The organism is Streptomyces sp. P9-2B-2, from assembly GCF_030406865.1.
GTDB classification, from domain to species: Bacteria; Actinomycetota; Actinomycetes; order Streptomycetales; family Streptomycetaceae; genus Streptomyces; species Streptomyces platensis.
The window spans coordinates 6222409-6280079 of sequence record NZ_CP129126.1 but is presented as its reverse complement, the minus strand read 5'-3'; the positions used below and the strand labels follow the sequence as shown (position 1 = coordinate 6280079).

Annotated in this window: 45 protein-coding genes and 1 pseudogene (2 of these 46 only partly in view); 28 read left to right on the top strand and 18 right to left on the bottom strand. The window is 71.0% G+C overall.

Annotation, left to right across the window (positions count from 1 at the left end; genetic code table 11):
• A protein-coding gene (locus QT196_RS27755; protein WP_168481444.1) for a M4 family metallopeptidase crosses the window boundary here: on the top strand, positions 1-2094 show its 3' portion. The gene continues 186 nt to the left of window position 1, outside the view; 2094 of the gene's 2280 nt are visible here — the last part of the coding sequence; its start codon lies beyond the left edge, outside the window; its stop codon occupies positions 2092-2094.
• Positions 2095-2381: 287 nt separating this feature from the next.
• Positions 2382-4013 (top strand): M4 family metallopeptidase, encoded by a 1632-nt coding sequence (locus QT196_RS27750; RefSeq protein WP_168481443.1) that lies wholly within the window; start codon positions 2382-2384, stop codon positions 4011-4013.
• A gap of 147 nt (positions 4014-4160) precedes the next feature.
• On the opposite strand, the gene QT196_RS27745 is transcribed toward QT196_RS27750, so the two are convergent.
• Together QT196_RS27745 and QT196_RS27740 are read right to left on the bottom strand one after the other, a co-directional pair.
• Complete coding sequence (locus QT196_RS27745) at positions 4161-4760, bottom strand: hypothetical protein (RefSeq protein ID WP_168481442.1); 600 nt, start codon at positions 4758-4760, stop codon at positions 4161-4163.
• A gap of 183 nt (positions 4761-4943) precedes the next feature.
• Positions 4944-6195: pseudogene (locus QT196_RS27740) on the bottom strand (transposase).
• 182 nt (positions 6196-6377) lie between these two features.
• On the opposite strand from QT196_RS27740, the gene QT196_RS27735 reads away from it, so the two are divergent.
• From QT196_RS27735 to glgB, 6 genes are all read left to right on the top strand, one after another.
• On the top strand, positions 6378-7067 hold the full coding sequence (locus QT196_RS27735; RefSeq protein ID WP_290355909.1) for a response regulator transcription factor: 690 nt from the start codon (positions 6378-6380) through the stop codon (positions 7065-7067).
• Positions 7064-8668: a histidine kinase gene (locus QT196_RS27730; RefSeq protein ID WP_290355907.1), complete on the top strand. Its 1605-nt coding sequence runs from the start codon at positions 7064-7066 to the stop codon at positions 8666-8668. The genes QT196_RS27735 and QT196_RS27730 overlap by 4 nt, the downstream gene beginning before the upstream one ends.
• Before the next feature lie 630 nt (positions 8669-9298).
• The gene (locus tag QT196_RS27725; protein WP_290355905.1) at positions 9299-11302 is read left to right on the top strand and encodes an alpha-1,4-glucan--maltose-1-phosphate maltosyltransferase; all 2004 of its coding nucleotides are present in this window, start codon (positions 9299-9301) and stop codon (positions 11300-11302) included.
• Entirely contained in the window at positions 11299-13017 is a 1719-nt protein-coding gene (gene treS, locus QT196_RS27720) for a maltose alpha-D-glucosyltransferase (protein WP_168481439.1), read from the top strand. The genes QT196_RS27725 and treS overlap by 4 nt, the downstream gene beginning before the upstream one ends.
• Before the next feature lie 388 nt (positions 13018-13405).
• A complete protein-coding gene (locus QT196_RS27715; RefSeq protein ID WP_290355902.1) occupies positions 13406-14914 on the top strand; it encodes a phosphotransferase in 1509 nt (502 codons plus the stop codon).
• Between the two features lie 85 nt (positions 14915-14999).
• Positions 15000-17558: a 1,4-alpha-glucan branching enzyme gene (gene glgB / locus QT196_RS27710; RefSeq protein ID WP_266733387.1), complete on the top strand. Its 2559-nt coding sequence runs from the start codon at positions 15000-15002 to the stop codon at positions 17556-17558.
• A 296-nt stretch (positions 17559-17854) separates the two neighbouring features.
• On the opposite strand, the gene QT196_RS27705 is transcribed toward glgB, so the two are convergent.
• Positions 17855-19261 carry a cation:dicarboxylase symporter family transporter gene (locus QT196_RS27705; protein ID WP_290355901.1) on the bottom strand — a complete coding sequence of 469 codons (1407 nt, stop codon included), beginning with the start codon at positions 19259-19261 and terminating at the stop codon, positions 17855-17857.
• A gap of 165 nt (positions 19262-19426) precedes the next feature.
• Here QT196_RS27705 and QT196_RS27700 point away from each other — a divergent pair, with 165 nt between their 5' ends.
• The 8 genes from QT196_RS27700 to QT196_RS27665 all read left to right on the top strand — a co-directional run bounded on the left by QT196_RS27700 (position 19427) and on the right by QT196_RS27665 (position 29451).
• Complete coding sequence (locus QT196_RS27700) at positions 19427-21088, top strand: sensor histidine kinase (protein ID WP_290355900.1); 1662 nt, start codon at positions 19427-19429, stop codon at positions 21086-21088.
• Positions 21089-21137: 49 nt separating this feature from the next.
• Positions 21138-21818, top strand: a complete 681-nt coding sequence (locus QT196_RS27695) for a response regulator (RefSeq protein ID WP_290355899.1) — start codon at positions 21138-21140, stop codon at positions 21816-21818.
• A gap of 63 nt (positions 21819-21881) precedes the next feature.
• Positions 21882-23246 (top strand): extracellular solute-binding protein, encoded by a 1365-nt coding sequence (locus QT196_RS27690; protein WP_290355898.1) that lies wholly within the window; start codon positions 21882-21884, stop codon positions 23244-23246.
• Between the two features lie 74 nt (positions 23247-23320).
• On the top strand, positions 23321-24166 hold the full coding sequence (locus tag QT196_RS27685; RefSeq protein WP_168484030.1) for a sugar ABC transporter permease: 846 nt from the start codon (positions 23321-23323) through the stop codon (positions 24164-24166).
• 2 nt (positions 24167-24168) lie between these two features.
• Positions 24169-24999: a carbohydrate ABC transporter permease gene (locus QT196_RS27680; RefSeq protein WP_290355897.1), complete on the top strand. Its 831-nt coding sequence runs from the start codon at positions 24169-24171 to the stop codon at positions 24997-24999.
• Between the two features lie 121 nt (positions 25000-25120).
• The gene (locus QT196_RS27675; RefSeq protein WP_290355896.1) at positions 25121-25831 is read left to right on the top strand and encodes a helix-turn-helix domain-containing protein; all 711 of its coding nucleotides are present in this window, start codon (positions 25121-25123) and stop codon (positions 25829-25831) included.
• Positions 25832-26022: 191 nt separating this feature from the next.
• Positions 26023-26817 (top strand): ABC transporter ATP-binding protein, encoded by a 795-nt coding sequence (locus QT196_RS27670; RefSeq protein ID WP_168481431.1) that lies wholly within the window; start codon positions 26023-26025, stop codon positions 26815-26817.
• Positions 26818-26898: 81 nt separating this feature from the next.
• Complete coding sequence (locus QT196_RS27665) at positions 26899-29451, top strand: ABC transporter permease (RefSeq protein WP_266733396.1); 2553 nt, start codon at positions 26899-26901, stop codon at positions 29449-29451.
• A 79-nt stretch (positions 29452-29530) separates the two neighbouring features.
• On the opposite strand, the gene QT196_RS27660 is transcribed toward QT196_RS27665, so the two are convergent.
• The gene (locus QT196_RS27660) at positions 29531-30556 is read right to left on the bottom strand and encodes an ATP-dependent 6-phosphofructokinase (protein ID WP_290355895.1); all 1026 of its coding nucleotides are present in this window, start codon (positions 30554-30556) and stop codon (positions 29531-29533) included.
• A 231-nt stretch (positions 30557-30787) separates the two neighbouring features.
• Here QT196_RS27660 and pta point away from each other — a divergent pair, with 231 nt between their 5' ends.
• The 3 genes from pta to pyk all read left to right on the top strand — a co-directional run bounded on the left by pta (position 30788) and on the right by pyk (position 35652).
• Complete coding sequence (gene pta / locus QT196_RS27655; protein WP_168481428.1) at positions 30788-32884, top strand: phosphate acetyltransferase; 2097 nt, start codon at positions 30788-30790, stop codon at positions 32882-32884.
• Positions 32885-32927: 43 nt separating this feature from the next.
• Positions 32928-34163: an acetate kinase gene (locus tag QT196_RS27650; RefSeq protein ID WP_168481427.1), complete on the top strand. Its 1236-nt coding sequence runs from the start codon at positions 32928-32930 to the stop codon at positions 34161-34163.
• 61 nt (positions 34164-34224) lie between these two features.
• The gene (gene pyk / locus QT196_RS27645) at positions 34225-35652 is read left to right on the top strand and encodes a pyruvate kinase (RefSeq protein ID WP_168481426.1); all 1428 of its coding nucleotides are present in this window, start codon (positions 34225-34227) and stop codon (positions 35650-35652) included.
• 97 nt (positions 35653-35749) lie between these two features.
• Here pyk and QT196_RS27640 read toward each other — a convergent pair whose 3' ends face one another.
• The 4 genes from QT196_RS27640 to QT196_RS27625 form a co-directional block, all read right to left on the bottom strand.
• A complete protein-coding gene (locus QT196_RS27640) occupies positions 35750-37024 on the bottom strand; it encodes a hypothetical protein (protein WP_290355894.1) in 1275 nt (424 codons plus the stop codon).
• The gene (locus tag QT196_RS27635; protein ID WP_168481424.1) at positions 37014-37580 is read right to left on the bottom strand and encodes a DUF6114 domain-containing protein; all 567 of its coding nucleotides are present in this window, start codon (positions 37578-37580) and stop codon (positions 37014-37016) included. Before QT196_RS27635 ends, QT196_RS27640 begins: the two co-directional genes overlap by 11 nt.
• Before the next feature lie 129 nt (positions 37581-37709).
• On the bottom strand, positions 37710-38327 hold the full coding sequence (locus tag QT196_RS27630; RefSeq protein WP_085922969.1) for a DUF6230 family protein: 618 nt from the start codon (positions 38325-38327) through the stop codon (positions 37710-37712).
• A 612-nt stretch (positions 38328-38939) separates the two neighbouring features.
• Positions 38940-39911, bottom strand: coding sequence for a tetratricopeptide repeat protein (locus QT196_RS27625; protein ID WP_290355893.1), 972 nt, complete (start codon positions 39909-39911; stop codon positions 38940-38942).
• Between the two features lie 408 nt (positions 39912-40319).
• Here QT196_RS27625 and QT196_RS27620 point away from each other — a divergent pair, with 408 nt between their 5' ends.
• On the top strand, positions 40320-40964 hold the full coding sequence (locus tag QT196_RS27620; protein ID WP_168481422.1) for a TetR/AcrR family transcriptional regulator: 645 nt from the start codon (positions 40320-40322) through the stop codon (positions 40962-40964).
• A gap of 51 nt (positions 40965-41015) precedes the next feature.
• On the opposite strand, the gene QT196_RS27615 is transcribed toward QT196_RS27620, so the two are convergent.
• Positions 41016-42020: a GDP-mannose 4,6-dehydratase gene (locus tag QT196_RS27615; protein ID WP_266733407.1), complete on the bottom strand. Its 1005-nt coding sequence runs from the start codon at positions 42018-42020 to the stop codon at positions 41016-41018.
• Complete coding sequence (locus tag QT196_RS27610) at positions 42017-43177, bottom strand: UDP-N-acetylglucosamine--N-acetylmuramyl-(pentapeptide) pyrophosphoryl-undecaprenol N-acetylglucosamine transferase (RefSeq protein WP_168481420.1); 1161 nt, start codon at positions 43175-43177, stop codon at positions 42017-42019. The genes QT196_RS27615 and QT196_RS27610 overlap by 4 nt, the downstream gene beginning before the upstream one ends.
• A 57-nt stretch (positions 43178-43234) precedes the next feature.
• Between QT196_RS27610 and QT196_RS27605 the strand changes: the two genes are divergently transcribed.
• The 3 genes from QT196_RS27605 (at position 43235) to QT196_RS27595 (ending at position 46974) form a co-directional block, all read left to right on the top strand.
• The gene (locus QT196_RS27605) at positions 43235-43957 is read left to right on the top strand and encodes a response regulator transcription factor (RefSeq protein WP_168481419.1); all 723 of its coding nucleotides are present in this window, start codon (positions 43235-43237) and stop codon (positions 43955-43957) included.
• On the top strand, positions 43954-45357 hold the full coding sequence (locus tag QT196_RS27600) for a HAMP domain-containing sensor histidine kinase (RefSeq protein WP_290355892.1): 1404 nt from the start codon (positions 43954-43956) through the stop codon (positions 45355-45357). The genes QT196_RS27605 and QT196_RS27600 overlap by 4 nt, the downstream gene beginning before the upstream one ends.
• 114 nt (positions 45358-45471) lie before the next feature.
• Positions 45472-46974 (top strand): serine/threonine-protein kinase, encoded by a 1503-nt coding sequence (locus QT196_RS27595; RefSeq protein ID WP_266733411.1) that lies wholly within the window; start codon positions 45472-45474, stop codon positions 46972-46974.
• 126 nt (positions 46975-47100) lie between these two features.
• On the opposite strand, the gene QT196_RS27590 is transcribed toward QT196_RS27595, so the two are convergent.
• From QT196_RS27590 to QT196_RS27575, 4 genes are all read right to left on the bottom strand, one after another.
• Positions 47101-48801, bottom strand: a complete 1701-nt coding sequence (locus QT196_RS27590; protein WP_168481417.1) for a methylmalonyl-CoA mutase family protein — start codon at positions 48799-48801, stop codon at positions 47101-47103.
• Positions 48802-48972: 171 nt separating this feature from the next.
• Positions 48973-49305: a DUF3817 domain-containing protein gene (locus tag QT196_RS27585; RefSeq protein ID WP_168481416.1), complete on the bottom strand. Its 333-nt coding sequence runs from the start codon at positions 49303-49305 to the stop codon at positions 48973-48975.
• Positions 49306-49363: 58 nt separating this feature from the next.
• Positions 49364-49873 carry a MarR family transcriptional regulator gene (locus QT196_RS27580; RefSeq protein ID WP_168481415.1) on the bottom strand — a complete coding sequence of 170 codons (510 nt, stop codon included), beginning with the start codon at positions 49871-49873 and terminating at the stop codon, positions 49364-49366.
• Between the two features lie 43 nt (positions 49874-49916).
• Positions 49917-51299 carry an MFS transporter gene (locus QT196_RS27575; protein ID WP_290355891.1) on the bottom strand — a complete coding sequence of 461 codons (1383 nt, stop codon included), beginning with the start codon at positions 51297-51299 and terminating at the stop codon, positions 49917-49919.
• A gap of 83 nt (positions 51300-51382) precedes the next feature.
• Here QT196_RS27575 and QT196_RS27570 point away from each other — a divergent pair, with 83 nt between their 5' ends.
• Positions 51383-52369 carry a DUF5937 family protein gene (locus QT196_RS27570; RefSeq protein ID WP_168481413.1) on the top strand — a complete coding sequence of 329 codons (987 nt, stop codon included), beginning with the start codon at positions 51383-51385 and terminating at the stop codon, positions 52367-52369.
• A gap of 24 nt (positions 52370-52393) precedes the next feature.
• Here QT196_RS27570 and QT196_RS27565 read toward each other — a convergent pair whose 3' ends face one another.
• On the bottom strand, positions 52394-52705 hold the full coding sequence (locus tag QT196_RS27565; protein WP_168481412.1) for an MTH1187 family thiamine-binding protein: 312 nt from the start codon (positions 52703-52705) through the stop codon (positions 52394-52396).
• The gene (locus tag QT196_RS27560; RefSeq protein ID WP_168481411.1) at positions 52702-53052 is read right to left on the bottom strand and encodes a DUF3817 domain-containing protein; all 351 of its coding nucleotides are present in this window, start codon (positions 53050-53052) and stop codon (positions 52702-52704) included. Before QT196_RS27560 ends, QT196_RS27565 begins: the two co-directional genes overlap by 4 nt.
• A gap of 244 nt (positions 53053-53296) precedes the next feature.
• Between QT196_RS27560 and QT196_RS27555 the strand changes: the two genes are divergently transcribed.
• The 4 genes from QT196_RS27555 (at position 53297) to QT196_RS27540 (ending at position 55951) form a co-directional block, all read left to right on the top strand.
• Positions 53297-53935 (top strand): AIM24 family protein, encoded by a 639-nt coding sequence (locus QT196_RS27555; RefSeq protein WP_168481410.1) that lies wholly within the window; start codon positions 53297-53299, stop codon positions 53933-53935.
• On the top strand, positions 53935-54585 hold the full coding sequence (locus tag QT196_RS27550; protein ID WP_085922954.1) for an AIM24 family protein: 651 nt from the start codon (positions 53935-53937) through the stop codon (positions 54583-54585). The genes QT196_RS27555 and QT196_RS27550 overlap by 1 nt, the downstream gene beginning before the upstream one ends.
• Complete coding sequence (locus QT196_RS27545) at positions 54582-55355, top strand: AIM24 family protein (protein WP_168481409.1); 774 nt, start codon at positions 54582-54584, stop codon at positions 55353-55355. The genes QT196_RS27550 and QT196_RS27545 overlap by 4 nt, the downstream gene beginning before the upstream one ends.
• 119 nt (positions 55356-55474) lie before the next feature.
• A complete protein-coding gene (locus QT196_RS27540; protein WP_168481408.1) occupies positions 55475-55951 on the top strand; it encodes a MarR family transcriptional regulator in 477 nt (158 codons plus the stop codon).
• A 59-nt stretch (positions 55952-56010) separates the two neighbouring features.
• On the opposite strand, the gene QT196_RS27535 is transcribed toward QT196_RS27540, so the two are convergent.
• Positions 56011-57411 carry a HAMP domain-containing sensor histidine kinase gene (locus tag QT196_RS27535; protein ID WP_290356723.1) on the bottom strand — a complete coding sequence of 467 codons (1401 nt, stop codon included), beginning with the start codon at positions 57409-57411 and terminating at the stop codon, positions 56011-56013.
• Positions 57412-57415: 4 nt separating this feature from the next.
• On the bottom strand, positions 57416-57671 hold the end of the coding sequence (locus tag QT196_RS27530) for a response regulator transcription factor (protein ID WP_168481407.1). The gene runs 461 nt beyond the window's last position; only the last 256 of its 717 coding nucleotides appear in the window; the start codon falls outside the window, past its right edge; it ends in the stop codon at positions 57416-57418.

Sequence of the window (57671 nt, the reverse complement as noted above, 5' to 3'; positions counted from 1 at the left end):
ATACGGGCAGCCGGCGCCACCACCGCCGAGACCGCGCGGCAGCTGAAGCTCGGCGCGAAGGAAAAGCTGGTCGTCAAGGACGTCTCGAAGGATGTCGACGGCACCCTTCACACCCGCTACGAGCGCACCTACGACGGACTGCCCGTCCTCGGCGGTGACCTCGTGGTGCACGAGAGCAAGGGCGGCACGCTCAAGGGCGTCACCAAGGCCGTGCGCTCCCAGCTGAAGGTCGCGAGCACCACCGCGAAGGTGAAGCCCGCCACGGCCGAGGCGAAGGCCGTCAAGGCGGCGCAGGCCCGCGGTTCGGAGAAGACCGAGGCCGCGAAGGCCCCGCGCAAGGTGGTCTGGGTCGCCGACGGCAAGCCGCTGCTGGCGTACGAGACGGTGGTCGGCGGGCTCCAGGACGACGGCACCCCCAGCCAGCTGCACGTCATCACGGACGCCACGACCGGCGCCAAGATCTTCGAGTACCAGGGGATCAAGACCGGCATCGGCAACAGCGAGTACAGCGGCAAGGTCACCCTCGGGACCTCGGGCTCGGCGCCCAACTTCTCGATGACCGACGCCACCCGCGGCGGCCACAAGACGTACGACCTCAAGCACGGCTCGTCCGGCACCGGTTCGCTGTTCACCGACGCCGACGACACCTGGGGCGACGGCACCCCGCAGAACGCCCAGACGGCCGGTGTCGACGCGGCCTACGGCGCCCAGGAGACCTGGGACTACTACAAGAACGTGCACGGCCGCAGCGGCATCAAGGGCGACGGCGTCGGCGCCTACTCCCGCGTCCACTACGGCAACAGCTACGTCAACGCCTTCTGGGACGACGGCTGCTTCTGCATGACGTACGGCGACGGCAGCGGCAACGCCGCCCCGCTGACCGCCATCGACGTGGCCGGCCACGAGATGTCGCACGGTGTCACCGCGGCCACCGCCAACCTCACCTACAGCGGTGAGTCCGGCGGCCTCAACGAGGCGACCTCCGACATCTTCGGTACGGCGGTGGAGTTCTACGCCAACAACACCTCCGACCCCGGTGACTACCTCATCGGCGAGAAGATCGACATCAACGGCGACGGCACCCCGCTGCGCTACATGGACAAGCCGTCCAAGGACGGTGCGTCGGCCGACTACTGGTCGAGCAACGTCGGCAACAAGGACGTGCACTACTCGTCCGGTGTCGCCAACCACTTCTTCTACCTGCTGTCCGAGGGCAGCGGCCCGAAGGACATCGGCGGCGTCCACTACGACAGCCCGACCTCCGACAATCTGCCGGTCCCGGGCATCGGCCGGGCCAACGCCGAGAAGGTCTGGTTCAAGGCACTCAGCCAGTACATGAGCGCCAACACCAACTACGCGGCCGCCCGCACCGCCACCCTCAAGGCCGCCGCCGACCTCTTCGGTGAGGGCAGCGCCTCGTACAACACGGTCGCCAACACCTGGGCGGCGGTCAACGTCGGCGCCCGCGTCCCGGACGGCGGCGGCGTCACCGTCACCAACCCGGGCAACCAGACCGGCACCGTGGGCCAGGCGGCGAGCCTCCAGATCAAGGCGACCAGCGGCACCGCGGGCGCACTGTCGTACGCGGCGACCGGGCTGCCCGCCGGGCTGTCGCTCAACGCCACCACCGGTCTGATCTCCGGTACGCCGACCACGGCCGGGACCAGCAATGTGACGGTCACGGTCACCGACGCCGCGAAGAAGACCGGCACCACCGCCTTCACCTGGACGGTCAACGCGGCCGGCGGCGGCAATGTCTTCGAGAACGCCGCCGATGTGCAGATCCCGGACGCGGGCTCGGCGGTCACCTCGCCGATCAACGTCGGCCGGACCGGCAACGCACCGAGCACGCTGAAGGTCGGCGTGGACATCGTGCACACCTACCGCGGTGACCTGGTCGTGGACCTGATCGCCCCGGACGGCACGGCCTACCGGCTGAAGAACGCCAGCGCGTTCGACTCGGCGGCGAACGTGAAGACCACGTACACCGTCAACGCCTCCTCGGAGAAGGCGAGCGGCACCTGGAAGCTGCGGGTGCAGGACGTCTACTCCCAGGACACCGGTTACATCAACGGCTGGAAGCTGACCTTCTGACCGGGAGGCAGCACTCAGCCGTCACTTCTGTGTGACATAGGCGGGTCATAGATCACGCCACCGCACAACTGACATACGAGGCAAGCACGTTGGGCGTCGTCCCCTGATATCCGGGGGCGGCGCCCAGCTCCGTTATGCGAACGGCGCGCACCTCTCTACGGACAATTTTCAGCCAATACTCGAACACCCTCCTGACATGAACGCGTTCGAATGGCAGTCTTCCCGAACGCACGTCACACCCGCATCGCTTTGCACCCCCACCACTTGGCAAAGTTGAAGGAGCACGCGTGACCCCCCGCATATCCCGTAAGACCCGCGTCATCGGTACCTCGTTCGCCGTCGCGGCCCTCGTGGCCGCCGGCATCACCGCTGGTACCGCCGGCGCCTCCCCCGCCCAGACCCCCACCGCGGACGGTTCGCCCCTCAAGCTCACCGCCTCGCACCGCGCGGAACTGCTGCGCGACGCGAGCGCGACCAAGGCGCAGGCCGCCAAGGAACTGGGCCTGGGCGCGCAGGAGAAGCTGGTCGTCAAGGACGTCATCAAGGACGCCGACGGCACCACGCACACCCGCTACGACCGCACCTACGCCGGCCTGCCGGTGCTGGGCGGCGACCTGATCGTGCACACCGCCAAGGGCGGCGCGGTCAAGAGCACCACCAAGTCGACCGAGAAGCCGGTCAAGGTGGCCTCCACCACGGCGAAGATCGCCCCGACGGCCGCCGCGAAGTCGGCCCAGGGCCTCGCGGTCAAGTCGCTCAGCGCGAAGAAGGCCGACGCGCAGGCGCCCAAGAAGGTCGTCTGGGCCGCCTCCGGCACCCCGGCTCTCGCCTACGACACCGTCGTCAAGGGCGTGAAGAAGGACGGCACGCCGAGCCGGATGCACGTCATCACCGACGCCAACAGCGGCAAGAAGCTGTTCCAGTACGACGACATCCGTACCGGCAAGGGCGAGAGCGAGTACAGCGGCAGCGTCGACCTGGGCACCTCCAAGGAGGGCAGCGGCTTCACGCTGACCGACAAGGAGCGCGGTGGTCACAAGACCACCAACCTGGAGAACGGCGAGTCCGGTGACGGCAAGGCCTTCACGGACGAGGACGACAAGTGGGGCACCGGCAAGCCGGACAACCCGCAGACCGCCGCCGTCGACGCCCACTACGGCGCGGCCGTGACCTGGGACTACTACAAGACCGTGCACGGCCGCAGCGGCATCAAGGGCGACGGCAAGGGCGCCTCGTCCCGCGTGCACTACGGCAAGAGCTACGTCAACGCCTTCTGGGACGACGACTGCTTCTGCATGACGTACGGCGACGGCGAGGGCGACAAGGCCCCGCTGACCGCGCTGGACGTCGCCGCGCACGAGATGTCGCACGGTGTCACCTCCGCCACCGCCAACCTCACCTACAGCGGTGAGTCCGGCGGCCTCAACGAGGGCACCTCGGACATCTTCGGGACCTCGGCCGAGTTCTTCGCCAAGAGCGAGAAGGACCCGGGCGACTACCTCATCGGCGAGAAGATCGACATCAACGGTGACGGTACCCCGCTGCGCTACATGGACAAGCCGTCCAAGGACGGTCAGTCGCAGGACAACTGGGACTCCAAGACCGGTGGCCTGGACCCGCACTACTCCTCGGGTGTCGCCAACCACTTCTTCTACCTGCTGTCCGAGGGCAGCGGCGCGAAGGAGATCGGTGGCGTCAAGTACGACAGCCCGACGGCGGACGGCAAGAAGGTCGAGGGCATCGGCCGGGACAAGGCCGAGAAGATCTGGTTCAAGGCCCTGACCGAGTACATGACCTCGAACACGGACTACAAGGCCGCCCGTGAGGCGACCGTCAAGGCCGCCACCGACCTGTACAAGGCCGGCAGCGCCGAGGTCAAGGGCGTCGAGGCCGCTTGGACCGGTGTCGCCGTCAAGTGACGCAACGTGCGGGAACGTGCTGATCGTCCCGGGGTGATGTGACCCCGGAGCGGGCGGTGTCCGGAGATCCTCCGGGCACCGCCCGCGCGCGTTGCGGGCCCGGATGCGGCCGCCCGGCCCAAGTGCCGCGAGGAGGGCGGCGCTCGGCTACCCGGACGACGCCGGTCCGCTCTCCTTCCGCGCACGGGCCCGGCTGTAAGTCCACACGCCCGCACCCACCAGCACCGCCGCCCCCGCCCCGTACAGCGGCAGCCAGAGCGTGGTCGTGGCCGACAGGCAGTCGGCGACGGCCACATGACTGCGGGCCTGCTGCGCCCGGGCCAGCGCGGGCCGGTCACGACCGGTCAGCTGCGCCAGCTCGGCCTCCGCCCGGAGGCTTTCGTATCTGCCCAGTTCACCGCACCCGCTACGGGTCCCCTCCATCGGGAACAGCCACGCCCAGCGCTGAAGCATCGGCGCCAGGGTGATCGCGACGCACAGACCGACGGTCAGCGCGAACGCGACCAGTTTCCGCACATACGCGGTGCGCAGGCCGGGCGTCCAGGCCGGCAGTGTGTAGAAGGAGCAGACCACCGCGAGCAGCGTCACCCCGACGTAGGTGGCGAACCACTGCCAGGAGCCCTGCGCGAGAGCGGCCGTCAGCACGGCGGCGAGCGCGATGCCGATGACCCCGGCTTCGCCGCCGGTGGCCTGACCCGGGCCGGGGTGTGCCGGTTCCCGGGTGCCGTGCGGACCGGTCTGGTTCACGGGCCTCTCCTGCGGGTCGGTGGCCCTCAGCATCCGGCACCGCCCGACGTCGGCCCCGGCACCGTGCCGGACGGGCCCGGGACCCCGCCCGGTTGGGGGAGAACGCACCCCGCGGCAGCGCGGCCGGGGCAGGCCGGTGCGCCGTTCCCGCCGCTTAGTCTGACGGTTTGACTCCTCCCCCAGCTAAAGCAGGGGGATTCCTGGCTCACGTCGCCTGCGGCCCGGCGGGCCGACAGGTCTTACACGATCAGCACCAGCCGGGTTGAAGACCAGCCCGGACCAGCATCACGCGGGCGGAGTTCTTATCCCTGGGGGATACGGCTCCGCACGCGGTGCAGGCATAGGTTCTCTCGGAAAGAGGCAGTGCGTGCTTGGTTCTCGCTCCGCACCGCGCACAGTCCATCGTGGTGTGCGCGGGATGCACCAGATGCACGGCCCGCCCGTGCTTGCGGCCCATCTCGGCCAACGCCGCCTTGGTGGCACCGATCGCGGCATCGGCGGCCTTACGGGCCATCGAGGACTTGGCAAGGAACTTCGGGCGGAAGTCCTCCACAGCCAAAGCATCATGATCACGGACCACGCGCTTAGCCCACTTGCGGGCAGTGTCCTGACGCTGCCGGGACACCTTCTTGTGCAGCTTCGCGGTCTGCCGCTTCGCTTCGCGGTAACCCTTCGACGCAGCCTGCCCCTTCGCGGGTCTGCGGCGGGCCATCATCCGCTGGTACTTCGCAAGGCGCTGCGCAGCCTTCTTCCCGTACTGCGGGTGGGGAAGGTCGTGGTCGTCGGATGTGGTGGTCGCGGTCTGCGTCACGCCCCAGTCGATCCCGATCACACGACCAGTGGCAGGCAGGTCCTCGGGCACGGCGGGCACGACGAAGGAGGCGTACCAGGCGCCGGTACTGTCGCGGTATACCCGCACCGAGGACGGCGGCCTGGGCAGGTCCCGCGACCACACCACCCTCACCACGGTGCCACCCGCCAGGTGCAGGCGGCCATCCTTAAGACGAAAACCCCGCCTGGTGTATTCGAGGGTGGGAAGCGCGTCACGCTTCCTCTTGTACTTCGGCATCCCCGCCCGCTGCCGCACCGGCAACCGGGCCCCGATGTCCTTCAGCGCCTTCGCCCGAGACCTGCCGAAGACGCGTATCAGCTGCTGCTGCGGAACGCATGCGCCTTCACCCAGCCACTCAGTACGGGCGCGGGCCTCGGTCAGCATCGCGGCGAGCTGCACCGGACCACACGTACGCTTCTCCGCCCCCTCAGGACGGGTCCTGTTCCAAGCACCCACCTGCCTGGACTTGGCCACGCACTCATTCCACACCCACCGGCACCGGTCCCACTCCGCTTCCAGTGCAGCCCGGGCCGTGGACGACACACGAAGCCGGTAGACGAACCGCGCGTGCCCGCCACCCGCTGCCTTCGCTTCCGCCGCCATGAACACCAACCTACCCGGGAGGACTGACAGTTGAGAGCTCCTGACCCATATTCGCCGCCTCACCACCACTGCGGATCGACACCGATCCGCCCTGACGGCGAATCGGCCTTCCCTGCCCCGCTCACGCGGGAGCTTCCCTTCCTCACCCGGCCAAAGCCGGGCGTATGCACGAAGGAAACACGATGACTGAGTCCCGCGGCGGCCCGCCCGTCAGCAGTACCAGGGTCCTCCTCGCCGACGACGAACCCTTGATGCGGGCCGGTGTGCGCGCGATCCTCGGCACGGCGCCCGATATCGAGGTCGTCGCGGAGGCCGCCGACGGCCGCGAGACGATCGACCAGGCGCTCCGGCACCGGCCCGACGTCTGTCTGCTGGACATCCGGATGCCGCGGCTGGACGGCCTCGGGGTCGCCGCGGAGCTGGCCAGGGCGCTGCCCGCCACCGCCGTCGTGATGCTGACGACGTTCTCCGAGGACGAGTACATCGCCGGCGCCCTCGGCTCGGGCGCGGCCGGCTTCCTCCTCAAGTCCGGCGATCCGCGGGAGCTGATCGCCGGGGTCCGGGCCGTCGCCGAGGGCGGCTCCTGTCTCTCCCCGTCCGTCGCCCGGCGCGTCATCTCGCACCTGGGAGGCGGGCAGTTGGGCCGCGGGGCGGCCGCCCGCGCCCGGGTCGCCGAGCTGACCGGGCGGGAGCGCGAGGTGCTCGGGCTGATCGGCGCCGGGCTGTCCAACGCGGAGATCGCCCAGCGGCTGTTCCTGGTAGAGGGCACCGTCAAGGCGCATGTCAGCGCGATCCTCGCCCGGCTGGGCTTCCGGAACCGCGTCCAGGCGGCGATCCTCGCGTACGAGGCGGGCCTGGTCCCGGCGTCATGACGTGGTGGAAGCGCCCGGACGCCCGGCGGCTGCGCGCCCACGCCCCCGCGCTGGGACTCTGGCTCGCGCTGTGCGGTCCGGCGGCGCTCGTCGTCGCCTCCCTCGACGGCGCCCAGCGGTGGGCCACCGCGGCCGCCTTCCCGCTGCTCGGCGTCTGCGTGCTGGTGCGCCGGCGCAGTCCGCTGACGGCGCTGGCGCTGCCGGTCGCGCCGAGCCTGGTGATCTCGCTGGATCTGTTCACCACCGGCTACTGCGCCGCGCTGGCGGCGTTCGGCTATCTGGCCGGGGTCCGGCTGTCCCGGGCCCGCCCCGCGCTGTGGATCTTCTCCGCCGTGGCGGCCGGCGGGCTGCCGCTGGCCGCGGTGGTGGGCCGCACGGTGTGGCCGTGGTTCTCGCTGCTGTTGACGCTGCTGCTCAATGGGGTGCTGCCGTGGCTGCTGGGCCGCTACCGCCGGCAGTACGCCGCACTCGCCCGTACGGGCTGGCAGCTCGCCGAGCGGATGGAGCGCGAACAGCAGGCCGTCGCCGATCGCACCCGGCTGCGCGAACGCGCCCGGATCGCCGGTGACATGCATGACTCCCTCGGCCATGACCTGGCCCTGATCGCCCTGCGGGCCGGGGCGCTGGAGGTCGATCCGCGGCTGGACGCGGACCGGCAGGCGGCGGCCGGTGAGCTGCGGGCCGCGGCCGGGACGGCGACCGAACGGCTGCGGGAGATCATCGGCGTGCTGCGCACGGAGGACGAGAGCGCGCCCCGGGCACCGGCCGACGAGAGTGTGGCGGGGCTGGTGGAGCGGACGCGCGCGTCCGGGATGACGGTGACGCTGGAGCAGGCGGACGACACCGGGACCGGCACGCTTCCGGCCATGACCGGACACGCCCTGCACCGCGTCGTCCAGGAGTCCCTGACCAATGCCGCCAAACACGCCCCCGGCGCGGCCGTCCGGGTGCGGATCGGACAGGCCGCCGGGCAGGTGCAGGTCACGGTGGCCAACACCGCCGGACCGGGCGGTCCGGGGGCCGGGCCGGGAGCAGGGCAGGGGGCCGGTTCGGAAGCCGGGCCGGTCTCCGGCGGCAGCGGGCTGGTGGGGCTGGACGAGCGGGTACGGCTGGCGGGCGGCGCGCTGCGGGCCGGTCCCGACCCGGAGGGCGGTTTCACGGTCTTGGCCCGGCTGCCGACCGCCGACGGCGCCCTCCCGGAGTCCCTCGCCCGCCCCGAACCCAGCACGTCCCAGCGGGAGTTGGCGTACGCCCAGCGGCAGGTGCGGCGCCGGCTCCGGCAGATGGTGGCGGCCCCGGTGGCACTGCTGGTGGCCCTGGTGGTGCTGAGCACCCTCTACCACCTGGTCAGCCCGTCCTGGACGGTGCTGGAGCGGGAGCGTTACACGGCGCTCCGCCTCGGCGCCGACCGCTCCCGGGTGGAGCCCCAGCTGCCGTTCTTCGCCCTGGACGCCCCGCCGGACGGCACCCCGCCACCACCACACGACTGGACCTGTATCTACTACAGCGTCCGCCCCGGCTCCGACTCCGCCTACCAGCTCTGCTTCACCGACGACGAGCGGCTGGCCAAGAAGAGCGTGGTGCACCGCCGGGACCGCTAGGGCGAGCCCTCCTGGCGCCATGCCGTACGCCCTCCGGACCGACCCCGCCGGACCGACCCCCTCAACTCATCCCTGCCGAAGGTGACTTACCCTCCCGACTCCACCCCGGCGCCCCCTACCGCCCCGTCCGCCGATATGGCTGATTCCACCCCCTCATGCGCTCTTGTACGGACTCCCTCCTGGAGAGAGGCTGCGGTGTGGCGCCGATGGGCCCCGGCGCGGCACCGGACATCCGCACACCGCAACTCCGCTGTGATCAGACCGAGTTGAGGAGGCGAACGCCGACCGTGTCAGCGCAGCGCCGCAGTCGCCCGCGCGGGGGCAGGAAGTGCCCGCCGGATCATGGCGGGCGCGTGGTGACCGACCGGTGCGGCCCGGCCCGCCGGGCGTCCCGGCCGTCGCCCGGAGCAGGGTCCCCCGGGTCCACCCGGCACCCGCATGGCCCACCCGCACCGGATCCATCGGGGGAACCACCGGCCGGGGCCGGGAAAGCACCGACCCGCCCCACCGTGCCATCCGCCAGCCGAGTGAAAGCGGACAGGAGCGCCCATGCCCGCACCCGGTCCGCCTGCCGTGGAGCGGATACAAAGGACAAAACCCCGCAAAGCATCACAAGCCCAGGTGAGCCCAATGATCGGTCGCATTCCTGTTCTGGACATCCGCCCGCAGATCGATTGCGGCCGCCGCCCGGCGAAGGCCGTGGTGGGTGAGACTTTCGAGGTCTCGGCCACCATCTTCCGCGAAGGGCATGACGCGGTCGCGGCGAATGTGGTGCTGCGCAATCCGGCCGGGCGCTGCGGCCCCTGGACGCCGATGCAGGAGCGGGCGCCCGGCTCCGACCGGTGGAGCGCCGAGGTCACCCCCGGTATCGAGGGCCGCTGGACGTTCACCGTGGAGGCCTGGTCCGATCCGGTCGCCACCTGGCGGCGGCATGCCGCCATCAAGATCCCGGCGGGGATCGACACCGAGCTGATGCTCGCCGAGGGCGCGGAGCTCCATGAGCGGGCGGCCGCGGAGGTCCCCAAGAGTGACGGGCGGGAGGCGGTGCTCGCCGCCGTGGACGCGCTCCGTGACGCCGGGCGGTCCGCCGCGACCCGGCTGGCCGCGGCGCTCGCCCCGCAGGTCACCGAGGCGCTGGCCCGCCATCCGCTGCGCGAACTGCTCACCGTCTCGCGTCCGATGCCGCTGGTCGTCGAGCGCCGGCGGGCCCTGTACGGCTCGTGGTACGAGCTGTTCCCGCGCTCCGAGGGCGCCGCCGTCACCCCGGACGGCACGGCCGTCAGCGGCACCCTGCGCACCGCCGCCGACCGGCTGCCGGCGATCGCCGCCATGGGCTTCGACGTGGTCTATCTCCCGCCCGTCCACCCCATCGGCACCGCCTTCCGCAAGGGCCCCAACAACGCGCTCACGGCCGGCCCGGACGATGTCGGCTCCCCCTGGGCCATCGGCTCACCGGCCGGCGGCCATGACGCCCTCCACCCGGACCTGGGCACCTTCGACGACTTCGCACACTTCGTCCGCACCGCCCGTGACCTGCGGATGGAGGTGGCCCTGGACTTTGCGCTCCAGTGCTCCCCGGACCACCCCTGGGTCACCCTGCACCCCCAGTGGTTCCACCACCGCGCGGACGGCTCGATCGCCTACGCCGAGAACCCGCCGAAGAAGTACCAGGACATCTACCCCCTGGCCTTCGACACCGACTTCCGCGGGCTGGTCCGCGAGACCGAACGCGTACTGCGCTTCTGGATGGCCAAGGGCGTCCGGATCTTCCGGGTGGACAACCCCCACACCAAGCCGGTGGCCTTCTGGGAGAAGGTGATCGGCGACATCAACCGCACCGATCCGGACGTGCTCTTCCTCGCCGAGGCGTTCACCCGCCCGGCCATGCTGCACACTCTCGCGCAGATCGGCTTCCACCAGTCGTACACCTACTTCACCTGGCGTAACACCAAGCAGGAGCTGACCGACTACCTCACCGAACTGACCGGCGAGAGCGCCTCCTACCTGCGGCCCAATTTTTTTGTGAACACCCCGGACATCCTGCACGCCTACCTCCAGGAGGGCGGCCGCCCCGCCTTCGAGGTACGCGCCGTACTGGCCGCCACCCTGTCCCCCACCTGGGGTGTCTACGCCGGATATGAGCTCTGCGAGTCGACGCCGGTACGCCGCGGCAGCGAGGAGTACCTCGACTCGGAGAAGTACCAACTCAGGCCGCGCGACTGGGATGCGGCGGCCCGGGAGGGACGCACCGTCGCCCCCCTGATCACCACGCTCAACCGCATCCGCCGCCGGCACCCTGCCCTGCAGCAGCTGCGCCATCTGCATTTCCACCACGTCGACAACGAGGCCGTCCTCGCCTACTCCAAGCGCGAGGGGACCGGCGACCGCGCCGACACGGTGCTCACGGTGGTCAACCTCGACCCGCACCACACCCACGAGGCGACGGTGTCGTTGGACATGCCGGAACTCGGCCTCGGCCGGCACGAGTCCTTTCCGGTGCGCGATGAGCTCACCGGCGACACCTACCACTGGGGCAGGGACAACTATGTGCGCCTGGAGCCGGGCCGCTCACTCGCGCCCGCCCATGTGCTGTCGCTGCGACCGTCCTCACCGATCGGAGGGTCACCCAATTGATCGTCAATGAGCCTGTCCCCGACACATTCGAGGACACCCCGGCGAAGGACCGCGATCCCGACTGGTTCAAACGGGCCGTTTTCTACGAAGTCCTGGTGCGCTCCTTCCAGGACAGCAACGGCGACGGCATCGGCGACCTCAAGGGCATCACGGCCAAGCTCGACTATCTGCAATGGCTGGGGGTGGACTGCCTCTGGCTGCCGCCGTTCTTCAAATCCCCACTGCGGGACGGTGGTTACGATGTCGCCGACTACACCGCGGTGCTCCCCGAATTCGGCGACCTGGCCGATTTCGTGGAATTCGTGGACGCCGCACACCACCGCGGTATGCGGGTCATCATCGACATGGTGATGAACCACACCAGCGACCAGCACCCGTGGTTCCAGGAGTCGCGCACCGACCCCGAGGGGCCGTACGGCGACTATTACGTCTGGGCCGACGACGACAAGCAGTACGCCGACGCCCGCATCATCTTCGTCGACACCGAGGCCTCCAACTGGACCTTCGACCCGGTCCGCAAGCAGTACTACTGGCACCGCTTCTTCTCCCACCAGCCGGATCTCAACTACGAGAACCCGGCGGTCCAGGAGGAGATGATCTCCGCCCTGTGCTTCTGGCTCGATCTGGGGATCGACGGTTTCCGGCTGGACGCGGTGCCGTATCTCTACGCCGAGGAGGGCACCAACTGCGAGAATCTTCCCGCCTCGCACGCCTTCCTCAAGCGGGTCCGGGCGGAAATCGACGCGCATTATCCGGACACCGTGCTGCTGGCCGAGGCCAATCAGTGGCCGGAGGATGTCGTCGACTACTTCGGCGATTACGGCGTCGGCGGCGACGAATGCCATATGGCCTTCCACTTCCCGGTCATGCCGCGCATCTTCATGGCGGTACGCCGCGAATCGCGCTATCCGGTCTCGGAAATCCTCGCCAAGACCCCGGCGATCCCGTCCGGCTGCCAGTGGGGCATCTTCCTGCGTAACCACGACGAGCTGACCCTCGAAATGGTCACGGACGAAGAGCGCGACTACATGTACGCGGAGTACGCCAAGGATCCGCGCATGCGGGCCAATATCGGCATTCGCCGGCGGCTGGCCACGCTGCTCGACAACGACCGCAATCAGATCGAGCTCTTCACCGCCCTGCTGCTGTCCCTGCCGGGTTCGCCGATCCTCTATTACGGCGACGAGATCGGCATGGGCGACAACATCTGGCTCGGCGACCGGGACGCGGTGCGCACCCCGATGCAGTGGACGCCGGACCGCAACGCCGGCTTCTCCTCCTGCGACCCGGGCCGGCTCTTCCTGCCGACCATCATGGATCCCGTCTACGGCTACCAGGTCACCAATGTCGAGGCCGCGATGAGTTCGCCCTCCTCGCTGCTGCACTGGACCCGGCGGATGATCGAGATCCGTAAGCAGAATCCGGCGTTCGGGCTCGGCAGCTACACCGAGCTGTCCTCCACGAACCCGGCGGTGCTGGCCTTCCTGCGGGAGGCGCCGGGCACCGGCGGCGCGGACGACGACCTGGTGCTGTGCGTGCACAACTTCTCGCGCTTCGCCCAGCCCACGGAGCTGGACCTGCGGTCGTTCAGCGGCCGCCATCCGGTGGAACTCATCGGCGGCGTCCGCTTCCCCGCCATCGGGGAGCTGCCGTATCTGCTGACCCTCGCCGGCCACGGCTTCTACTGGTTCCGGCTGCGCAGAAATTCCGGTTAGCGCCGGTGCCCTGACCGGGCACGGGCGCCGGAAAGACGCCCGTACGCGGCCACCCGGCACGTACGGGCGTTTTTTGACCTTTCGTTCGGGCAGTCTCCCTTTTACCGCACGGGCCGGGTGAGCCACCGCCGGTCCCCCGGCTCGGGAGGGGCCCGCCGCGCAGCGGAACAGCGCACGCCGGAAGACCGCTGCCGTACGGACGCTCTCGCCCGCTCGGGCGTGTCCGCAAGGTCCCGTCATCCGCCGCGAGCCGGACGGGACCCTGCGGACACGGCCGAGCCCCGGGACTCCGTCTGGGGGTACCCCCACCGCGCCGCCGCACAGTCAAGGCCGCATTCCGGGACACTTCGTCCTATATGTCGTGTGCCCGGGGAAAGGACGCGACGCCATGTCGGACACCGCCTCGACCCGTGCCACCCGCAACACCCCTGATCGCCGCCCGCTCGTCTCCGCCCCCGATCTGCTGTCCTCGCTGGTCCCCCTGCTCGCCGACTGGGTGCCCCGACAGCGCTGGTTCGCCGGCAAGGGGCGGCTGGTCACCGGCTTCACCCTGCTCTCGGCGACCGAACTGCTGCCGTGCACCGGCGACGGCACCGCACCGGGCCTGCTGCAACTGCTCGTCCGCGCCCAGCAGAGCGCACCACCGAGCCGGACACCGGCCGGCGGCGACCGCTACCAGCTGCTGCTGGGGGTGCACCCCGCGCCGCCGCCCCAGCTGGCGCCCGCCGTGATCGGACGCCCCGGCGGCGGACCGCTGCGCGGCCGCACCGTCTATGACGCACTGCTCGACAGCCGGCTCTGCGGGCTGCTGCTGGAGCGGCTGCGGGTCCCGGGCCGGCTCGGGGCGCTGCGCTTCTGCCGGGAGCCCGATGCCGACATCCCCTCCGGGCTGCCGGGCCGGCCGATCGCCGTCGAGCAGTCCAACTCCTCAATCGTCTACGGCGATTCGTTCATCCTGAAGGTCTTCCGGCGGATCGAGCCGGGCATCAACCCGGATCTGGAGCTGCCGCGCGCCCTCGCGGACGCCAAGTGCGCACGGGTGCCCGCGCCCGCGGCATGGTTCGAGTCGGCGGCCCCCGACGAGGACGGCGAGCCGACCACGCTGGGTGTGCTCCAGCCCTTCCTGCCGGGTTCGGCGGACGGCTGGCAGCTGGCGCTGAACGCGCTGGCCGTACGCGCCGACTTCACCGGTTCGGCGCGGGCGCTCGGCCATGCCACCGCCGAGGTGCACACCGCGCTCGCCCAGACGCTGCCGACCACCGAGCTGCGCCGCCCGCAGCTGGAGGTGATCGCCGCCCAGATGACCGAGCGGCTGACGGCCACCGCCCGCGCCGTGCCCGTGCTCCAGCCCTACCGGGCCCGGCTGCGGACCGCCTTCGACGCGCTGGCCGCGATCGGCCACGACGGCCGCAGCTGGGCCGCCCAGCGCATCCACGGCGATCTGCACCTGGGCCAGACGCTGCGCTCCGCCGACGAGGGCCGCTGGTCGCTGATCGACTTCGAGGGCGAACCGGCCCGCCCGCTCGCCGAGCGACGCCGGCCGCAGCCCGCGGTGCGTGATGTCGCGGCGATGCTGCGCTCCTTCGACTACGCCGCGCGCAGCGGCCCTGCGGGCGGCGACCCCTGGTCGCTGGAGTGGGCGCGGCGCACCCGGGACGCCTACTGCCTCGGCTACGCGGAGGCCGGCGGGCTCGATCCGCGCTCCGCGCCCGAACTGATGCGCGCCTATGAGACCGACAAGGCCGTCTACGAAGTGCTCTACGAGGCCCGGCACCGGCCCGACTGGCTGGCCGTCCCGATGGCCGCCATCCGGCGCCTGGCGGCGGGCGGGGAGCGGGCCGCGGGCATGGACGGGACCGGCCCCTCCCGGGCCGCCGGGCCCGACGGCCGGGGGTGAGGCGCCGCAGCCGAACCGCCGCACCGCCACCCGTCCGCCCCCGAGCCCCGACCGCTGCCCCGCCCCGCCCCGAGGAGGCCCTCTCGTGACCGCCCGCCCCACGCCCGCCCATTCGGCCGGACCCCCCTCCGGCTCTCCGTCACCCGACAGCGATGCGGCCGGAAGGGCTGCCTCCCCCTCAGGGTCTCCGGCGTCCCGCCCCACCCCTCCCGGCACTGTTCCCGGCACCGCGCCCGCCCCGGGTACGGCCTACGGCAGCGCGGCGGGGCGGCCCGGCCACACGGCCGCGCCCCGGCCGTCGGCGACCGGCGCCGCGACGACCGGTGGGAACACCGCCGGTCCCACCTTCGCCGCCCGGCCGTCCGGCCTCCGGGACCCGGCCGCGGTGCCCGGCCGGACCGGCGGGCCCGCGGGCCCGTCCCGTACGGAGCAGCCGAAGGGCAGCCACGGGGTGCGGGCCGCCGCACCGCTGTCCGACGAGGACCGCGGCCGGCTGCTGGGCGGTGCCCATCACGATCCGCACGGGCTGCTCGGCGCCCATCCCGTACGCGGCGGGCTGCTTCTGCGGGTCCTGCGGCCGTATGCGAAGGGCGTCACCGTCCTGGCGAAGGGGCTGCGGGCCGATCTGCCGGCCGAGGGGGACGGGCTGTTCGCCGGGGTGCTGCCGCTGCGCACCGTCCCGGACTACGAGCTGCTGGTCGACTACGGCGACCACACCGTGACCGTGCGGGACCCCTACCGCTTTCTGCCCGCGCTCGGCGAGCTGGATCTGCATCTGTTCGGTGAGGGCCGGCACGAGCAGCTGTGGCAGGCGCTCGGCGCGCGGATCATGGAGCACCAGGGCGTGACCGGCACCCGGTTCACGGTCTGGGCCCCCAACGCCCAGGGCGTCCGGGTCGTCGGCGACTTCAACTACTGGGACGGCACCGGCTTCCCGATGCGCTCGCTGGGCTCGTCCGGGGTCTGGGAGCTCTTCCTCCCGGGCCTCGGCGCGGGCGAGCTGTACAAGTTCGAGATCACCCGGCCGGACGGCTCCCGGACCCTGCGCGGCGACCCGATGGCCCGTCGGACCGAGTGTCCGCCGGACACCGCCTCGATCGTGGAGGCGTCGCACTACCACTGGAACGACGCCGACTGGATGGCCCGGCGCGGCGCGCGCCCCGTGCACGAGGCCCCGTTCTCCGTCTACGAGGTGCATCTCCCCTCCTGGCGCCCCGGCCTGACCTACCGCCAGCTGGCCGCGCAGCTCCCCGGCTACGTCAAGGACCTGGGCTTCACCCACGTCGAGTTCATGCCGGTCTCCGAGCATCCCTTCGGTGGCTCCTGGGGCTATCAGGTGACCGGGTTCTACGCGCCCACCGCGCGGATGGGCACCCCGGACGACTTCCGGTTCCTGATCGACGCGCTGCACCGGGCCGGCATCGGGGTGCTGATGGACTGGGTGCCGGCGCACTTCCCGCGCGATGACTGGGCGCTGGCGGAGTTCGACGGCCGCCCGCTCTACGAGCCGCAGGATCCGGCACGGGCCGCGCACCCGGACTGGGGCACCCTGGAGTTCGACTACGGCCGGACCGAGGTCCGTAACTTCCTGGTCGCCAACGCCGTCTACTGGTGCCAGGAGTTCCATATCGACGGGCTCCGGGTGGACGCCGTCGCCTCGATGCTCTATCTCGACTACTCCCGCGAGGACGGCGGCTGGACACCGAATGAGCACGGTGGCCGGGAGAACCTCGATGCGGTCGCCTTCCTCCAGGAGATGAACGCGACGGTCTACCGCCGCTGCCCCGGCGTCGTCACCATCGCCGAGGAGTCCACCGCCTGGGACGGTGTCACCCGCGCCACGCACCATGCCGGGCCCGGCGGCTTCGGCGGTCTGGGCTTCGGCCTGAAGTGGAACATGGGCTGGATGCATGACTCCCTCGGCTATGTCTCCAAGGATCCGGTGCACCGGAAGTACCACCACGGCGAGATGACCTTCTCCATGATCTACGCCTACTCCGAGAACTATGTGCTGCCGATCTCGCATGACGAGGTGGTGCACGGCAAGCGCGCCCTGGTGTCGAAGATGCCCGGTGACTGGTGGCAGCAGCGCGCCGGCCACCGGGCCTACCTCGGCTTCATGTGGGCCCACCCCGGCAAGCAACTCCTCTTCATGGGGCAGGAGTTCGCCCAGGGCGCGGAGTGGGCGGAGAGCCATGGACCGGACTGGTGGCTGCTCGACTCCTCCTACGAAGCGGAGCCGGACCACCGCGGCGTACGTGATCTCGTGCGCGAGCTGAACCGTCATTACGCCGCCACGCCCGCGCTGTGGGAGCGCGACACAGACCCGGCCGGTTTCTCCTGGATCGACGGCGAGGCGAGCGAGGACAATGTCTTCCCCTTCCTGCGCTTCGCCGCCGACGAGTCCCCGCTGATCTCGGTCACCAACTTCTCCCCCGTCGTCCGCCGGGCCTACCGGCTCGGCGTCCCCGACCGTGTCCCCGCCTGGCGCGAGGTCCTCAACACCGATGACCCGCGCTACGGCGGCAGCGGCGTCGGCAACCCCGGCACCCTGAAGGCCGAACCCACTCCCTGGAACGGCCGCTCCGCCTCCCTCGCCCTGGTGCTCCCCCCACTGGCCACCCTCTGGCTACGACCGTCCTGATCCCTCACGGCTGATGGTTGTCGGACCCTGCTTCCACTGCTGCGGCTCCCCCGCCGAACAGATCCGTCCCCCACGTCGCTATGGCCCGTTCCTCCTTGTTCGCACCCCCGCGCGGCCGGCGCCGGCCGACCGCGTTCTCCCTGTCATCTGCATGGTGCCAGGGGGCACTGACAATCCCTCCGCGGCCAGGAAACGCGCAGGTCGGAGCGGTAGTTGAGGGCGATGGCGGCGGGGTGCGCCGAAGGGGCGGGTGCCGTGTCCGGCACCCGCCCCTTCTCCCCTCCTGAGGCCCGGGGTCAGACCTTGGCGGACGCCTTCTCCGCGCCGCCGTCCCGCGGCGCGACGACCGGCGCGGCGGCCGGCTGCGGGTGTGCGTCGACGGCCAGCGTCTTCTCGTCGAACGGCACCTGTCCGGCGAGCACTTCGGCCACCCGGCCCTTGTCGATCTCCTTGGTCCAGGTGCCGATGAGCACGGTGGCCACCGCGTTGCCGGCGAAGTTGGTCAGGGCGCGCGCCTCGCTCATGAAGCGGTCGATGCCGACGATCAGGCCGACGCCGTCGACCAGTTCGGGGCGGTGCGACTGGAGACCGCCGGCCAGCGTCGCCAGGCCCGCGCCGGTGACCCCGGCCGCCCCCTTCGACGCGATGACCATGAACACCAGCAGCGAGATCTGCTGGCCGAGCGGGAGCGGCTTGCCCATCGCCTCGGCCACGAACAGCGAGGACATCGTCAGGTAGATGGCGGTGCCGTCGAGGTTGAAGCTGTAGCCGGTGGGGACGGTGATGCCGACCACCGGCTTGCTGACGCCCAGGTGCTCCATCTTTGCGATCAGCCGGGGCAGCGCCGACTCCGAGGAGGAGGTGGACAGGATCAGCAGGAATTCCCGGCCGAGGTACTTCAGCAGCAGGAAGATGTTGACGCCGGCGACCAGCCGGAGCAGCGTGCCGAGCACCACGATCACGAACAGCAGACAGGTGACGTAGAAGCCGACCATGATGACGGCGAGGGACTTCAGCGCGTCCAGGCCGGTCTCGCCGACCACCGCCGCGATGGCGCCGAAGGCACCCACCGGCGCCGCCCACATGATCATGGCCAGGACCCGGAAGACCAGCTTCTGGAGGTGCCCGACACCGCGCAGCACCGGCTCGCCCGCCGAGCCCAGCGCCTGGAGACCGAAGCCGACCAGCAGCGCCACCAGCAGCGTCTGGAGCACCTCACCCTGGGTGAAGGCGGAGACCAGCGTCGTGGGGATCATGCCGAGCAGGAACTCGGGCAGCGACTCGCCGCCGCCCTCGGTCTGCGCGTGCCCGGCGTGCTTGACGGTCTCGGTCAGATGGAGGCCGGAGCCGGGGTCCAGCAGGTTGCCGACGACCAGGCCGATGGCGAGCGCGACGGTGGACATCACCATGAAGTAGCCGAGGGCCAGGCCGCCGACCGCGCCGACCTTGGCGGCCTTCCGCACCGAGCCGACTCCCAGCACGATGGTGCAGAAGATGACCGGCGAGATCATCATCTTGATCAGGTTCACGAACCCGGTGCCGAGCGGCTTGAGCTGGACGGCGACACCGGGCGCGGCGAAGCCCACGACGATGCCGAGCAGCACCGCCCCGATCACGGCGATGTAGAGGAAATGGGTCCGGTCCCGCTTCACGGGCGCGGTCTCCTCGGTGGTGCCCCCACGCGGCGGGGTCTGTGCAGCCACGGCTGCCTCCTCGGTCTACGGCTGTGCGCTGATCTGCGGCGCTGTCACACCACAAGTTCCGGTGACTATGCACGCCACTGTGGCGCCCGTCACCCTTACGTACATTTCGTTCACGTAAAAGTGACCGTGCAGACGGTTTCCCGGTCACCGTGCAGACTGTTCTGCATGCGACTCCCCCGACCCCGCCCGTCCCGCCGGCTGCGCGGCCCCCGCAGCCTGGCCGGGCAGCTGTTCGCCATGCAGGTGGTGCTGGTGGCGGTGGTCGTCATGGGCTGCGCGCTCTTCGCGTACGTCAGCGCCGGGCGGCAGGCGGAGGAGACCGCGCGGCGGCAGGCGACCGCGGCGGCCACCGCCGTCGCCGACTCCCCGGCGGTCGTGGCGGCGGCCCGCACCAAGGACCCGACGGCCGCGCTCCAGCCGTACAGCGAACGGCTGCGGCACGACGCCGGGGTCGACTTCGTGGTGATCATGTCGCCGAAGGGCATCCGCTGGACGCACCCCGAGCCGTCCGCGATCGGCAAGAAGTACTTCGGGCACATCGGCCCGGCGCTGCGCGGCGAGATCTTCCCGGAGACGCATCTGGGGGTGCTCGGGCCGTCCGTACGCGTCGTCGCGCCGGTGCGCGACCCCGGGCGCGGCGGCCGGATCACGGCGCTGGTCAGCTCCGGGATCACCATCGAGACGATCAGTGAGCAGCTGCGCGACCAGGTGCTGGCGCTGGTGGGCGTGGCCGCCGCGGCGCTGGCGCTCGGCGGCCTGGGGACGTATGTGATCAACGCCCGGCTGCGGCGGCACACCCACGGGATGAACGCCGGGGAACTCAGCCGGATGCACGACTACCACCAGGCCGCGCTGCACGCCGTACGCGAGGGGCTGCTCATGCTCGACGGGCAGCGCAGGGTCGCCCTGATCAACGACGGCGGACGGGAGCTGCTGGGGCTGTCCGACGACGCGGTGGGCCGCCGGGTCACCGAGCTGGGGCTGCCGGAGCCGCTGACCGAGACGCTCCTGGAGCCCGGACCGCGGGTCGACGAGCTCCAGCTGACCAGCGAGCGGGTCCTGGTCGTCAACTCCTCGCCGGTCTCCGGCGGTGAGCAGCGGGGCAGTGTCGTGACCCTGCGCGACCACACCGAACTCCAGGCGCTCTCGGGGGAGTTGGACTCGGTGCGCGGCTTCACCGAGGCGCTGCGCTCGCAGGCCCACGAGGCCGCCAACCGGCTGCACACCGTGGTCTCGCTGATCGAACTGGGGCGGGCCGAGGAGGCCGTGGAGTTCGCCACCACGGAGCTGGAGCTGGCGCAGGCGCTGACCGATCAGGTCGTCGGCGCGGTGTCCGAGCCGGTACTCGCGGCGCTGCTGCTCGGCAAGGCGGCCCAGGCCAACGAGCGCGGCGTCGACCTGAAGCTGACGCCCGACAGCCGGATCGACGACGGGCTGCTGCCGCCCGGTCTGCCGGCCCGCGATCTGGTCACCGTGCTGGGTAATCTGCTGGACAACGCCATCGACGCCGCCGCGCCGACCCAGGAGCACGGCGCCACCGAGCCGCCCCGGGTGCGGGTCACCGCACGGGCGGACGGGAGTGAGCTGCTGCTGCGGGTGGCGGACACCGGGCCGGGGGTGGCCGCGGAGGCCGCGGAGGAGATCTTCCGCCGGGGCTGGAGCACCAAGCCGAGCACGGCGGCGCCCGCCCGGGGCCGCGGGCTGGGCCTGGCCCTGGTCCAGCAGGCGGTCCGCCGCAACGGCGGCACCGTCGCGCTGGACCGGGCGGCGGAGGGCGGCGCGCGGTTCACCGTACGGCTGCCGCTGCGGGCCGGGGCCGCGAGATGAGCGGCCGCCCGCCCTGCGCGGACCGCCCGGCGGCGAGAGGATGGCTGCGGTGACCCCCTCCGACATCCGGGTCCTCGTCGTCGAGGACGATCCGGTCGCGGCCGACGCCCACGCCCTGTACGTGGAGCGGGTGCCCGGCTTCACCGTCTCCGGCACCGTGCACTCCGGCACCGACGCCCGCCGCCACCTCGAACAGCACGCCGTCGATCTGCTGCTGCTCGACCTCTACCTGCCCGACGGCCACGGGCTCCAGCTGGTGCGTACGCTGCGCGCGGCCGGGCACACCGCCGACATCATCGCGGTCACCTCCGCCCGGGATCTGACGATGGTGCGCGAGGGCGTCTCGCTGGGCGTGGTGCAGTACGTCCTCAAGCCGTTCACCTTCGCCACTTTGCGCGACCGGCTCACCCGCTATGCGGAGTTCCGGGCCGCCACCGGCGAGGCCAGCGGGCAGGACGAGGTGGACCGGGCGATCGCCGCGCTGCGCGCACCGCGTCCGGCCGCGCTGCCCAAGGGGCTGACCGCCGCCACCCTCCAGGCGGTGACCACCGTGCTGCGGGCCGCCGGGAGCGGGCTGACGGCGACCGAGGCGGCCGCCGACGTGGGCATCTCGCGGATCACCGCCCGCCGTTATCTCGAACATCTGGTGGAGAGCGGACGGGCCGCCCGCGCCCCGCAGTACGGCCAGGTGGGCCGTCCGGAATTGCGCTATCGCTGGTCGGGCCATTGACCCACTGTGACCGGTGACTTACTTTCAGCGGGCAGGACACCGTGGTTAGTTGGAGGTCGTGCCGTGCGCCCCACCGCCCCGCTGATGCTTCTCGCCGCCGCCGTCGTGGCCGCCGGCACGCTCACCGCCTGCGGCAGCGGGTCCGGGAGCGACGCCGGCACCGTCAAGGTCGCCTTCATCAAGGACACCAACGGCAAGGTCACCGTCCGGGACGACTATGTCCGGCTGATCGCACGGCAGTTCGAGAAGGACCACCCCGGCAAGAAGGTCCGGCTCATCCCGATCCAGGCGTCCGAGAACGACTACTACACCAAGATCCAGCAGATGATGCGCTCCCCGCGGACCGCACCGGACGTGGTCTACGAGGACACCTTCCTGGTCAACTCCGATATCACCGCGGGGCTGTTACGGCCGCTGGACCCCTATCTGCGCACCTGGGACGACTGGCGGCAGTTCCAGCCGGCCGCGAAGGCCGCGGCCAGGGGGCAGGACGGCCGGACGTACGGCGTCCCGGACGGTACGGACACCCGCGGACTGTGGTTCAACAAGAAGATCTTCAAGAAGGCCGGACTGCCCGCCGACTGGCGGCCCCGGACCTGGGACGAGGTGCTGGACGCGGCCCGGACGGTCAAGCGCGAGGTCCCCGGCGTCATCCCGCTGAACGTCTTCACCGGCAAGGGCGCCGGCGAGGCCGCCGTGATGCAGGGCTTCGAGATGCTGCTCTACGGCACCGGCGAGCACCAGCTCTACGACCCGGGCGCGAAGAAGTGGGTCACCGGCACCCGGGGCTTCCGGGACAGCCTGACGTTCCTCGACACGGTCTACAAGGAGCGGCTCGGGCCCGAGGTCTCCGATGCGCTCAGCCCCAACATCCAGACCAATGTGGCCGCCGAGCTGCTGCCCGAGGAGAAGCTGGCGATCGACCTCGACGGCTCCTGGCTGGGCCAGCAGTGGCAGAAGACGGGCGGCGGCAACCCCTGGCCCGAGTGGTCGGCCACGCTCGGGCAGGCCCCGTTCCCCACCCAGCACGGTGCCCCGCCCGGCAAGGTCAGCCTGGCCGGTGGCTGGACGTGGTCGGTGCCGCAAAAGGCCCAGCAGCCCGATCTGGCCTGGAAGTTGATCGAGACCTTCCAGTCGAAGCCGAATGCCCTGGAGTGGTGCGTACGCGGCGCCCAGATCGCGGTGCGCAAGGACGTCGCGGCCGACCCCCGCTACCGGACGTCGGTGCCCGGCATCGGCTTCTTCACCGGTCTGGTCGGGATCAGCCGGTACCGGCCCGCGCTGCCCGAGTACCCCCGGGTGGCCGCGGCGATCGGCGAGGCGATGGAGGCGGTCACCGCCGATGACGCCTCGCCGGACAAGGCGGCCGCGGACTACGACACGACGCTGAAGTCCCTGGTCGGCGGCCGCACGGTCGCCAAGCCGTGACCAGCGCCGTCGCCCGGGCCGCGGCCCGCGCCCGGCGGCCCGGCGCCCCGCCCGCCGGCGGCCCGCGGGCCCGGCTGCTGCGCTGGTCCCCGCTCGTCCCGGCCACCGTCCTGCTGCTGCTCTTCCTCGTCGGCCCGATCGGCTACTGCGTCCTCATCGCCTTCACCGACACCCAGCTGACCGGCCAGGAGTCGGCGTCCTTCGTCGGGCTGGCCAACTTCCGCCAGGCCTTCGGCGATCCGGCCTTCCGCAACGCCGTGGTGCTCACCCTGGTGTTCACCGTGCTCTCCTCGCTCGTCGGGCAGAACACCCTGGGGCTGGCACTGGCCGGGCTGATGCGCCGCGCGTCACGGCCGGTACGGGCGCTGACCGGCGCGATGGTGATCACCGCCTGGGTGCTCCCGGAGATCGTGGCGGGCTTCTTGCTCTACACCTTCTTCGAGCGCCGCGGCACCCTCAACGCCCTGCTCGACCAGCTCCATCTGCCGGCCCAGAATTGGCTGTTCACGCTGCCCCTCGTGGCCGTGTCGTTCGCCAACGTCTGGCGCGGTACGGCCTTCTCGATGCTCATCTACTCCGCGGCGCTGGCCGGGATCCCCCAGGAGGTCACCGAGTCCGCCGAGGTCGACGGGGCGGGCGGGCTGCGGCGGCTGTGGCACATCACGCTCCCGATGATCCGCCGCTCCATCGGCACCAATCTGATGCTCAACACCCTTCAGACGCTCTCCGTCTTCGGGCTGATCTGGGTGATGACCCGGGGCGGTCCGGGCAACCGCAGCCAGACGCTGCCGGTGTTCATGTACGACCAGGCGTTCCTGAAGTCCCTGATCGGCTACGGCACCGCGGTGGCCCTGCTGTTGCTGCTGGTGGGGGCGCTGTTCTCGGTCGTCTATCTGCGTCTGCTGCGCGAGGAGGTCTGACCGTGCCGCTCCCCCGCCGCCGCCGGCACCGGCTGGCCGCCGATGCCGGGCTGCTGGTCGTCGCGGTGGCGTTCGCGGTGCCGCTGGTCTGGCTGGTGCTGGCGTCGCTGGACACCGAGGCGACGCTGCGGGTGCGGCTGCCCGGGTCCCCGACGCTGCACAACTTCTCGGCGGTGCTGACCGACGAGATCACCTTCACCCCGATGCTCAACAGCCTGCTGATCTGCGGCGGCGCGACCCTGCTGACGGTGGTCTGCGCGGCACTGGCCGCCTATCCGCTGTCCCGCTTCCGCTCGCGGCTGACCCGCCCGTACCTGCTCACCGTCCTGTTCTCCACCTGTCTGCCGGTCACCGCGGTGATGGTCCCGGTCTACGGGCTGTTCGTGCAGGTCGATCTGATCGACACCCGGTACGGCACCGCGCTGTTCCTGGCCGCCGCCCAACTCCCGTTCGCCATCTGGCTGATGAAGAATTTCATGGACGGGGTGCCCAAGGTCCTGGAGGAGGCGGCGTGGACGGACGGCGCCTCCTGGCCGCAGACCCTGCTGCGGGTGATCCTGCCGCTGATGGGCCCCGGCGTCGCCGTCGTCGCGATCTACACCTTCATCATGATGTGGGGGAATTTCTTCGTCCCCTTCATGCTGCTGCTCTCCCCCGAGCAACTGCCCGCCTCGGTCAGCATTTTCACGTTCTTCGGCAATTACGGCGCCATTGCCTTCGGCGAACTGGCGGCCTTCTCGATCCTGTACTCGACACCGGTCGTCGTGCTGTACATCGTTATCTCCGGACGGCTCGGCGGCGGCTTCGCGCTCGGCGGTGCCGTGAAGGGCTGAGGGGCCTGCCCACCGGAAAGCGCCGAGGCCGGAAGGGGAAACCGGCCGGTTAGGAGCTTCCTACGACTTTCCGGCTTGGGTTTCCGCACGATAGGTGCGGCCGGACTCCGTCACTTACCGTGTGCCGGTGAATACGCCCGCCGGGGAGCCCCGCCGTCCCCCTTTCAACGCCGCGGCCGCCCGCCGCCTCCGTGAGGCCCTCGGCATGACCCCCACCCATGTCGCCTATGGCATCGCGGCCGCCTTCGGCATACGGATCACGCCCGGAACGGTGGCGTCCTGGGAACGGGCGGAGAGCTCCCCCACGGAGGCCGAACTGACCGCGCTGGCCGGTGCCCTGTGGTGCGCACCGGGCGAACTGCTCGGCGCACCGGGCACCCTGCGCGAATACCGGCTGGCGCTCGGCCTCGCCCCGGTGGACCTCGCGCTGCGGATCGGCATGGAGGCGGGCGCGTACGAGCGGCTGGAGGCCGGCGGGGCCTGGCGCGGCAACGACCGGCAGGCCGCGGCGCTCGCCGAGGTGCTGCGGCTGCCGCTGCCCGCACTGCTCCGCTTCACCGGCCGGGACGGGAAGCTGGCCGAGCTGCTGACCAGCGCGGCCACCACCCGCTGGCAGGCCTATGTCCGGCCGGTCGGCAAGCTCGTACCGCTGCCGAAACAGCGGCTCCAGGACGTACTACAGGCCCTGCACGCCGAATATCAGACGACCATGGCCGCTACGCTGCACTGGGGCGACGGGGGCAGCGCCGAGGAATCCGGCCGGGCGGGGCGCGCCTTTCTCGCTGACATCGTGGCGGAATTCTGGGCCCGGACGGGCGGCCGGGAATCCTGAGCGCGGCCGGGCAACCCTGACCTTTCCCGTCGGCCGCTGGGCGGACGGGCGTCCGTCCAGAGAATGACACCGGGGCCGGTGATGGCACTTCCGGCCGGTCCGGCTTTCGGTCCCTCCGGGTGAAGACCGCGCCGACCGGCGCTCGAAGAATAGGAACGTCGAATTCTTCCGTTTCTTCTCCAGGAGTCCCCGTGTCCCACGCGGCTGCCTTCCCGGGCTTCCCCGGTTCCGCCACCCCCACCCGCGCCGCCGTCGCCGCCCGCGCCACGGATCTGAGCAAGGTCTACGGCCAGGGGGAGACCCGGGTGGTCGCGCTGGACTCCGTCTCGGTCGAGTTCGGCAAGGGCCGGTTCACCGCCATCATGGGCCCCTCCGGCTCCGGCAAGTCGACGCTGATGCACTGCATGGCCGGGCTGGACGCGATCTCGTCGGGCTCGGCCCGGATCGGCGATGTGGAGCTGGCGTCGCTGAACGACAAGCAGCTGACGCGGCTGCGCCGGGACAAGATCGGCTTCATCTTCCAGGCGTTCAACCTGCTGCCGACGCTGACCGCGCTGGAGAACATCACGCTGCCCATGGACATCGCGGGCCGTAAGCCGGACCGGGAGTGGGTCAGCCGGGTGGTCGAAACCGTCGGCCTGTCCGGGCGCCTGGCGCACCGGCCGGCCCAGCTCTCCGGCGGCCAGCAGCAGCGGGTGGCGGTCGCCCGGGCGCTGGCCGCCCAGCCGGAGATCATCTTCGCGGACGAGCCGACCGGCAACCTCGACTCCCGCTCCGGCGCCGAAGTGCTGGGCTTCCTGCGGGAGTCGGTGCAGGCCATGAACCAGACGGTGGTGATGGTCACCCATGACCCGGTCGCCGCCGGCTATGCGGACCGGGTGGTCTTCCTCGCGGACGGCCGGATCGTCGAGGAGCTCCACCAGCCCACGGCGGACACCGTCCTGGACCGGATGCGGCTCTTCGACTCCAAGGGCCGTACGAGCTGACGCCGGCGCACCGCCCACCCGCGCTCCTTGGGCGCGCTGCCCCTCATCCCGAGTCACCGGACCAGGACTGACACCACCACCATGCTGCGTACTGCCCTGCGCAATGTCCTTGCGCACAAAGCCCGATTGATGATGACCGCGCTCGCGGTCCTGCTCGGCGTCGCCTTCGTCGCCGGCACCCTCATCTTCAGCGACACCGTCGGCGAGGCCATCAGGAAGGCCTCCGCCAAGAACCTCTCGGGAGTGGCCGTCTCCGTCCAGGCCCTCGCCGCCGAAGACACCCCCGTCACCGACAAGAACGGCAAGCGCTCCACCGCCCTCGACGACAAGCTGGCGGACACCGTCCGCGCGCTGCCCGGCGTTTCGTCCGTACGGCGCAACGTCACCGGCGAGGCGACCCTGGCCGGCCCGGACGGCATACCGATCGGCAACGGCTGGCAGAACATCGCCGCCAACTTCCAGCCGGACAAGGACGGTTACGACGCCCGCTACCCGCTGATGACGGGCCGCGGACCGACCTCCGCCGGCGAGATCGCGCTGGACGAGGCGACCGCGAAGGCGGCCGGCCACAAGGTGGGCGACACCGTGCGGTTCGCCACCGACGGCCCGGTGCTGACGAAGAAGCTGGTCGGCATCGTCACCACCGACGACCCGCAGGTGACCGCGGGCGGCAGCCTCGCGCTCTTCGACACCGCCACCGCGCAGAAGCTCTATCTGCACCCAGGTCAGTTCGACGAGCTGGTGGTGGGTGCCGCGCCCGGCACCGATCAGCAGGCGCTGACCGCCAAGATCCGCAAGGTGCTGCCCGAGAAGCGCGCCGAGGCGACCAGCGGCGCCGAACTCGCCGCCGAGCAGTCCCAGAGGGTCACCGAGCAGAACAAGTCGCTGAGCCAGACCCTGCTGGTCTTCGCCGGGATCGCGCTGTTCGTCGGCATCTTCATCATCGCCAACACCTTCACCATGCTGATCTCCCAGCGCAGCCGCGAGATCGCGCTGCTGCGCGCGGTCGGGGCCTCGCGCCGGCAGGTCGTCCGCTCGGTGCTGGCCGAGGCGGGGCTGCTGGGCCTGATCTCCTCGGTCGTCGGCTTCGGGCTGGGCCTGGGGATCGCGGTCGGTCTGCGGGCGGTGCTCGACGCCAATGGCGCGGGCTTCCCGGACGGACCGGTCATCATCAGCCCGGCGGCGGTGCTCTCCTCGCTCGCGGTGGGTGTCGTGGTGACCGTGCTGGCCGCCTGGCTGCCGTCCCGCAAGGCGGCGAAGATCGCCCCGGTGGAGGCGCTCAGCACCGTCGAGGCGCCGCCGGCGCTGCGCAGCCTGGTGATCCGCAATGTGCTCGGCTCGGTCGTCACCGCCGTCGGTATCGCGGTCATGTTCTACGTCTCCACGCTGAAGTCCACCGATGACATCCCGATCGCGATGGCGGGCTCCATGCTGACGCTGACCGGCGTCATCATCCTCGCGCCGCTGCTGTCGCGGCCGCTGGTCTCGCTGGCGGGCGTGGTGACCACCCGGCTCTTCGGCATCGGCGGCAAACTGGCCAAGCAGAACGCGCTGCGCAACCCGCGCCGTACGGCGGCGACCGCTTCGGCGCTGATGATCGGTCTCACCCTGATGACCGGCATGACGGTCGTCGGGAACTCCGCACAGCAGGCCATGGACAAGATGACGGCCAACGGGCTGACGGCCGACTACAAGGTGGGCACCTCGACCTACACCGGTCTGGACACCAAGCTGTCGCAGAAGGTGGCGGACATCCCGGGCGTCGCGGCGATCGCTCCGCTGCGCGGCACGGGCGTCGAGGCCGGTAACCACTTCCTGAGCCTGAACGGCACCGACCTCGCCACGATCGGCAAGGTCGCCCAACTGGACTTCGAGAGCGGCTCCTTGGCGCAGGCCGGAAGCGACGCCATCGCGATCTCCCGGACAGCGGCCAAGGAGAACGGCTGGCACACCGGCCAGACCCTGGAGGCGAAGTTCGACGACAAGAAGACGGGGACGCTGAAGATCGCCGGAATCTACGCGGACAACCCGGTGGTCGGCAGCGCGATCGGCGCCACCTCCCTGGTGGACCCGCACCTGCTCCGGATGAAGAACGAAGAGCTGCTGGTGAAGACCCAGGACGCCCCGTCGCAGGACCTGGAGAAGCAGATCCGGCACGCCCTCGGCGACAGCCCGCTGCTCAAGGTCCAGGACCACGCCGACCTGCGCAAGGAGAACGCCGGACAGATCGAGACCGTGCTCTACATCGTCTACGGACTGCTGGGCATGGCCGTGATCATCGCGGTGGTGGGCGTCGTCAACACCCTTGCCATGTCGGTCTTCGAGCGGACCCGCGAGATCGGGATGCTGCGGGCGATCGGACTGGCCCGCAGCGGTATCAAGCAGATGGTCCGGCTGGAGTCGGTGGTCATCTCGCTGTTCGGCGCGGTCCTGGGGATCGGCGTGGGGATCTTCCTCTCCTGGGCCGGCGGAACCATGGTCAGCCAGGGGCTCCCGACGTACGAACTGCTGCTGCCCTGGGGCCGGCTGGGCCTGTTCCTGCTGATCGCGCTGGTCGTGGGGGTGCTGGCCGCACTGTGGCCGGCCCGCCGGGCGGCCCGGCTGAACATGCTGGAGGCCATCGGCGCGCAGTGACCGCGCAGACGAACGGCGGCGCGCCTTCCCTCGGCCGAGGGAAGGCGCGCCGCCGTCGTGGGTGCGCGAACCGCGGGACTCAGAAGACCGACTCGGCCTCGTCCATCCGCCACGCGGGCACCGTCTTGAGCTCGGTGACCGCCTCGGCCAGCGGCACCATCGTGATGTCGGTGCCGCGCAGTGCGGTCATCTTGCCGAAGTCGCCGCGGTGGGCGGCCTCGACGGCGTGCCAGCCGAAGCGGGTGGCGAGCACCCGGTCGTACGCGGTGGGGGTACCGCCGCGCTGCACATGGCCGAGAATGACCGGGCGGGCTTCCTTGCCGAGGCGCTTCTCCAGCTCGACGGCGAGGTGGTTGCCGATACCGGAGAACCGCTCGTGACCGAACTGGTCGATCGCGCCCTTCTTGTAGTCCATGGTCTCCTCGGCGGGGTGGGCCCCCTCCGCGACACAGACGACCGCGAACTTCTTGCCCCGGGCGAACCGCTCCTCGACCATCGTGACCAGGTCGTCGACGTCGAAGGGGCGCTCGGGCAGACAGATGCCGTGGGCGCCGCCGGCCATGCCGGACTCCAGCGCGATCCAGCCCGCATGCCGTCCCATCACCTCGACGACCATGACCCGCTGGTGCGATTCCGCGGTGGTCTTGAGGCGGTCGATGGCCTCCGTCGCGACGCCGACGGCGGTGTCGAAGCCGAAGGTGCGGTCGGTGGAGGAGATGTCGTTGTCGATGGTCTTGGGGACGCCGACGACCGGCATCCCGGCGTCCGCCAGCATCCGCGCGGCGGTGAGGGTGCCCTCGCCGCCGATCGGGATCAGGACATCGATGCCGTAGTCCTTGGACATGTCCTTGGACTTCTCACAGGCCTCACGGAGCCGGTTGCGCTCCAGCCGGGACGAGCCGAGGATGGTGCCACCGCGGGCGAGGATGCCGCTGACCGCGTCGAGGTCGAGCTTGCGGAAACGCCCTTCGAGCAGGCCCTTGAAGCCGTCCTCGAAACCTATGACCTCGTCGTCGTGCCCGGTGAGGGCACGGTGGACAACAGACCGGATCACAGCATTGAGGCCGGGACAGTCGCCGCCTGCGGTGAGGACTCCGATACGCATCGTGCTGTGTCTCCTGTGCTCGCTGTTGGTTCGTGTGAGCCGGTCCGATTGTTTCACGGGCGGCCCGGCCCGCCCCGCACACAGACCTCACCCCTACTGTCCCCGCACCGGCCCCGCAAGGGAAACTGGGAGAGCGACTTATCCACAGCCGCAGGTATTGTCAAGAGGGGCAAGCCCGCAATAACAGCTGATTTTGACCTTGCGAGCAACGGAATGGATCGGAGAGCACGCGTGACGCGCAGCGTGTACGTGACCGGTATCGACCGCGGCGACGGCCGCCAGGTCATCGAGCTGGGAGTCATGGAACTCCTGACCCGCCATGTCGACCGGGTGGGGGTGTTCCGCCCGCTGATGCACAGCGACGGGCCCGACCGGCTCTTCGACCTGCTGCGGTCCCGCTACCGGCTCATGCAGTCCCCCGACACCGTGTACGGCCTCAGCTACGACGAGGCCGCCACCCTCCAGGCCGAGCGCGGCACCGACGAGCTGGTTTCCCGGCTCGTCGAGCGCTTTCACGCCGTGGCCAGGGACTATGAGTACGTCCTGGTCCTCGGCTCGGACTTCGCGGACACCAGCCTGCCGGCCGAGCTGGCCCTCAACGCCCGGCTCGCCAATGAATTCGGCGCCGCGGTGCTGGCCGTCGTCGGCGGCCAGGGCCAGGAGGCCGAGTCCGTCCGCGCCGAGGCCCGCAACGCCTATCAGGCCTACCACTCGCTGGGCTGCGACGTCGTCGCCATGGTCGTCAACCGGGTGGACCCCGCACACCGCGAGGCGATCGTCGACCGGCTCTCCGCCCGGCTCCCGGTGCCCTGCTACGCGCTCCCGGAGGACGGCTCGCTCTCCGCGCCGACCGTCGGGCAGATCGTGCACACCCTGGGCGCCGAGGTGCTGCTCGGCGACGACTCCGGGCTCGCCCGGGACGCCCGGGACTTCGTCTTCGGCGGCGCCATGCTGCCGACCTTCCTCCAGGCGCTCACCCCCGGCTGTCTCGTGGTGACCCCCGGGGACCGGGCCGACCTGGTCATCGGCTCGCTCGCCGCGCACAGCGCCGGTGCCCCGCCGATCGCGGGGGTGCTGCTCACCCTCGACGAGCGGCCCGGCCCAGACATCATGGCGCTGGCCGGCCGGCTCGCGCCGGGCACCCCGGTGGTCTCCGTACCGGGCGGCTCCTTCCCGACCGCGGGCGAGCTGTTCGCGATCGAGGGCAAGCTCAACGCCGCCTCCCCGCGCAAGGCGGAGACCGCGCTCGGCCTCTTCGAGCGGCATGTGGACACCGTGGAGCTGACGAACCGGATCTCCGTCGCCCGCTCCGGCCGGGTCACCCCGATGATGTTCGAGCACGAGCTGATCGAGCGCTCCCGCGCCGGCCGCCGCCGGGTCGTCCTCCCCGAGGGCGGTGAGGAGCGGGTGCTGCGCGCCGCCGATGTGCTGCTGCGCCGCGATGTCTGCGATCTGACGCTGCTGGGCGAGGAGGAGGCGATCCGCAAGCGCGCCGCCGACCTGGCCATCGATCTGGCCGGCGCCCAGATCATCGACCCGCAGACCTCCGAGCTGCGCGAGCGGTTCGCCGAGCGGTACTCCCAGCTGCGCGCCCACAAGGGCGTCAGCGTCGAGCTGGCCTTCGACGTGGTCGCGGATGTCTCCTACTTCGGCACGCTGATGGTCCAGGAAGGGCTGGCCGACGGCATGGTCTCCGGCGCGGTGCACTCCACCGCGGCCACCATCCGCCCCGCCTTCGAGATCATCAAGACCCGGCCGAACGCCCAGATCGTCTCGTCGGTCTTCTTCATGTGCCTGGCCGACCGGGTGCTCGTCTACGGCGACTGCGCGGTCAACCCGGATCCGAACGCCGAGCAGCTGGCGGACATCGCCATCCAGTCGGCGACCACCGCCGCCCAGTTCGGTGTCGAGCCGCGGATCGCGATGCTGTCGTACTCCACCGGCACCTCCGGCTCCGGCGCGGACGTCGACAAGGTCCGCAAGGCCACCGAGATCGTCCGCGAGCTGCGGCCGGATCTGCTGGTCGAGGGCCCGATCCAGTACGACGCGGCGGTGGACGCGGCGGTCGCGCAGACCAAGCTCCCGGAGTCCGATGTCGCGGGCAAGGCCACCGTGCTGATCTTCCCGGACCTGAACACCGGCAACAACACCTACAAGGCCGTGCAGCGCTCGGCCGGTGCGGTCGCCGTCGGCCCGGTCCTCCAGGGGCTGCGCAAGCCGGTCAACGACCTCTCGCGCGGCGCCCTGGTGCAGGACATCGTCAACACCGTGGCCATCACCGCCATCCAGGCCCAGGGCGCCCAGCCCGGCGCCGCCCTCACCGGCTGACCCCGGCCCCGTCCGTCTCCCACCCCACCCCGGAAAGCGCTACATGACTGCCACCGCCACCCGCGTCCTCGTCCTCAACTCCGGCTCCTCGTCGGTGAAGTACCAGCTGCTCGACATGAACCCGGACTCCGGCGGCGGCCCCGCCGCCGGCACCCGTCTCGCCGTCGGACTGGTCGAGCGGATCGGGGAGGACACCTCCCGCCTGGCCCACACCCCGCTGGCGACCGGGGGCGACAAGCGGGAGACCGAGGGCCCGATAGCCGACCACGAGGCCGCGCTGAAGGCCGTCGCCGCGGAGCTGTCCGCCGACGGTCTCGGCCTCGACTCCCCACAGCTGGCCGCGATCGGGCACCGGGTGGTGCACGGCGGGCTGAAGTTCACCGCCCCGACCGTGATCGACGACGCGGTGCTCGCCGAGATCGAGCGGCTGGTGCCGGTCGCCCCGCTGCACAACCCGGCGAACATCACCGGCATCCGGACCGCGCAGGCGCTGCGCCCGGACCTGCCGCAGGTGGCGGTCTTCGACACCGCGTTCCACACCACGATGCCGGAGTACGCGGCCCGCTACGCCATCGACGTGGCGACCGCCGACGCCCACCGCATCCGCCGCTACGGCTTCCACGGCACCTCGCACGCCTATGTCTCCCGCAAGACCGCCGAGCTGCTGGGCAAGGACCCCTCCGAGGTCAATGTCATCGTGCTGCACCTGGGCAACGGCGCCTCCGCCTCTGCGGTGGCCGGCGGCCGCTGTGTGGACACCTCGATGGGCCTGACGCCGCTGGAGGGCCTGGTCATGGGCACCCGCTCCGGTGACATCGACCCCGCGGTGACCTTCCACCTCAAGCGGGTCGCGGGTATGTCGGAGGACGACGTCGATGTGCTGCTCAACAAGAAGAGCGGGCTGGTCGGGCTGTGCGGTGACAACGACATGCGGGAGATCCGGCGGCGGATCGACGAGGGCGACGAGCGCGCCGAGCTGGCCTTCGACATCTACATCCACCGGCTGAAGAAGTACATCGGCGCCTACACCGCGGTGCTCGGCCGGGTCGACGCGGTGGCGTTCACCGCAGGCGTCGGGGAGAACGCCGCCCCGGTGCGCGCGGCCGCGCTCGCCGGCCTGGAGGAGATGGGCCTGGCCGTGGACGCCGATCTCAACGCCGTACGGTCCGGCGAGCCCCGGCTGATCTCCCCCGAGTACGCCCGGGTCGCGGCCGCCGTCGTCCCGACCGATGAGGAACTGGAGATCGCCCAGCAGACATACGCCCTGGTCAGCGCCTAGGACTCGGTGTTTCCACCTACCGATATATTCCGCCGCTAAACAAACCGATAGGATCCTGCCCATGCGCCGTTCCAAAATCGTCTGCACCCTGGGCCCCGCCGTCGACTCCTACGACCAGCTGAAGACGCTGATCGAGGCCGGCATGAATGTGGCCCGTTTCAATATGAGCCATGGGACCCAGCCGGAGCACGAGGAGCGGTACCACCGCCTTCGCAAGGCCTCCGAGGAGACCGGCCGCGCCGTGGGCGTGCTCGCCGACCTCCAGGGTCCCAAGATCCGCCTGGAGACCTTCGCCGACGGCCCCGTGGAGCTGGTGCGGGGCGACGAGTTCGTCATCACCACCGAGGACGTCCCCGGTGACAGGACCATCTGCGGGACGACGTACAAGGGCCTGCCCGGCGACGTCTCCAAGGGCGACCCGGTCCTGATCAACGACGGCAATGTCGCGCTCCAGGTCGTCGAGGTCGACGGCCCGCGGGTGCGGACCATCGTCATCGAGGGCGGGGTCATCTCCGACCACAAGGGCATCAACCTGCCCGGCGCCGCGGTGAACGTCCCCGCGCTGTCCGGGAAGGACATCGAGGACCTCAGGTTCGCTCTGCGGATGGGCTGCGACATGGTCGCGCTGTCGTTCGTGCGGGACGCCAAGGACGTCCAGGACGTGCACCGTGTCATGGACGAGGTGGGCCGCCGGGTCCCGGTCATCGCCAAGGTCGAGAAGCCGCAGGCGGTCGCCAACATGCAGGAGATCGTGATGGCCTTCGACGCCGTCATGGTCGCCCGTGGTGACCTGGCGGTGGAGTACCCGCTGGAGAAGGTCCCGATGGTGCAGAAGCGCCTGGTGGAGCTGTGCCGCAGGAACGCCAAGCCGGTGATCGTCGCGACCCAGATGATGGAGTCGATGATCACCAACTCCCGCCCGACCCGCGCCGAGGCGTCCGATGTCGCCAACGCCATCCTCGACGGCGCCGACGCGGTCATGCTCTCCGCCGAGTCGTCCGTCGGCGCCTACCCGATCGAGACCGTCAAGACGATGTCGAAGATCGTCGAGGCGGCCGAGGAGGAGCTGCTCTCCAAGGGCCTCCAGCCGCTGGTGCCTGGCAAGAAGCCGCGTACGCAGGGCGGTTCGGTGGCCCGCGCGGCCTGCGAGATGGCGGACTTCCTGGACGGAAAGGCGCTGATCGCCTTCACCAAGTCCGGTGACACCGCCCGCCGGCTCTCCCGCTACCGCGCGGCCCAGCAGATCCTGGCCTTCACCACCGAGGCGTCCACCCGCAACCAGCTCACGCTGAGCTGGGGCGTCGATGCCTTCGTCGTGCCGCACGTGGACAACACCGACGCCATGGTCGACCTGGTGGACGCCGAGCTGCTCAAGCTCAAGCGCTACAGCAAGGGCGACACCATGCTGATCACCGCAGGTTCGCCCCCCGGCGTCCCCGGCACCACCAACATGGTCCGGGTGCACCACCTCGGCGGCGAGCAGGCCTGACGCACCGGCGCACGAAAAGGCGGTGGGCCGCCCCTGTGGGGGTGGCCCACCGCCTTTTCTGCGGCTCCCGAACGGGTCGGGTGGCCCGGGGCGTTCCTCAGCCGGTCATGAACTGGTGCAGACCCGGGACGTGGAGATTGCCGCCGAACTGACCCGCCTGTTCGATCTTCACCTTGGTGAAGTAGGCGAACGGGACATTGAGCGGCGGCGGGTGCTCGGGGTCGAAGACGATCGGGATCAACCCGAAGAGGTTGCCCTGGAGCCGCTCGGTGTACATCGTCACCTTGCCACCGCGGATCGTGGACGTGGACCCCTGGGACGCCTGTACGTGGTACTTCTTGCCGGACGCCCGGTCATCGACGGTCTGATGCAGATCACCGATGTCGAGGCTGTCCGCGGTGAACTTCAGGGCCTGCTTGGTGTGGCCGTTCTGCGTCTGGACATTGACGGCGCCCTCGTAGTTCAGACCGCGCAGGGTGAGCGCGCTGGACTCCAGGTGCCAGGGGTCGTCGGGCAGGGTGACGGGCGTCTGCTCGTCATCGCCCTTCTGCTTGTTCTCGACGACGCAGGGGTACGCCTTCTTGCCGTCGGCGTCCTTGCCGTCGACACCGCCGCCGGGCAGGGCGTTGTCCGCCGCACCCACGGCACCGTGGACGGTGTCGTTGACCGTCTTCGACCCGTTCTTGACGGCGTCACCGGCCTTGTCGGCGCCGTCCTTGAGGCCGTCGACAGTGTCCGTGACCGGCTTGGTGACCTTGTCAGCGGCCGATCCGGCATCCTTCGACGCGGACGGCGAGGGGCTCGGGGAGGCCGTGTCGGACGCGGAGGGGCTCGGCGAAGCCGACGCCTCCTCGTCCTTGTCATCCCCGCCCAGGAGACCGCCGAGCGCATCGCCGATGCCGCCCAGCAGACCGCCGTCGTCCTTCTTCTGCTCCTCGGAGGCCGACGGCGACGGGGTCGCGGAGCCCGAGGGCTGGTCGGTCTTCGCGGAGCCGGACGGTTCGGACGCGGGCGTCTTGTCCGTGTCCTTGCCGGCCGAGGGGGAGGGCGAGGCGGAGGGCTCCGTGGACGGCTTGGTGTCGTCCTTGGTGTCCTTCGCGCCGTCCTTGGACGTGCCGTCCTTCTGCTCCACCTTGTCCGGAGCAGTGACGCACGGGCCGTCCTTGAAGGGGCTCTTGGGCGCCGGCTTGGCTATGGCCATCTGGGGCGTCAGCCCCATGCCCATGAGCACGGCGGACGGCATGGCGGCGATGGCTATCGCCTTACCTGCGGGCACGTGGAGCCGAGTCAGCAGCGGCTTCCTCGGCGCCGCGTGCCTCGGCCCCGTTCTCGCCCCGGTAGCTGCGCTCTCCGGCAGCTCGTCACCCGGCACGGTGCCTCCTGTTTGTTCCGTTGGTCGGGCTCGTTCCTGACAGGTCGTCCAGTCCATTGCCCAACCCGGGACCGCCGGCCGGCGCCGGATGCGTGGCGACCACCGGTCCGGCGACCGTGGTGCGGCCCGGCTCCTGGGAGTCGTCCCCGCCCTGAGTGGCCTTGCCCGGAGCCCAGGAGACACCGAGCGCACCGCCGATCAGCCCCAGAAGGAAGCCGATCAGGAAGGCGCCGAAGTTCGAGACGACCAGGGAGACCAGGGACAGCAGAATCGCCGCCACACCTGCGAAGACCCGCGAGGCGGGCTGAAACCACATGGTCAGACCGAGCACGACCAGCAGTACGCCGATGATCAGCGAGCCGGCGCCGGCGGTGGTCGCCATGCGGACGGTCAGGGAACCGATCGTGAGATTCGCGTAAGGGATGTACATGATCGGGATGCCGGCCAGCAGAGTCAGCATGCCGCCCCAGAACGGGCGGTGTCCGCGCCACTCCCGGAACGAAATCCGCTTCCGGCCGATGGACTCGATCAGCCGTGGTCGCGTTTCGGCGCTCATGTCGTACAGCTCCTCGGGACTGGCAAATCGGTGGTTCTGTGCTGAGTGTCCTACTGAGCGCTACCCACGTACGGGCACGGGGAACGGCGTCTGCCGTACAGCTCGCCCCGCGCCCGCACGCTCAGTGCGTCAGTAGCACTCGCTCTTGCCCTTGGCGACGCTCATCTTGAGGCCGCTGAGCTTGAACGTGCCGGCCGTCGTGGCCCATGCCTGCTGCCTGACGTGGGTCAGCGTGGCCGAGTCGGCCTGCTGGGCGAACGAGCCCGGGTCGGCCTTGTCGCCCTTGTGCATGCCGGGGCCCTTGGTCGTCGAGCCCGCAGCAACACCGATGTCGATGTTGTTGAAGGTCGCGTCCGCGGACAGCTGATCCAGGTCGATGTAGAGGTTCTTCGCCTCAACAGGCGTGTCACCGCCACCGGCCGACAGCTTCATCGACACATCGCCGAAGACCGGGACCGGAACAACCACCGACTGGCACAGGTTCTTGATCTTGGCGTTCGAGAACCCCGAGACCGCCACCGGGACCTGCTTGCCGCCCTTCTGGGCGTCAATGGCTCCGTACTGAACAAATCCGGTGCCGTCCAGCCGGTCGGTAGCGACCTTGAACTGCTGGCCGGACACGCTGAACGACGCCGCGAGCGCACCCTGCGAGAGGGCTACACCGATCGCGGCCGTAGCCGCGACGCTCGGCACCATGACGACGGCGAACCGCTTCCATCTGGTCCCGCCACGAGCCAGGGACTCCATGACTTTCCTCCTTCTCGGACGTACATCTCCGGTACCGGCCGCCCGAGTTGGGACAGCGGTACCTGGGATGGGAGAAGTGCTACGTCCTCGGGAAGAAGAGCGCCTGTCCTCGGAGGCACAACGTGTTCCGAATACCGGCGATCACCCCCGAGCGACAACCACTGGCCACGCTCTCGCGCAACCTCCTGGACAGGCCCTGCCGGGTGGGGCAGAGACCCCCCTGTCCACGGTCGGCGCCACTGCCGCCGACCACTCGGTGGGGACCCAAGTACCCCGCGACACCGACCGGATGCCGGGCTGCGGGAATGGACCGAGCGTGGCCGATCGTGGTCCATTCACGGCCGCCGCACAAGGGGCTCGTTACTTGCGGGTAACGGCACGATAAACACGCCTGCACGGGGCGAGATCAACTGGACACACACTGTCGCTGCTAACAGCAAGAGGACATGAGGCAATTGCGGACACACTGCCGCAAGGGGGTCGCTGAGACTTACTTGAAGTAACAGCGGCCACGTTTACCAAGTTTTGGTAAAACGTGGCCGCTGCTCCGTTTGTTTGGTCAACTCGCGGAGGCCGTACTGGTCAGAAGAGGGCGACTCCGCAGACAGCGGGTCAGAACAGCACCCGCGCCAGTGCCGTACGGGCCGCCGTCACCCGCGGATCGTCCGCGCCGATGACCTCGAAGAGCTCCAGCAGCCGCATCCGCGCGGCCTCCCGGTCGGCGCCCGCGGTCCGCTTCACCGCGTCGATCAGCCGCCCGAAGGCGTCCTCGACATGCCCGCCGACCAGGTCGAGGTCCGCGGCCCGGATCTGCGCCGGCACATCGGCCGGGTTCTCCGCGGCCTCCTTGCGCACCGCCTGGGGGTCCAGGTCCTGCACCCGGTGCAGGAGTTCGGCCTGCGCCAGACCGAGCTTGGCCTCCGGGTTGGCCGGGTCGTCGGAGAGCACGTTCTTGTAAGCCTGGATGGCACCGCCCAGATCGCCGGAGTCCAGCGCCTGGTTCGCGGCCTCCAGCAGGGCGTCATACGGACCGGTCGGCACCGGGGCCTCGGCCTCCGGCTCCTCGCCCGCGACCTGCGGGTCGACCAGCGCGCCCACGATGCCGAACTGCTGCTCGGCGGCCTGCACCAGCTGGTCGAGCACCTCACGGATCTGCGACTCGGGGGCCGCGCCCTGGAACAGCGGGATCGGCTGGCCCGCCACCACCGCGAAGACCGCCGGGATGCCCTGCACCCCGAACTGCTGGAACAGCATCTGGTTGGCATCGACGTCGATCTTGGCCAGCACGAACTTGCCGGCGTACTCCCCCGCGAGGCGTTCCAGCAGCGGACCGAGCTGCTTGCACGGCTCGCACCACTCGGCCCAGAAGTCGATGACGACCGGAACCTCGGTGGAGCGCTGCAGGACGTCCTGCTGGAAGCCCGCCTCGTCGACGTCGAACACCAGGCGGGCACCGCTCGTGGGCGCCCGGCCCGTACGGGCGGCCTCGGCGCGTGCCTGCTCCGCCTTCTGCTTCGCTTCCCCGGCCGCCTTCACCGCTGCGAGGTCGACGACTCCACTCATGGACATATTGCGTGGCTGCATGGGTCCATCCTCCCCCCTGGGCGGCCCGTTCCGAAAAGCGATCCGGAAAGCGGTGCGGTCGGCGATCTGGTCGGTGCTGCGGTCGGTGGTGCGGAAGGCGGCTCCGGCGGTGGGGCCGGGCCGTTTCGCCGGGCACCGCGGCCCGTGCGCACACCCCGCCGGAATGCCGGTGTACGTGCGGGAGCACTGCCCGTCCGGTCCCGAGGAGGACCGTGCTGCGGCCCCGAGGAGGACCGTCGTGCGCGGCCATGGGTCCCCACCCACGGCCAGTGGTTATCGCTCTTACGCTACGACCCGTAGCGTAACTCCTCACCACCCCTGCGCAACCACCGCATCCGGCCCCACGCCGAGTGATCTCCCTCACGGGAGCCGCCGTCCGGCCCCGGACCGGCCGGTATGGTCGCCCGCATGCACGACTCCGCCAGCCCCCGGAAGGGCCGCACGGGCCGCCCCCGCAGCGCCGAGACCGACCAGGCGATCCTCTGCGCGACCCGGGCCGCGCTCGTGGACCTGGGCTGGGGACGGCTCACCATGAGCGATGTGGCGGCCCGCGCCGGGGTGGCCAAGACGACGCTCTACCGCCGCTGGGCCAACAAGAACGAGCTCGTCGTGGACGCCGTGGCGGTCCTCTTCGACGAGCTCGAACTCCCCGACCGGGGCTCGCTGCGCTCCGACATCGAGGGCGTGGTGCTCCAGTTCGGCGCGCTGCTGGCCCGGCCGGAGACCAAGACGGCGCTGATGGCCGTGGTCGCCGAGTCCACCACCGACGAGGCGCTGCGCGAGCGGATCCGCTCGGCGATCGTCGACCGCCAGAAGCGGCTGGTCCTGCTCGGCCGCTCGCGCGCCCAGACCCGTGGCGAGCTGCCCCCGGACACCGCGGGCGAGGAGGGCGAACGGGCGGCCACCCGCAACATGGACCTGATCTTCGATGTGATCGCCGGGGCGATCGTGCACCGCACCCTGGTCAGCGGCGAGCCGGTGGACGCCGCGTGGGGGCGGGACTTCACGACCCTCTTCCTGACCGGCCTGGGCGGGCTGGGCACACAGGACTGAGGCCGGGCGCCCGCCGCGTCACTGCGGCGGACACCCGGCCCCGGCTGCCGGTCAGACCTGGTAGCGGTCCGCCGCGAAGAGGTGCAGGTGCTCCGCCACCCACTCCGACGTCCACTTCAGGCCCTGCTCCAGCGACACCTCCGGCCGCCACGAAGCCCACTCGCGCGCCCGGGAGTTGTCCGACAGCAGCCGCTCGACCTCGCTGCCGGCCGGCCGCAGCCGCTCGGCGTCCACCACCACCTCGGCCTCCCGGCCCGACGCCGCTATCAGCGCCTCGGCGAGCGCGCCGATGGAGATCTCCCGGCCGGTGCCGAGATTGACGACCTCGCCCAGCGCCCGGTCGCAGTCGGCCACCGCCATGAACCCGGCCGCGGTGTCCGTGACATAGGTGAAGTCGCGGGTCGGGGTGAGCGAGCCGAGCTTGATCTGCCGGGCCCCGGCGTGGAGTTGGGCCAGGATCGTGGGGATCACGGCCCGCGCCGACTGCCGCGGCCCGTAGGTGTTGAACGGCCGCACCACGGTCACCGGCAGCTCGAAGGCGTGCCGGTGCGACAGCGCCATCATGTCCGCGCCGATCTTCGAGGCGGAGTACGGCGACTGCGGCTGGAGCGGGTGGTCCTCGCTGATCGGCGCGGTCAGCGCCGTCCCGTAGACCTCGCTGGTGGAGGTGTGCACCAGCCGCCGCACCGCATGGCGCCGGCAGGCCTCCGCCACGTTCTCCGTCCCCACCACATTCGTCTGCACATAGGCGCCCGGCGAGTCATAGCTGTACGGAATCCCGATCAGCGCGGCGAGATGGAAGACCGTGTCGCAGCCCTCGACCGCGTCCATCACCCGGCCCGCGTCCCGGACATCACCGGAGATCATCTCGACCGGACCGCCCGGCACGAGATAGCGCGCCAGATTTCCCTTTTCCGCGTACGGCTTGTAATGGACGAACGCGCGCACCTCGGCGCCGGCCTCCACCAGCAGGTCGACCAGGGTCGAGCCGATGAACCCCTCGGCCCCGGTGACCAGGACCCTGCGGCCCGTCCACTGCTGCGTGTTGCTGCTCATGCTGACTCCTTCATCGTGGGGTGTGCGGTGTACGGGTGACCGGCCAGCGCCAGCACCTTGGCGGCCAGCAGGTCGGCGGCGCGGGCATGGGTGCCGGGGTCGGCGGCCGCGCCCATCGCGGCCAGCCGGCCGGGATCGTCGAGCAGCGGGGTGACCAGTGCGTCCAGCCGCTCGGCGGAGGTCTCCGCGTCGGGCAGCAGGAGCCCCGCCCCGGCGTCGGAGAGCACCCGCGCGTTATGGGTCTGGTGGTCGCCCGGTGCGTACGGATACGGGACGAGGACGGCCGGCATCCCGATCGTGGCCAGCTCCGCCACGGTCGCCGAACCGGCCCGGCACACCACGAGATCGGCGGCCGCATAGGCCAGATCCATCCGGTCGAGGTACGGCACGGCCGCGGCGACCGCCGCCCCGCCGTTGGCCGCCAGTTGCGCCCGGGTCTCCTCCAGGGCCGCGGGCCCGGTCTTGATCAGCAGCCGGAGATCCGTCCGCGTCCGGTAGCGGCCGGCCAGCCCCACCGCCGCCTCGGTGAGCCGGGCCGCGCCCAGGCTGCCGCCGTTGACCAGCAGCAGCCGCGCGCCGTCCGGGATGCCGAACTCCCGGCGGGCGGCGGGCCGCAGCCGCTCGCGGTCCAGGTCGGCCAGCGGGCCGACCAGCGGCATCCCCACCGTCTCGGCCCGCTCGCCGCCGGCCAGATGCTCCCGGCTGCGGTCGAAGGCGAGGGCGAGATGCGGGGTGAGCCGGGCGGCGAACTTGTTGGCCCGGCCGGGCACCGCGTTGGACTCATGGATCACGCTCGGCAGCCCGGCCAGCCGCGCCCCGACGATCACCGGGGCGCTCGGATAGCCGCCCATACCGACCGCGACCTGGGCGTTCTGTTCCTTGAGGATGCTTCGGCACTGGCCGCCCGAGCGCAGCAGCGCGGCCGGCAGCAGATAGCGTCGGGCGCCGAGTGCGGGATCGAAGGGGATCATGTCAACGGTGTGCAGCCGGTATCCGGCCTGCGGGATCAGCCGCGTCTCCAGTCCGCGTTCGGTCCCGACGAAGGAGATCACCGCCTCGGGCACGGCCCGGCGGAGTGCGTCGGCGAGCGCGAGTCCGGGATAGATATGGCCGCCGGTGCCGCCCGCACCGATCACGACAGAGAGTGGTGTGCGCATGGCCGCCACGCTCGCGATGTGCCCTAAGAAGCTTCTAAGAGAGGTGTTTGGCAGCCTATGTCCATGCCGCCCATGCCCGGGAACACCCCCGCCCCCAAGATCCTCGTCGTCGACGACGAACCCGAGGTGCGTGCCGCCGTCGAGGACGGCCTCGCCGTGGAGGGCTATGCGGTGCGTGGCGCCGCCGACGGCCTGGCCGCCCTCTCGGAGGTCGCCGCCTGGCAGCCGGACGCCCTTGTCCTGGATGTACTGATGCCCGTCCTGGACGGCCTGGCCGTCTGCCGCCGGCTGCGCGCGCTGGACGACCGCACCCCGATCCTCGTCCTGACCGCGCTGGACTCGGTCAGCGAACGGGTCGACGGGCTGGACGCCGGCGCCGACGACTATCTCGTCAAACCGTTCGCGCTGGACGAGCTGGTGGCCCGTATCCGGGCCCTGCTGCGCCGGGCGTCCACCACGGCGGTGGAGGACACCCAGCTCACCTTCGGCGATCTGGTCGTCGACCCGGTGACCCGCACCGGCCACCGGGCGGGCCGCCCCCTGGAGTTCAGCCGCACCGAATGGGCGCTGCTGGAACTGCTGCTGCTGCACCCCGGGCAGGTGCTGCCGCGCGAGGTGATCCTGGAGCGCGTCTGGGGCCGCGACTTCGGCCCGGACTCCAACTCGCTGGCCGTGTACATCGGTTATCTGCGCCGCAAGCTGGAGGCGGGCGGCGAGCCGCGGCTCGTCCACACCGTGCACGGCATCGGCTACCGCCTGGGCACCGCGGAGGGCGCGTGACCGGCAGCCGCGGGCTGGGGGCCCGCTGGCGGCGGCGGCGTCCGCTGCGCGCCCGGCTGGCCCTGGCGGCCTCCGCCGCGGTGGCGCTGGTGGCGGTCGGTGTCTGCGCCGCGGCGTTCACCATCATCGACTACCAGATGACCCGTCAGCTGAAGCTGACCCTGACCCAGACGGCCACCCAGATGATCCGGGACCGCCACGACTGGGGCCCGACGCCCAGCGACACCCTCTGCCAGTACCCGGCCTCGTCCTGCGTCCAGATCGTGCCGTCCGACGCCGCCAAGGACCCGCGCACGCCGTATGTCCTGCCCGTCTCCGACGCCACCCGGCAGGTCGCCGACGGCCGGAGCCCCGCGTTCTACGAGCGGCAGAAGGTGGCCGGGCGTCCGGTCCTGATGCTCACCACCCGCCTCGGGGACAAGGACGAGGCGCTCCAGGTCGCCCAGCGCTCCGACACCGTCGACCGGGGCGTGGAACAGGCCGCCTGGGCACTGGCCGCGGTCGGCGGCGCCGGCGTCCTGCTGGCCGCCGCGCTGGGCTACTGGGTGTCCCGTACGGGCCTGGCCCCGGTCGCCCGGCTCACCGCCACCGCGGAGCGCATCGCCGCCACCCGCGACGCCCGCCATCGCATCGAACTCCCCGCGGGACCGCCCGCCCGGGAGGACGAGATCACCCGGCTCGCCACCAGCTTCAACACCATGCTCGGCGAGCTGGAGCAGTCCGTCACCGCCCAGCGCCGGCTGGTCGCCGACGCCTCCCACGAGCTGCGCACCCCGCTGACCGCGCTCCGCACCAACGCCGAACTCCTGGCCCGCGCCGACCGGTTGACCGACGCCCAGCGCGATCGCGCCTCGGCCGCCCTGGGCCGCCAGCTGCGCGAGGTCACCACACTCGTCAACGATCTGATCGAACTCGCCCGCGACGAGGAACCCCAGCCGCTGGTCGAGCAGGTACGCCCGGCCGCCCTCCTGGAGCACGCCGTGGGCGCGGCCCGCGAGCACTGGCCGGAGCTCACCTTCACCGCCGCCATCGACCCGGCCGCGGCGGACGCCACGGTCCCCGGAGTGCCGCCCCGCCTGGCCCGGCTGCTGTCCAACCTCCTCGACAACGCCGCGAAGTTCTCCCCGCCGGGCGGCCCGGTCGAGACCGCGCTCGCCGGCGTACCGGGCGCGCTGGAGCTGACCGTGCGCGACCACGGCCCCGGCATCGAGGCCGGCGATCTGCCCCATGTCTTCGACCGCTTCTACCGCGCCAAGGCGGCCCGCGCCCTGCCCGGCTCCGGCCTGGGCCTGGCGATGGCCCGCCAGATCGCCCGCGCCCACGGAGCCGAACTCACCGCCGAGCAGGCGCCGGGAGGCGGGGCGCTCTTCCGGCTGCGGATTCCGCTGCCGGCGGCCTAGGGCCACGTCAGAAATCCCCCCGTTCCCCCGCACGGACCCACGACGCGGTGATCGGGTAGACACCCCCTAGGGTGAGACCGCGGAAAAATCCGGGTGCGGTGGATGGGGAGCTTGATGGAGCCGTTGGAAGCTGCGGACCCACGGGCCGCCGGACCGTATCAACTGCTGGGACGTCTGGGCTCGGGCGGGATGGGCCGGGTGTTCGTCGGAGAATCCGTGACGGGACGGCGGGTTGCCGTGAAGCTCGTACGGGAGGATCTGGCGGCCACGCCCGGTTTTCGCGACAGGTTCCGGCGCGAGGCCAAGCTCGCGATGCGGGCGGGCGGCTTCTGGACCGCGCCGGTCGTCGACGCGGACCCGGACGCCACCATGCCGTGGATCGCGAGCCAGTACGTCGAAGGCCCCTCGCTCGACGCGCACGTCCTCCAGCAGGGCCCGCTGGGCGAGTCCGAGGTGCGCAGGCTCGGCACGGGACTGGCCGAGGCCATCGCCTCGTTCCACCGGGGCGGCCTGGTCCACCGCGACCTCAAGCCCTCCAATGTCCTGCTCGTCGAGGACGGTCCGAGGGTCATCGATTTCGGCATCTCCAAGGCCCTGGAGACCACCGACGGTACCGATCTGACCAAGGCCGGGACCGTCATGGGCACACCTGGCTTCATGTCGCCGGAGCAGGCACTGGGGCAGCCGGTGGGCCCGCCCTCGGATGTCTTCTCGCTCGGCTCCCTGCTCGCCTACGCGGTCACCGGCGCAGGGCCCTTCGGTGACGGGTCCTCCCACGCGCTGTTGTTCCGGGTCGTGTACGAGGCACCCGATCTCAGCGCCGTGCCGGACGGGCTGCGGGGGCTGGTGCAGGACTGTCTGCACAAGTCTCCGGAGGGCCGTCCCACCGCCGACGCGCTCCTCGCACGCCTCGCGGGCGCAGCGCGGGCGACGGTCGCCGACCCGCGCATCGCGCCGAGGCCCGTGGCGGAGACCGTTTCCGACGCGGATGCCCTGGCGGCCACCGGACCGCAGTCCGCGAGCTCGACAGCCACGGCCGAGCCGCCCGTGGCGGCACCGCGCGGGCATCGGCCGGTGGCTGAACCACCGGCCGCCCTCCCCGCGTTCACCGTGGAGAAATGGGGCCTCGCGGCCGTCTTGCGCCGCCTGCTATGGCCGGCCGTTTCGGCGTTGACGATCGCCGGCTTCCTGGACTTGGTCGGAGAGATGACCAACGCGCCCGCGCCCGCGTCCGTGTTGACGCTCTTCGTCACGCTGCTGCATCTGCTCTACGGGGTGAAGGTTTCGCTGCCACTCCTCGGCCCCAGGTCACTGCGGGTCGGAGCGGACGGGCTCTATGTGCGGGACGGCCCGCACACGGTCACGGTGCCCTGGCGGGACATCTCCTCCGTCACGCTCACCGGAAAGCGGAAGGGGCGCAGCATCGCCCTGACGGCGGCCCTCGCAGAAGGAACGGACACCCTGGTCCCCTCCCCGCTCCACGCCGGGACGGGTGTGCTGACGTGCACGATCGTCTCCCCCGCGAAGAACGAGACGAGCACCCGCCTGGACGGCCTCGATACCGCACTGCGGCGTTTCGCGGGCGGCCGCTACCAGTCGCTTCCCGCCGCGGGCTGACGGCGCCGTACGGCCACCGGTGAGTCGGGCGGCGCTCCATGGCCCGGCAGCCGTACGGGGCAGCAGGCCCATACCTGCCGCCCCGCGCCCTGGAGGGGACGTCCCTACTGGCCTCCCGGCCTGGCCTCAGAATCCGGCCGGCTCCGTATACACGCCCCACTCGTCCCGCAGCACACCGCAGATCTCGCCGAGCGTCGCCTCGGCCCGTACGGCCTCCAGCATCGGCTCGATCATGTTGCTGCCGGCCCGTGCGGCATCCAGCATCGTCTTGAGCGCGCCCCGCACCCGGGCGTCGTCCCGCGCCGCCTTGCGGTCCGCGAGCGCCCGCACCTGCTCCCGCTCGACCTCGTGGCTGACCCGCAGGATCTCCAGATCGCCGGTGACCGAGCCGTGGTGGCAGTTGACGCCGACGACCTTCTTGTCGCCCTTCTCCAGCGCCTGCTGGTACTGGAAGGCGGACTCGGCGATCTCGCCGGTGAACCAGCCGTCCTCGATGCCGCGCAGGATGCCGGAGGTCATCGGGCCGATCGGGTGCTCACCGTTCGGCACCGCGCGCCGGCCGCGCTCCTTGATCTGGTCGAAGATCTTCTCGGCGTCCGCCTCGATCCGGTCGGTGAGCGACTCGATGAACCACGAACCGCCCAGCGGGTCCGCGACATTGGCGACGCCGGTCTCCTCCATCAGCACCTGCTGGGTGCGCAGCGCGATCTCCGCGGCCTGCTCACTGGGCAGCGCCAGGGTCTCGTCCAGGGCGTTGGTGTGCAGCGAGTTCGTGCCGCCGAGCACGGCCGCCAGCGCCTCGACGGCGGTGCGGACGACGTTGTTGTACGGCTGCTGGGCGGTCAGCGAGACGCCGGCGGTCTGGGTGTGGAAGCGCAGCCACTGCGCCTTCTCGCTCGTGGCGCCGTACACATCGCGCATCCAGCGGGCCCAGATACGGCGCGCGGCGCGGAACTTGGCGATCTCCTCGAAGAAGTCCAGATGCGCGTCGAAGAAGAAGGACAGGCCGGGGGCGAAGGTGTTGACGTCCAGCCCACGGGAGAGGCCCAGCTCCACATAGCCGAAGCCGTCGGCGAGGGTGTACGCCAGCTCCTGCGCGGCCGTCGCGCCCGCCTCGCGGATGTGGTAGCCGGAGACCGAGAGCGGCTTGTACGCGGGGATGCCGCGGGCGCAGTGCTCCATCAGGTCGCCGATCAGCCGCAGATGGGGCTCCGGCTGGAAGAGCCACTCCTTCTGCGCGATGTACTCCTTGAAAATGTCCGTCTGGAGCGTGCCGTTCAGGACACCCGGGTCGATGCCCTGCCGCTCGGCGGCCACCAGGTACATGCAGAAGACCGGTACGGCGGGACCGCTGATCGTCATGGAGGTCGTGACATCACCGAGCGGGATGTCCTGGAACAGCACCTCCATGTCGGCGGCCGAGTCGATGGCGACACCGCAGTGCCCGACCTCGCCCAGCGAGCGCGGGTCGTCGGAGTCGCGGCCCATGAGGGTCGGCATGTCGAAGGCGACGGAGAGGCCGCCGCCGCCCGCCTTGAGGATCATCTTGTAGCGCTCGTTGGTCTGCTCGGCGTTGCCGAAGCCCGCGAACTGGCGGATCGTCCACGTCCGCCCCCGGTAGCCGGTCGGATACAGCCCCCGCGTGAAGGGGAACTCGCCCGGCCACCCGATCCGCTCGAACCCCTCGACCGAGTCCCCGGGCCGGGGCCCGTACGCCGGCTCGACGGGGTCACCCGAAAGCGTGCTGAAATCCGCATCCCGCTTACGGGCGGAGTCGTACCGGGCCTGCCAGCGGCGGCGGCCCTCATCGATCGCGTCAGCGTCCATACCTTGAATTTACTAGGACGTCCTAGTACTTGTCGACGGGAGAGGCCCCTGAGTCGCCCTGTGCGTGGCGATGCTCACTGTCCGTAAGCGCGTGGGGAACGCAAAGGCGCCCGCTCCTCAGAGGGACAGGCGCATTCCGCAGGGTTTCCCGGGTGGCGGCCGGGGCGGTCGTCAGGCCTTCACCGGCTCCGGAGCGTCACCGGCGATCAGCGGCTCGACCTCCCGCACCACCTGGCGCTCGACGAAGAACGCCGCGGTCGGGATGGTGCCCGAGATCAGCACCCACAGCAGCTTGCCGAACTGCCACTTGGCCTTGGAGCCCAGGTCGAAGGCGAAGACCAGATAGATGATGTAGAGCACGCCGTGGATCTGGGAGACGACGAGGGTCAGGTCCTTGCCCATCCCGAAGCCGTACTTGAAAACCATGCAGGTACAGAGCACCAGCAGCATCACGGCGGTGATGTAGGCCATCGCCCGGTAGCGGGTCAGGACGCTTCGCTTCATGCCCCGAGGGTAACCAGCCGTTCCGGCGCGATCTTCGCCGCCCCCTCCGGACGCCGCCCTATTCGTCCTTGAAGTCCGCCGCCGCCACCCGCAGCGGCCGCAGCAGCGCGAAGATCTCCGCGCACTCCTCGGCGTCATAGGCCCCGAGCCCGAAGTCCATCGCCATCAGCTCGCGGGTGGCCGCATCACACACCTCGCGGCCCTTGTCCGTGATGGTGGCGAGCGTGCCCCGCCCGTCGTTCGGATTCGGCCGCTTGGCGACGAGCCCGGACCTCACCAGCCGGTCGACGGTGTTGGTCACCGAGGTGGGGTGCACCATCAGCCGCTCGCCGATCTTCGACATCGGCAGCTCGCCCGCCTTGGAGAAGGTCAGCAGCACCAGCGCCTCATAACGGGCGAAGGTCAGCCCGTACGGTTTGACCACCGCGTCCACCTCGGCCAGCAGGATCTGATGGGCGCGCATGATCGAGGTGATCGCGGCCATCGAGGGCACAGCGCCCCATCGCTGCTGCCACAGTTCATCGGCGCGCGCGATGGGATCGAAAGCAAGGCTGAGCGGCTTCGGCACGCGTCCGACCCTACCGGGCGGCCATATGGTGGTCAGCCGCGTCTCATTTTTCGGTCCGGGCCACCGGTCCCGCCGGTCCGCGCACCGGCCCGGGGGACGTCCGGTCCGGCCCGGGGAAGGTCCGATCCGGCCCCGGCTCCGTACGCCGCACCTCGAAGATCACCGCCACTACGCAGACCACCCCCAGCACCCCCGCCGCCGGCATCACGACCCGCAGCGGCGCGTACTCGGCGGCGGCCCCGGCCAGCCCCATCGCCAGGCCCATCACCGTCATCCGCCCCGCCTGCATCACCGTCATCGCCCGGCCCAGCAGGGCGTCGGGGACCGCGGCGACGAACCAGCGGTCGACGCCGAAGTTGTACGAGATCCCGGTGCCGGTCAGGGCGAGCAGCAGCACCGCCCAGCCGAGCGAGGGCTGTGCGGCGAAGCCGAGCGAGGGCAGCACCGCGAAGACGCCCATGGGGAAGGTCAGCCGGGTGCGGGCCCGCGGCCCGAGGAACGTGCCCACCAGGCTCTCGGCGAGCACCGCACCGATGGGCATGCTGCACATCAGCAGCCCCATACCGGCCGGTCCGGTGCCGAGCAGGCCGGCGTAGGGCACCAGCAGCGCCTCGGGGATCACGACGAACGCCGGCGGCAGCCACGTGAGCAGCAGCAGCGCCCGCACCCGGCGGTCGGCCAGCAGCAGCCGGGCCCCGCCCAGCGAGTCCGCCAGCAGCGCCCCGCGCGCCGCGCCCGGAGCCCCGTCCCGCGCCGGGCGCGCCAGGGTCCCCAGCCGCAGCAGCAGCGCCGACCCGAGGAACGCACCGGCGGTGAGCGAGAGCACCGCCGCCGGGGACACCACGGTGAGCAGGAGGCCCCCCGCGGCGAACCCGGCGAGCTGCGCGCTCTGGTTCACGATGCGGATCACCGAGCGCCCCAGGACGAACAGCTCCCCCTCGCCGAGGATCGCCCCCAGGGTCGCGGCCCGGGTCCCGGCGAAGACCGGCGCGATGGCCGCGAGCACACAGCGCAGCACCAGCAGCAGCACGACCGGCGTGCCCGGCGCCACCATCCCCGCCGCCGCCAGCGCGCACAGCAGATCGCAGCCGACCAGCACCCGCCGGGCCGGGTACCGGTCGGCGACCGCCGACAGCAGCGTCCCGCCGACCACGTACGGCAGCAGCCCCAGCGCGAAGGTCAGGGCGCTGAGCAGCGGCGACGCGGTGAGCCTGAAGACGAGGACGGACAGCGCGATTTCGCAGACGACCACGCCGAGCGAGGACAGCAGATGCGCGGCGAAGACGTACCGGAACTCGGGGACGGCGAAGACGGCGCGGTAGCCGTCGGGGCGGGCCGCGGCGGCGGACGGTGCGGCGTCGGCGGCGCCCTCATCGGGGCAGGCGGGAAGGCGGCCCGACGGCGCGGGCCCGGAGGGCGAGGGCATGTCCGCAGCCTGCCGGAGCCCGGGGCCGCCCCGTATTCTTTCGGCTCCAGCCGAATCCTGGCCTCCGGGGGGAGCGTGCGGCCGTGCCGGTGAACCTGCATTTCGGCGCCGATGACCTGCTCCGCATCCGGTTCGCGGTCTCCCCGCTGTGCGAGACCCATGAGGCCGTACGGACCCTGCGCCGCGCCGACCGGCACGGCTATCACACGCCGTGGCTGCGCCGGATGCGCACGACGCCGGCCGGGCTGGACCTGACGCCGCTGTGGCTCTTCATGCCGTCGGTCCCCCCGGGGTACACACCCGACTTCCTGGGCCGCCCGCCGGACACCCCGATGGCCGGGTTCGACGAGGAGCTGGCGCGGCTGCGCGCGACCGACCCGGCGCTGGCCCGCGCCGAGATGGCCAAGTCGCTGGCGAGCCGACCGGAGGCGGCGGAGTCGGCCCGCGGCCGGGCGGCGCTGGCCGATCCGGCGCGGGCGGTCCAGGAGCTGGCCGATGTCACCGAACGGGCCTGGCGGGCGCTGCTCGCACCGGACTGGCCGCGGCTGCGGGCCCTGCTGGAGGCCGAGATCGCCTACCGGTCGCGGCAGTTGGCGGGCGGCGGCCTCCAGCGGCTGTTCGCCGATCTGCATCCGCGGCTGTCGTGGTCGGGCGACACCCTGACGGTGCGCACCCGTACCGACTTCGCCCAGATGCAGGATCTCGACGGCCGCGGGGTGCTGCTGCTGCCCAGCGTCTTCGTGTGGCCGGACGTGGTCAGCGGGTTCGATCCGCCGTGGCAGCCCACCGTGATCTACCCGGCGCGCGGGATCGGCGGGCTGTGGACCGAGCCGGAGACGGGCCCGGCGCTGGCCCGGCTGCTGGGGGCGAACCGCGCGGCCGTACTGGCCGCGCTCGACACCCCGTCGACCACGACGGCCCTGGCCCACCGCCTCGGCCTGGCGCCGTCCTCCGTCTCGGAGCATCTGTCCGTGCTGCGCGACGCCGGTCTGCTGGTCTCGCGCCGACACGGACATCAGGTGCTCTATGAGCGCACCCCGCTGGGGATCACTTTGGCGGCGGGCGGCTGACGCCCGGCCGGCGCCCGGGGGCGGTCAGCCCCGGGGCGTGCCGTCCTCGCCGAGGTACCGCTCCACGGTCTCGACCTTCGAGGTCAGGCCGTCGGTGACGCCGTGCCGGATGTCGGCCTTCAGCACCAGCGAGACCCGTCCGCAGCGGGCCTCGACGGCCGCGACCGCGCGCTTGACGACGTCCATGACCTCGTCCCATTCACCTTCTATGGAGGTGAACATGGCGTCCGTGCGGTTCGGCAGCCCGGACTCGCGGACGACCCGGACCGCGTCGGCGACGTACTCACCGACGTCCTCGCCGACGCCCAGCGGGCTGACGGAGAAGGCGACGATCATACGTTCACGACCCCTTCCTTACGGGCGCGGGCCGCGATCACTCCGGCCTCCTCCTCGCGCTTGAGGATCCGGTCCCCGAAGAGGCCGCCGAACGGCAGGATCGCCAGCACGAAGAAGAAGGCGACGCGCTTGACCGGCCACTTGGTGCGGTTCCACACGTCCAGCAGCAGCACCACGTAGGTGATGAAGAGCAGGCCGTGAATCATGCCGAGCGGCATCACCAGCGAGTCGTAGTCGAAGGCCAGACGGAAGCCGGTGCCGAAGATCAGCAGCGCCGGGAAGGAGATGGCCTCGGGAATGGAGGCCAGGCGCAGTCGGTGCAGGGCGGCGGCGGTCTTGATGTCCACGGGAACCTCGTTCGGGTGGGATGGGCGTCGGCGCACAGCGCCGTCTTCTGGGGGTGGAGGTCGGGCGACGGGCGGGCGCTTGTGCAAGAGTTCACAAACTTCGCCCCATTGTTACAGCCGCTCCGGCGATCACTGCGCCGGGGGGAGGCAAGGGCCCACGGACCGGCGCACGGCACGAGATTCAGGGCGATATCAGGGACAAAGGACCTGCCCCGCGCGGCTCCGGCCGACTACGGTCTGATCCGTGGCTCAGTTTCGGCTCCAGGGGAGCAAGGTGCTCGCCGTCGACATGACCGGCGACGCCGTCAAGGCGAAAAACGGTGCGATGGTCGCGTACGACGGCCAGATGGCGTTCAAGAAGATGTCCGGCGGCGGCGAGGGCCTGCGCGGCATGGTCACCCGGCGGCTCACGGGTGAGCAGATGGCCGTGATGGAGGTGAAGGGCCACGGCACCTGCTACTTCGCCGATCGCGCGAGCGAGATCAACCTGGTGCAGTTGCAGGGCGAGAAGCTGTTCGTGGAGGCCAGCAATCTGCTGTGCACGGACGCCGCGCTCCGTACGGGCACGAGCTTCACCGGCCTGCGCGGCGCCTCCCAGGGCAACGGCCTGTTCACCACCACCGTCGAGGGCAGCGGCCAGGCGGCGATCACCTCCGACGGCCCCGCGGTGGTGCTGCGGGTCACCAAGCAGTACCCCCTCCAGGTCGACCCGGGCGCCTATGTCGCCCACACCGGCGACCTCAAGCAGCACTTCCAGTCCGGGGTGAACTTCCGCACCTTCATGGGCGAGGGCTCCGGCGAGGCCTTCCAGATCCGCTTCGAGGGCGAGGGCCTGGTGTACGTCCAGCCCAGCGAGCGCAACACCGTGGGTGGTGAGGTCTGATGCCGTTCACGACACTCAACTCCCGCATGGTGGAGGCCAGGATCGGTCCGGGCCAGCGGCTCTTCAGCCAGCGCGGCGCGATGCTCGCCTACCGCGGCGAGGTCTCCTTCACCCCGAACCTCCAGGGCGGCCAGGGCGGTATCGGCTCGATGATCGGCCGCCGGATCGCCGGCGAGGCCACCCCCCTGATGACCGTCGAAGGCACCGGCACCGTGATGTTCGGCCACGGCGGCCATCATGTGCACGTCGTCGACCTGACGGGCGAGACGCTCTACGTCGAGGCCGACCGGCTGCTGGCCTTCGACGGCGGGCTCCAGCAGGGCACGATGTTCATGGGCTCGCAGGGCGGCGTGATGGGCATGGTGCGCGGCCAGGTCACCGGCCAGGGCCTGTTCACCACGACCCTCAAGGGCGTCGGCTCGGCCGCGGTGATGGCGCACGGCGGGGTGATCGAACTCCCGATCACGCCCCAGCGCCCGGTCCATGTCGACCCGCAGGCCTATGTCGCCCACCGCGGCGATGTCCGCAACAAACTGTCCACGGCGCTCGGCTGGCGCGACATGGTCGGCCGCGGCTCGGGCGAGGCCTTCCAGCTGGAGCTGTCGGGCCAGGGCACCGTCTACGTACAGGCGTCGGAGGAAAAGCTGTGACCGGTCCCGTCGTCCACGACGTCCATTCGCTCCCCGCCGACGACAACGTCCACGCGTACGCCTTCAGCGTCGAGCTGGACGGCCAGTGGTTCCTCCAGAAGGGGAAGATGATCGCCTACTACGGGCAGATCGACTTCCACGGCATCGGACACGGCCGCCTGGACCGCCTGATCGCCGGGAGTTTCCATTCGCCACTGCACGCCGCGGACTGGATCGTCGCCGAGGGCCGGGGAAAGATGCTGCTCGCGGACCGTGCCTTCGATGTGAACTCCTTCGACCTGGAGGACGGCAACCTGACGATTCGCTCGGGCAACTTGCTTGCATTTCAGCCATCTCTGTCGCTGAAGCAGTCGATCATCCCGGGCTTTCTCACCCTCATCGGTACGGGCAAGTTCGTGGCCGCGTCCAACGGCCCGGTGGTGTTCATGGAGCCGCCGATCCGGGTGGACCCGCAGGCGCTCGTCGGCTGGGCGGACTGCCCCTCCCCGTGCCACCACTACGACCACCAGTACCTGCAAGGATTCCTGGGCGGACTGCGGGCGCACACCGGTATCGGCGGGGCGTCCGGAGAGGAGCACCAATTCGAGTTCGTCGGGGCCGGCACGGTCCTGCTCCAGTCGACGGAGCAGCTGATGCCGGAGCTGGCGACCGGCGCGGTCCCCACTGAAGCGGGCGTTCCGGGCGGCGGCGGACACGTCCCGCAAAGTGGCTCACAACTGCCCCAGCTGCCCGGCAACCTCGGGAGCCTCCAGCGCCGCTTCGGGCTGTGAGCGGTACTCTGCGGACGGTGACCTCGAACGTCTGACCAACATCCGGCTCCCGGCCGGGCGAGGCGCCACCCCCGGCATGATTAATTCGATATTCAACTTTTACGGGTAGAATTCACTCCATGACGACCGACAGCGACACCCCCTGGCTGACCGACCAGGAGCAGTGTGCCTGGCGCACCCACCTCGATGTCAGCAGGCTGCTGATGCACCAACTCGAGCGGGATCTGCAACCGTTCGGCCTGACGAACAACGACTACGAGATCCTGGTCAACCTCTCCGAGGCCGAGGACCGACGCCTCCGGATGAGCGACCTGGCAGCCAGCACCCTCCAGTCCAAGAGCCGTCTCTCCCACCAGATCACCCGGATGGAGAACGCCGGGCTGGTGCGCCGGGAGAGTTGCGAGTCGGACCGCCGTGGCCTCTACGCCGTCCTCACCGACGAGGGCTGGGACACCATGCGCCGGGTCGCCCCGCACCATGTCGCCTCGGTCCGCAAGCACTTCATCGACCTCTTCACGTCCGAGGACCTCCAGACGCTGCGCAGCTCGCTCACTCCGGTGGCCGAGCACCTCCGCAAGGAGCGCGGCGGCCTCTGACCGGCCGGCCTCGGCCCCCTGACCGGGCCGGGGCCGCGCCGCCGGGGCCGCGCCGGACGTCAGGCCACCGGCAGCCGCAGCTCGAACACCGAGCCCGTGCGCACCGCCAGCGAACCCCCGTGCCGCACCGCGACATCCCGCGCGATGGCCAGCCCCAGCCCGGCCCCGCCGTCGTCCCGGGCCCGTGCGTCATCGAGCCGGACGAACCGCTCGAAGATCCGCTCCTGCTCACTCTCCGGCACCCCGGGCCCGTCGTCCTCGACCCGCAGCACCGCCCACTCCCCCTCGCGCACCACGGCCACCCGTACGGACGCGACGGCATGCCGCTGCGCGTTGTCCAGCAGATTCCCCAGCACCCGGCCCAACTGGCCACGGGATCCCGCCACTTCCACGCTCGCCAGCTCCCCGGTCCGCACCGGCACCTGGTCCGCGACCCGCTGCGAACTCTCCTCGCGCACCATCGCCGCCAGATCCACCCGGGCCCCGCCCGGCCGCTCCCCCGCGTCCAGCCGGGCCAGCAGCAGCAGATCCGCCGCCAGCCGCTGGAGCCGTACGGTGTCCTCCACCGCGCCCGGCACATCCAGCAACTCCGGGTGCGCCACGCCCACTTCCAGCTGCGTCCGCAGACTCGCGATCGGACTGCGCAGCTCGTGCGAGGCGTCGGCGACGAACCGCCGCTGGCGCTCCACGGCCGACTCCAGCGCCGCCAGCGTCTCGTTGGTCGTCCGGGCCAGCCGGCCGATCTCGTCCTTCGACGACGGCACCGGCACCCGCCGGCTCAGATCCGTGCTCGCCGTGATCGCGGCCATCTCCCCGCGGATCCCCTCCACCGGCCGCAGCGCCCGCCGGGTCACCAGCCAGGTCACCCCCGCCACCACCACGAGCAGCAGCGGCAGCCCCAGCAGCATGGCGTCCCGCACCGACCCGACGGCGTCCTGCTCCGGCGCCAGCGCCGCCCCCGCGCGCACCGTCGCCTGCTCACCGCGGGTGTCCTTGGCCTCCACCACCGCGAACCGGTAGTCGGCTACCGTCCCGTCGACGTCCGCGGTCCCGTCCCGGTACCGGACGTCGTCATCGACCTCACCCGGCTTCAGCGCACGGTCGTCGTCCTCATCGTCCTCGTCCTCCGCCGCCGGCGGCGCGGCGCTCCCCGCCCCCTGCGCGGCGCCCACCCGCTTCCCGTCGACGGCCCGCACGTCCTCACCGACCGCCCGCACCCGCCCGTCCTCGGCGGCGACCACCACCGGATGCTCCTCGCCGTCCGGCAGATCCAGCTTGTCGTACGGCGTCCCCGTCGCGATCTGCGTGGCCACCTCACGCGCCGCGACCTGCGCCTCCAGCCCCGCCTGGTGCTGGAGATTGCCGCGCAGCACCAGCAGCACCGCCGTACCCGCCGCGATCAGCGCCAGGGCCACCACCACGGTCGCCCCGGCCGCCGCCCTGGCCCGTACCGAGCCCAGCACGCTACCCACCGGCCACCAGCCGGTATCCCGCGCCGCGCACCGTCACGATGTGGCCCGCGCCGAGCTTGCGCCGCAGCGCGCTCACGTACACCTCGATGATGTTGACATCGCCCTCATAGGCGAAGTCCCAGACGTGCTCCAGGATCTCCGCCTTGGAGACCACCTCGCCCGCCCGCACCGCCAGCTGCTCCAGCACGGCGAACTCCTTCGTCGTCAGCGTCACCTCGGCGCCGTCCCGCTCGACCCGCCGGGCCCCC

Excerpts from the sequence above, each read along its gene's own strand:
- QT196_RS27610 (WP_168481420.1), bottom strand. The coding sequence starts at position 43,177 with ATGCGCACACCACTCTCTGTCGTGATCGGTGCGGGCGGCACCGGCGGC.
- QT196_RS27625 (WP_290355893.1), bottom strand. The coding sequence starts at position 39,911 with ATGCAGCCACGCAATATGTCCATGAGTGGAGTCGTCGACCTCGCAGCG.
- QT196_RS27615 (WP_266733407.1), bottom strand. The coding sequence starts at position 42,020 with ATGAGCAGCAACACGCAGCAGTGGACGGGCCGCAGGGTCCTGGTCACC.
- QT196_RS27665 (WP_266733396.1), top strand. The coding sequence starts at position 26,899 with ATGCTGCGTACTGCCCTGCGCAATGTCCTTGCGCACAAAGCCCGATTG.
- QT196_RS27565 (WP_168481412.1), bottom strand. The coding sequence starts at position 52,705 with ATGATCGTCGCCTTCTCCGTCAGCCCGCTGGGCGTCGGCGAGGACGTC.
- QT196_RS27590 (WP_168481417.1), bottom strand. The coding sequence starts at position 48,801 with ATGGACGCTGACGCGATCGATGAGGGCCGCCGCCGCTGGCAGGCCCGG.
- QT196_RS27715 (WP_290355902.1), top strand. The coding sequence starts at position 13,406 with ATGTCGGACACCGCCTCGACCCGTGCCACCCGCAACACCCCTGATCGC.
- QT196_RS27700 (WP_290355900.1), top strand. The coding sequence starts at position 19,427 with ATGCGACTCCCCCGACCCCGCCCGTCCCGCCGGCTGCGCGGCCCCCGC.
- QT196_RS27725 (WP_290355905.1), top strand. The coding sequence starts at position 9,299 with ATGATCGGTCGCATTCCTGTTCTGGACATCCGCCCGCAGATCGATTGC.
- QT196_RS27575 (WP_290355891.1), bottom strand. The coding sequence starts at position 51,299 with ATGCCCTCGCCCTCCGGGCCCGCGCCGTCGGGCCGCCTTCCCGCCTGC.
- QT196_RS27660 (WP_290355895.1), bottom strand. The coding sequence starts at position 30,556 with ATGCGTATCGGAGTCCTCACCGCAGGCGGCGACTGTCCCGGCCTCAAT.
- QT196_RS27595 (WP_266733411.1), top strand. The coding sequence starts at position 45,472 with ATGGAGCCGTTGGAAGCTGCGGACCCACGGGCCGCCGGACCGTATCAA.
- QT196_RS27620 (WP_168481422.1), top strand. The coding sequence starts at position 40,320 with ATGCACGACTCCGCCAGCCCCCGGAAGGGCCGCACGGGCCGCCCCCGC.
- QT196_RS27650 (WP_168481427.1), top strand. The coding sequence starts at position 32,928 with ATGACTGCCACCGCCACCCGCGTCCTCGTCCTCAACTCCGGCTCCTCG.
- QT196_RS27735 (WP_290355909.1), top strand. The coding sequence starts at position 6,378 with ATGACTGAGTCCCGCGGCGGCCCGCCCGTCAGCAGTACCAGGGTCCTC.
- QT196_RS27635 (WP_168481424.1), bottom strand. The coding sequence starts at position 37,580 with ATGAGCGCCGAAACGCGACCACGGCTGATCGAGTCCATCGGCCGGAAG.
- pyk (WP_168481426.1), top strand. The coding sequence starts at position 34,225 with ATGCGCCGTTCCAAAATCGTCTGCACCCTGGGCCCCGCCGTCGACTCC.
- QT196_RS27540 (WP_168481408.1), top strand. The coding sequence starts at position 55,475 with ATGACGACCGACAGCGACACCCCCTGGCTGACCGACCAGGAGCAGTGT.
- QT196_RS27585 (WP_168481416.1), bottom strand. The coding sequence starts at position 49,305 with ATGAAGCGAAGCGTCCTGACCCGCTACCGGGCGATGGCCTACATCACC.
- QT196_RS27605 (WP_168481419.1), top strand. The coding sequence starts at position 43,235 with ATGTCCATGCCGCCCATGCCCGGGAACACCCCCGCCCCCAAGATCCTC.
- QT196_RS27550 (WP_085922954.1), top strand. The coding sequence starts at position 53,935 with ATGCCGTTCACGACACTCAACTCCCGCATGGTGGAGGCCAGGATCGGT.
- QT196_RS27630 (WP_085922969.1), bottom strand. The coding sequence starts at position 38,327 with ATGGAGTCCCTGGCTCGTGGCGGGACCAGATGGAAGCGGTTCGCCGTC.
- QT196_RS27730 (WP_290355907.1), top strand. The coding sequence starts at position 7,064 with ATGACGTGGTGGAAGCGCCCGGACGCCCGGCGGCTGCGCGCCCACGCC.